The 57,671-nt window shown below is 70.7% G+C and carries 46 protein-coding genes, 2 tRNA genes and 1 pseudogene (1 of these 49 running past the window's edge); 23 read left to right on the forward strand and 26 right to left on the reverse strand.

Annotated features, from left to right (window positions below; all coding sequences use genetic code 11):
* Window positions 1-67 precede the first annotated feature (67 nt).
* The 4 genes from VFF97_RS11380 to VFF97_RS11395 all read right to left on the reverse strand — a co-directional run bounded on the left by VFF97_RS11380 (window position 68) and on the right by VFF97_RS11395 (window position 5,396).
* The gene (locus VFF97_RS11380) at window positions 68-922 is read right to left on the reverse strand and encodes a type II secretion system F family protein (protein WP_325033619.1); all 855 of its coding nucleotides are present in this window, start codon (window positions 920-922) and stop codon (window positions 68-70) included.
* The gene (locus VFF97_RS11385; RefSeq protein WP_325033620.1) at window positions 919-2,085 is read right to left on the reverse strand and encodes a CpaF family protein; all 1,167 of its coding nucleotides are present in this window, start codon (window positions 2,083-2,085) and stop codon (window positions 919-921) included. Before VFF97_RS11385 ends, VFF97_RS11380 begins: the two co-directional genes overlap by 4 nt.
* A 195-nt stretch (window positions 2,086-2,280) precedes the next feature.
* A complete protein-coding gene (locus VFF97_RS11390) occupies window positions 2,281-4,395 on the reverse strand; it encodes a hypothetical protein (RefSeq protein ID WP_325033621.1) in 2,115 nt (704 codons plus the stop codon).
* On the reverse strand, window positions 4,392-5,396 hold the full coding sequence (locus VFF97_RS11395; RefSeq protein WP_325033622.1) for a hypothetical protein: 1,005 nt from the start codon (window positions 5,394-5,396) through the stop codon (window positions 4,392-4,394). The genes VFF97_RS11390 and VFF97_RS11395 overlap by 4 nt, the downstream gene beginning before the upstream one ends.
* 196 nt (window positions 5,397-5,592) lie before the next feature.
* Here VFF97_RS11395 and VFF97_RS11400 point away from each other — a divergent pair.
* Both VFF97_RS11400 and VFF97_RS11405 read left to right on the forward strand, forming a co-directional pair.
* Window positions 5,593-5,674: transfer RNA gene (locus VFF97_RS11400), tRNA-Leu, on the forward strand.
* 57 nt (window positions 5,675-5,731) lie between these two features.
* Window positions 5,732-6,508, forward strand: coding sequence for a DedA family protein (locus tag VFF97_RS11405; protein WP_325033623.1), 777 nt, complete (start codon window positions 5,732-5,734; stop codon window positions 6,506-6,508).
* 64 nt (window positions 6,509-6,572) lie between these two features.
* Here VFF97_RS11405 and VFF97_RS11410 read toward each other — a convergent pair whose 3' ends face one another.
* The gene (locus VFF97_RS11410; RefSeq protein WP_325033624.1) at window positions 6,573-7,517 is read right to left on the reverse strand and encodes a Ku protein; all 945 of its coding nucleotides are present in this window, start codon (window positions 7,515-7,517) and stop codon (window positions 6,573-6,575) included.
* 113 nt (window positions 7,518-7,630) lie between these two features.
* On the opposite strand from VFF97_RS11410, the gene VFF97_RS11415 reads away from it, so the two are divergent.
* The gene (locus VFF97_RS11415; protein ID WP_325033625.1) at window positions 7,631-10,465 is read left to right on the forward strand and encodes a cation-translocating P-type ATPase; all 2,835 of its coding nucleotides are present in this window, start codon (window positions 7,631-7,633) and stop codon (window positions 10,463-10,465) included.
* Window positions 10,462-13,338, forward strand: a complete 2,877-nt coding sequence (gene ligD, locus VFF97_RS11420) for a non-homologous end-joining DNA ligase (protein WP_325033626.1) — start codon at window positions 10,462-10,464, stop codon at window positions 13,336-13,338. The genes VFF97_RS11415 and ligD overlap by 4 nt, the downstream gene beginning before the upstream one ends.
* 13 nt (window positions 13,339-13,351) lie before the next feature.
* On the opposite strand, the gene VFF97_RS11425 is transcribed toward ligD, so the two are convergent.
* From VFF97_RS11425 to murI, 4 genes are all read right to left on the reverse strand, one after another.
* Window positions 13,352-14,272, reverse strand: coding sequence for a cation diffusion facilitator family transporter (locus VFF97_RS11425; RefSeq protein ID WP_325033627.1), 921 nt, complete (start codon window positions 14,270-14,272; stop codon window positions 13,352-13,354).
* 90 nt (window positions 14,273-14,362) lie between these two features.
* Window positions 14,363-15,013, reverse strand: a complete 651-nt coding sequence (rdgB, locus tag VFF97_RS11430; protein WP_325033671.1) for an RdgB/HAM1 family non-canonical purine NTP pyrophosphatase — start codon at window positions 15,011-15,013, stop codon at window positions 14,363-14,365.
* A gap of 17 nt (window positions 15,014-15,030) precedes the next feature.
* Entirely contained in the window at window positions 15,031-15,822 is a 792-nt protein-coding gene (gene rph / locus VFF97_RS11435; RefSeq protein ID WP_414684251.1) for a ribonuclease PH, read from the reverse strand.
* A gap of 55 nt (window positions 15,823-15,877) precedes the next feature.
* Window positions 15,878-16,723 carry a glutamate racemase gene (gene murI / locus VFF97_RS11440; protein WP_325033628.1) on the reverse strand — a complete coding sequence of 282 codons (846 nt, stop codon included), beginning with the start codon at window positions 16,721-16,723 and terminating at the stop codon, window positions 15,878-15,880.
* A 43-nt stretch (window positions 16,724-16,766) separates the two neighbouring features.
* On the opposite strand from murI, the gene VFF97_RS11445 reads away from it, so the two are divergent.
* Window positions 16,767-18,104: a nicotinate phosphoribosyltransferase gene (locus VFF97_RS11445; protein ID WP_325033629.1), complete on the forward strand. Its 1,338-nt coding sequence runs from the start codon at window positions 16,767-16,769 to the stop codon at window positions 18,102-18,104.
* A 4-nt stretch (window positions 18,105-18,108) separates the two neighbouring features.
* Here the strand turns inward: VFF97_RS11445 and VFF97_RS11450 are convergent, their stop codons facing one another.
* The 3 genes from VFF97_RS11450 to VFF97_RS11460 form a co-directional block, all read right to left on the reverse strand.
* On the reverse strand, window positions 18,109-18,375 hold the full coding sequence (locus VFF97_RS11450) for a DUF3039 domain-containing protein (protein ID WP_325033630.1): 267 nt from the start codon (window positions 18,373-18,375) through the stop codon (window positions 18,109-18,111).
* A 76-nt stretch (window positions 18,376-18,451) separates the two neighbouring features.
* Window positions 18,452-19,984: a hypothetical protein gene (locus tag VFF97_RS11455; RefSeq protein ID WP_325033631.1), complete on the reverse strand. Its 1,533-nt coding sequence runs from the start codon at window positions 19,982-19,984 to the stop codon at window positions 18,452-18,454.
* Window positions 19,985-19,992: 8 nt separating this feature from the next.
* Window positions 19,993-21,690 carry an ABC transporter ATP-binding protein gene (locus tag VFF97_RS11460; protein ID WP_325033632.1) on the reverse strand — a complete coding sequence of 566 codons (1,698 nt, stop codon included), beginning with the start codon at window positions 21,688-21,690 and terminating at the stop codon, window positions 19,993-19,995.
* Between the two features lie 213 nt (window positions 21,691-21,903).
* Here VFF97_RS11460 and VFF97_RS11465 point away from each other — a divergent pair, with 213 nt between their 5' ends.
* The 5 genes from VFF97_RS11465 (at window position 21,904) to VFF97_RS11485 (ending at window position 27,154) form a co-directional block, all read left to right on the forward strand.
* Window positions 21,904-22,596: a phosphocholine cytidylyltransferase family protein gene (locus VFF97_RS11465; RefSeq protein WP_325033633.1), complete on the forward strand. Its 693-nt coding sequence runs from the start codon at window positions 21,904-21,906 to the stop codon at window positions 22,594-22,596.
* Between the two features lie 86 nt (window positions 22,597-22,682).
* Window positions 22,683-23,636, forward strand: a complete 954-nt coding sequence (locus tag VFF97_RS11470) for a hypothetical protein (protein WP_325033634.1) — start codon at window positions 22,683-22,685, stop codon at window positions 23,634-23,636.
* 93 nt (window positions 23,637-23,729) lie between these two features.
* Window positions 23,730-25,511: a S8 family peptidase gene (locus VFF97_RS11475; RefSeq protein ID WP_325033635.1), complete on the forward strand. Its 1,782-nt coding sequence runs from the start codon at window positions 23,730-23,732 to the stop codon at window positions 25,509-25,511.
* Between the two features lie 41 nt (window positions 25,512-25,552).
* A complete protein-coding gene (locus tag VFF97_RS11480; RefSeq protein ID WP_325033636.1) occupies window positions 25,553-26,827 on the forward strand; it encodes a hypothetical protein in 1,275 nt (424 codons plus the stop codon).
* 126 nt (window positions 26,828-26,953) lie between these two features.
* Window positions 26,954-27,154 carry a hypothetical protein gene (locus tag VFF97_RS11485; protein ID WP_325033637.1) on the forward strand — a complete coding sequence of 67 codons (201 nt, stop codon included), beginning with the start codon at window positions 26,954-26,956 and terminating at the stop codon, window positions 27,152-27,154.
* Between the two features lie 11 nt (window positions 27,155-27,165).
* On the opposite strand, the gene VFF97_RS11490 is transcribed toward VFF97_RS11485, so the two are convergent.
* Both VFF97_RS11490 and VFF97_RS11495 read right to left on the reverse strand, forming a co-directional pair.
* The gene (locus VFF97_RS11490) at window positions 27,166-28,536 is read right to left on the reverse strand and encodes an HNH endonuclease signature motif containing protein (protein ID WP_325033638.1); all 1,371 of its coding nucleotides are present in this window, start codon (window positions 28,534-28,536) and stop codon (window positions 27,166-27,168) included.
* Window positions 28,537-28,606: 70 nt separating this feature from the next.
* Window positions 28,607-29,368, reverse strand: coding sequence for a dienelactone hydrolase family protein (locus VFF97_RS11495; protein ID WP_325033639.1), 762 nt, complete (start codon window positions 29,366-29,368; stop codon window positions 28,607-28,609).
* A 113-nt stretch (window positions 29,369-29,481) separates the two neighbouring features.
* On the opposite strand from VFF97_RS11495, the gene VFF97_RS11500 reads away from it, so the two are divergent.
* Window positions 29,482-30,885, forward strand: coding sequence for a maltokinase N-terminal cap-like domain-containing protein (locus VFF97_RS11500; protein ID WP_325033640.1), 1,404 nt, complete (start codon window positions 29,482-29,484; stop codon window positions 30,883-30,885).
* Window positions 30,886-30,900: 15 nt separating this feature from the next.
* On the opposite strand, the gene VFF97_RS11505 is transcribed toward VFF97_RS11500, so the two are convergent.
* The gene (locus VFF97_RS11505; RefSeq protein ID WP_325033641.1) at window positions 30,901-32,184 is read right to left on the reverse strand and encodes a CDP-glycerol glycerophosphotransferase family protein; all 1,284 of its coding nucleotides are present in this window, start codon (window positions 32,182-32,184) and stop codon (window positions 30,901-30,903) included.
* Window positions 32,185-32,294: 110 nt separating this feature from the next.
* On the opposite strand from VFF97_RS11505, the gene VFF97_RS11510 reads away from it, so the two are divergent.
* On the forward strand, window positions 32,295-33,320 hold the full coding sequence (locus VFF97_RS11510) for a glycosyltransferase family 2 protein (protein WP_414684252.1): 1,026 nt from the start codon (window positions 32,295-32,297) through the stop codon (window positions 33,318-33,320).
* Between the two features lie 19 nt (window positions 33,321-33,339).
* On the opposite strand, the gene VFF97_RS11515 is transcribed toward VFF97_RS11510, so the two are convergent.
* From VFF97_RS11515 to VFF97_RS11525, 3 genes are read right to left on the reverse strand one after another with little or no spacing between them, the layout of a single operon-like run.
* Entirely contained in the window at window positions 33,340-34,791 is a 1,452-nt protein-coding gene (locus VFF97_RS11515) for a CDP-glycerol glycerophosphotransferase family protein (RefSeq protein WP_325033643.1), read from the reverse strand.
* Complete coding sequence (locus VFF97_RS11520) at window positions 34,788-36,116, reverse strand: CDP-glycerol glycerophosphotransferase family protein (RefSeq protein ID WP_325033644.1); 1,329 nt, start codon at window positions 36,114-36,116, stop codon at window positions 34,788-34,790. Before VFF97_RS11520 ends, VFF97_RS11515 begins: the two co-directional genes overlap by 4 nt.
* Window positions 36,117-36,159: 43 nt before the next feature.
* Window positions 36,160-37,920, reverse strand: coding sequence for a S1C family serine protease (locus VFF97_RS11525; RefSeq protein WP_325033645.1), 1,761 nt, complete (start codon window positions 37,918-37,920; stop codon window positions 36,160-36,162).
* Window positions 37,921-38,056: 136 nt separating this feature from the next.
* On the opposite strand from VFF97_RS11525, the gene VFF97_RS11530 reads away from it, so the two are divergent.
* Window positions 38,057-39,268 carry a pyridoxal phosphate-dependent aminotransferase gene (locus VFF97_RS11530; protein ID WP_325033646.1) on the forward strand — a complete coding sequence of 404 codons (1,212 nt, stop codon included), beginning with the start codon at window positions 38,057-38,059 and terminating at the stop codon, window positions 39,266-39,268.
* 10 nt (window positions 39,269-39,278) lie between these two features.
* Here the strand turns inward: VFF97_RS11530 and VFF97_RS11535 are convergent, their stop codons facing one another.
* Both VFF97_RS11535 and VFF97_RS11540 read right to left on the reverse strand, forming a co-directional pair.
* Window positions 39,279-40,085: a carbon-nitrogen hydrolase family protein gene (locus VFF97_RS11535; RefSeq protein WP_325033647.1), complete on the reverse strand. Its 807-nt coding sequence runs from the start codon at window positions 40,083-40,085 to the stop codon at window positions 39,279-39,281.
* On the reverse strand, window positions 40,082-40,594 hold the full coding sequence (locus tag VFF97_RS11540; protein WP_325033648.1) for a DUF6328 family protein: 513 nt from the start codon (window positions 40,592-40,594) through the stop codon (window positions 40,082-40,084). Before VFF97_RS11540 ends, VFF97_RS11535 begins: the two co-directional genes overlap by 4 nt.
* A gap of 83 nt (window positions 40,595-40,677) precedes the next feature.
* Between VFF97_RS11540 and VFF97_RS11545 the strand changes: the two genes are divergently transcribed.
* Window positions 40,678-40,751 (forward strand) — tRNA-Met (locus VFF97_RS11545).
* Window positions 40,752-40,802: 51 nt separating this feature from the next.
* On the opposite strand, the gene VFF97_RS11550 is transcribed toward VFF97_RS11545, so the two are convergent.
* Complete coding sequence (locus VFF97_RS11550) at window positions 40,803-41,276, reverse strand: MarR family winged helix-turn-helix transcriptional regulator (RefSeq protein ID WP_325033649.1); 474 nt, start codon at window positions 41,274-41,276, stop codon at window positions 40,803-40,805.
* A gap of 87 nt (window positions 41,277-41,363) precedes the next feature.
* Between VFF97_RS11550 and idi the strand changes: the two genes are divergently transcribed.
* Genes idi through VFF97_RS11585 form a run of 7 tightly spaced genes read left to right on the forward strand, consistent with a single transcriptional unit; the run spans window position 41,364 to window position 46,971 of the window.
* Entirely contained in the window at window positions 41,364-41,927 is a 564-nt protein-coding gene (gene idi, locus VFF97_RS11555; RefSeq protein WP_325033650.1) for an isopentenyl-diphosphate Delta-isomerase, read from the forward strand.
* Window positions 41,924-42,967 (forward strand): polyprenyl synthetase family protein, encoded by a 1,044-nt coding sequence (locus VFF97_RS11560; RefSeq protein WP_325033651.1) that lies wholly within the window; start codon window positions 41,924-41,926, stop codon window positions 42,965-42,967. Before idi ends, VFF97_RS11560 begins: the two co-directional genes overlap by 4 nt.
* A complete protein-coding gene (locus tag VFF97_RS11565) occupies window positions 42,964-43,833 on the forward strand; it encodes a phytoene/squalene synthase family protein (protein ID WP_325033652.1) in 870 nt (289 codons plus the stop codon). The genes VFF97_RS11560 and VFF97_RS11565 overlap by 4 nt, the downstream gene beginning before the upstream one ends.
* Entirely contained in the window at window positions 43,830-45,404 is a 1,575-nt protein-coding gene (crtI, locus tag VFF97_RS11570; RefSeq protein WP_325033653.1) for a phytoene desaturase family protein, read from the forward strand. The genes VFF97_RS11565 and crtI overlap by 4 nt, the downstream gene beginning before the upstream one ends.
* Before the next feature lie 3 nt (window positions 45,405-45,407).
* Window positions 45,408-45,773 carry a lycopene cyclase domain-containing protein gene (locus VFF97_RS11575; protein ID WP_325033654.1) on the forward strand — a complete coding sequence of 122 codons (366 nt, stop codon included), beginning with the start codon at window positions 45,408-45,410 and terminating at the stop codon, window positions 45,771-45,773.
* A complete protein-coding gene (locus tag VFF97_RS11580) occupies window positions 45,770-46,078 on the forward strand; it encodes a lycopene cyclase domain-containing protein (protein ID WP_325033655.1) in 309 nt (102 codons plus the stop codon). The genes VFF97_RS11575 and VFF97_RS11580 overlap by 4 nt, the downstream gene beginning before the upstream one ends.
* A complete protein-coding gene (locus VFF97_RS11585; RefSeq protein ID WP_325033656.1) occupies window positions 46,075-46,971 on the forward strand; it encodes a prenyltransferase in 897 nt (298 codons plus the stop codon). Before VFF97_RS11580 ends, VFF97_RS11585 begins: the two co-directional genes overlap by 4 nt.
* 42 nt (window positions 46,972-47,013) lie before the next feature.
* Here the strand turns inward: VFF97_RS11585 and VFF97_RS11590 are convergent, their stop codons facing one another.
* Together VFF97_RS11590 and VFF97_RS11595 are read right to left on the reverse strand one after the other, a co-directional pair.
* Entirely contained in the window at window positions 47,014-49,932 is a 2,919-nt protein-coding gene (locus VFF97_RS11590) for a UPF0182 family protein (RefSeq protein ID WP_325033657.1), read from the reverse strand.
* Window positions 49,933-50,024: 92 nt separating this feature from the next.
* Window positions 50,025-51,149 carry a YlbL family protein gene (locus tag VFF97_RS11595; RefSeq protein WP_325033658.1) on the reverse strand — a complete coding sequence of 375 codons (1,125 nt, stop codon included), beginning with the start codon at window positions 51,147-51,149 and terminating at the stop codon, window positions 50,025-50,027.
* 166 nt (window positions 51,150-51,315) lie between these two features.
* Here VFF97_RS11595 and VFF97_RS11600 point away from each other — a divergent pair, with 166 nt between their 5' ends.
* On the forward strand, window positions 51,316-52,686 hold the full coding sequence (locus VFF97_RS11600; protein WP_414684253.1) for a zinc-dependent metalloprotease: 1,371 nt from the start codon (window positions 51,316-51,318) through the stop codon (window positions 52,684-52,686).
* A gap of 803 nt (window positions 52,687-53,489) precedes the next feature.
* Here the strand turns inward: VFF97_RS11600 and VFF97_RS11605 are convergent.
* Window positions 53,490-55,247: an ATP-dependent helicase gene (locus tag VFF97_RS11605; protein WP_325033660.1), complete on the reverse strand. Its 1,758-nt coding sequence runs from the start codon at window positions 55,245-55,247 to the stop codon at window positions 53,490-53,492.
* A complete protein-coding gene (gene nudC / locus VFF97_RS11610) occupies window positions 55,244-56,170 on the reverse strand; it encodes an NAD(+) diphosphatase (protein WP_325033661.1) in 927 nt (308 codons plus the stop codon). Before nudC ends, VFF97_RS11605 begins: the two co-directional genes overlap by 4 nt.
* A 79-nt stretch (window positions 56,171-56,249) precedes the next feature.
* Here nudC and VFF97_RS11615 point away from each other — a divergent pair.
* A pseudogene (locus VFF97_RS11615) lies at window positions 56,250-56,987 on the forward strand (phosphotransferase); the annotation flags it as partial.
* Window positions 56,988-57,472: 485 nt separating this feature from the next.
* Here the strand turns inward: VFF97_RS11615 and VFF97_RS11620 are convergent.
* A protein-coding gene (locus VFF97_RS11620; protein ID WP_325033662.1) for a UvrD-helicase domain-containing protein crosses the window boundary here: on the reverse strand, window positions 57,473-57,671 show its 3' portion. It continues 3,311 nt past the right edge of the window; only the last 199 of its 3,510 coding nucleotides appear in the window; its start codon lies beyond the right edge, outside the window; the stop codon is at window positions 57,473-57,475.

Raw genomic sequence — 57,671 nt, forward strand, 5'->3', positions numbered from 1 at the left:
AGACACACGCCGACCCCGAACGCACTGCCGAGCACGACCGCGAGAGCGAGGTCGGTTGCAAGGACGGTCACGAGAACCACCGCCGTGGCTCCGGGAGGCGCCCCACCCGGATCATGAGGCGGTACGCGACGAGCGAGACGACCGCGCCGCCGAGGATGAGCGCGACGCCCTCCGGGCTGCCGTACGCGCGAGCCCCCTCGGGCCGCATCGCGAGGAGCGCGAGGATGATCCAGGGTGCCGCGACGCCGAGCACGGCCGCCCCGCGCACCCATGACTGCCGGGCTTCGACTTCTGCGCGCAGCAATGCGTCGGCGCGTACGGATGCAGCGAGCGCACGCAGCACGGTCGTGAGCTCGGTCCCGCCGACCTGACGTGCCATGCGGAGCGTCTCGACGATGCGGTCGGCCACAGGATCGCCGAGTGCGGCCTTCAGGCGCTGCGCGCTCGAGTCGAAGTGACCGGATGCCGCGAGATCCCGCGCGAACTGCTCGAACGGCGCCCGCAATGTGGTCGGCGCTGAGTCGGCGAGGCTCGCGACGGCATCGGGCAGCGACATGCCCGCACGCACGGACGCGATGAGCAGGTCGCACACGTCGGGCCACAATCCGCGGCGCGTCCGCAGGAGGCGCAATCGGCGAGCGCGCAACCATGCGAGCGGCACGGCACCGCCGCCCACGGCCGCCACGAGCGCGAACGCCCACACCTGCGTCGCGAGCCACGCGGTGGCCGCGCCGAGCGCCGCGCCCGCGGCGCATGCGACGAGCACGGTGCCCGGCGCGACGCGCGACAGCCCCGCGGACTCGAGAAGGCGGGCGAGGCGTCCGGGCGGGGCATCCGTCTGCGTCTCGCGGACCGGCCAGAGCCACGGTGACAGCGTCAGCAGCATCCCGATGCCGAGCACTGCTCCCCACACGAGCGTCATGCGGCCGATTCCTCGCGGCGCTCGCCCGCCGGGTCGAAGGCGTACACGGTGCGGCACTCGATCGCCCCGTCGACGACGGCGATCGGCTCCACGATCTCGATCACGCGGCGTCGCCCGGCTGCATCGCGCTCGCAATGCGCGACGAGGTCGACCGAGCCCGCGACGGCGGGAAGGACGAATCCCGAGTCGATGTTGCGCCCGGCGAGGAGCGGAAGGGCACTGAGTTTGGTGAGCGCTTCTCGCGCCGAGTTCGCATGGATCGTCGCGGCGCCGGGCACGCCGGTGTTGAGCGCGAGGAGCAGGTCGAGGGCCTCGGCGTCGCGGACCTCGCCGACGACGAGTCGGTCGGGGCGCATCCGCAGCGCTTCCTTCACGAGTCGGCGGAGGGTGACCTCCCCGGTTCCCTCGAGCGACGGCTGGCGCCCCTGCATCGCGACGAGGTCGGGCGCGTCGACGGAGAGCTCGAACGTCTCCTCGACCGTGACGATGCGGTGGTGCGGCGGACACGCGGCGATCAGCGCGCCGAGGAGTGTGGTCTTGCCCGCGTGCGTGGCGCCGGACACGAGGACGCTCCGTCCGTCCGCCATCGCGTCGCGAAGGACTCGCGCGGCCTCGAGCGCGAGCGACCCCGCTGCGACGAGGCTCGCCAGATCGCCGAAGGCGGGGAGGAACTTGCGGATGTTCACGGACCAGTGCCGGCGCGTGATGTCGGGGATCACGACGTGGAGACGCGAGCCGTCGGGCAGCGACGCGTCGACGAACGGCTGGCTGAGGTCGACCCGGCGGCCCGTCGCGTGGAGCATGCGCTCGACGAGATCGCGGATCGCAGCATCCGTCAGCGCCAACGGCACACGCTCCGACACACCGCCCCGCGCGATGAAGATCCGGTCGGGCGCGTTGATCCACACTTCCTCGACCGTCGGGTCGTCGAGGTACGCCTGCAGCGGGCCGTACCCCGTGACCCGCGCGAGCACGTCGCGCACGCACCCCGCCTCGTCGTCGATCGGCGCGATTCCGCGCGCAAGCGCGAAATCGTTGTGCCGACGCACCTCGTCGCGCGCGATGCTCAGCGCCGCCGATGCGTCTCGCGAGGTGTCGATCCGCTCCGCCCGCAGGCGGTCGCGAACGCGTTCGACGACGGCGGGCGGTGCAGCGGGAGTCACCGAAGCATCCTCACCCGACGTCTGTCGACCACCGCGAAGTTATCCACAGCTTCATCGCTAGTTCTAACCGTCGAGCGCGAGAAATCCGCGACATCACGCGAGAGTCGACTCGTTGACTCGCCCGCCAGCGCACGCCGAGAGCCCCCCGTGGCGTCGCTGCGCGGAGGCGGACGCTTAGCTTAGGTCGTCAGGGTACTATTCCCACAACCACTCAAACAGATCCGCAACTAGGGAGCGGTAACTTGCGTCGGAAAGATCATTCTTGATGACAACTGACCCGCTCACGTTGGGGAGTTGCAAGTGCCAGCTGCTACCACGCCTCACTAGGTATCCGCGCTCGACGCAAAAATTGTGGACATCGACCGAGGCTCTGCCCTTACTAAGGATGGTCTCCATTGCCGCTACGGGGTAATTCATCCCACCCCCGACGATCGAGTCACGCACAAACCACTTTACGTTACGCCGCAGATCCATCCCAGCCCAATAGAGATCGCTCTCTTCAATCTCCCCGCTGGTCGACGCCTCAACCTTGTACGCCTGCCATGGGAACATGGCAACTGGGACAACGATGCGAAGCGCTTCGGGTCCGGCACCAGACACGCGCCGTGCGGATCCGACCAGCCTATCGGTTCTGATTTCGTTTGCGCTAGTATCCGTTGCGCGTACTCGAACTTCCGCGGACTCGGCGTTCAGTTGAGCACACCGAATCGAGACAGCGGGTCCGATGACAAAATCCTGCGACCCCGAGCCGATCAGCACGGTTGCGTTCGGCGCTTCGATTGTTGTTCGGGCGACACCCCGAGCAAGGCTTAGTGCCTCGGCTTCTGCGACAGGCGCAATAACCCGTCGCTGCTCCTTGTCGCCTTCGAACAGCGCGATTTCAATGACAGAACCGCTGTCATCATCGCCTGCGTGAACGTCAATTTCCAACCGACTCGACTCGAGAAAACCACTCGCGTGCGAATCGACAACCATCGTAACAACGTCGGTCGCAACTTGATCCAAGCTGAGGCGCGAACTCATGCAGAATCTTGAGAAGATCGGCGATGGGGTAACGCGCGCGTCAAGCCAGAAATCCAGCATGCGAGCCGAGTCTCCATCCCGCCATTCGCATATTGAAGCAGCGACAGCGTAGTCGCGGAATGCAGGGCTGCCAAATCGCAGAAGCGGGTTAGGTTCATCATCCTGGCCACGGAGGAACGGGTGTTCTCGATACCACGCGCGCACTTGCGGCGTGAGCTCCTCAAAAACCCAGGCATCCTCGGCATCTGGGAAGTCTGGAGGCGATATCTCAATCACATCGGGATCATCGCTTAGCAACAGGGCCAGCTGGGCCGACCTACTGTACGCCGCCTGGCCAAACGCGACTTTGCGCGCGTCTGATCCGCCGAAGGCTCCTCCGAATTTCTCCGCCTCACGGTCCAGGATCGACCCAATCACATCGAGCAACAAATCCCATACGTGTTCGCTTGATGGACCCTGCTGAATTTCACTAAGACGCCGCAATGGGTTGTCTTGTTCACGATAGAAGGCTCCCAGGGCGTCGAGCACGGGCGCGTAGCCGAGGAACGACTCACTCGACTGCCAGTCCCCCGACCCGACAGCGGCGCTGACAACCTTAAAGAAATCGGTCAGAAAGCGATTGAGTTCCGCCTCAGCGACGCCACCGCCACCATCGCGGTGAGCTTTTGCACGTACGAAGGACCTCGCCTGGTCCTCGCTGAAAAAGGCCACTTGCGCGATCTGCGCCCGCACCCCCTTCTCGCGAAACGTCGCAAAAGTCTCCTCGATGGTGTCCGGTCGACCAAGAACGATAGCAGAGGGACCGTCTGCTCGGCTCTCACCGATGAGGGCGATCAGATTGGTTATCGCTGCCTCGAAGTTGGACGCTCCTGACCGGACCAAAGCTTCGTCAGCAGCATCGAGGATCAGAGTTAACCGCCCCGTGAGCAAGTGATCTCGTACGAGATCTAGACCACCTGACCCAAATGCATCGACAAGGGTGCCACTAAAGAAGCTGGACCCGAGACTGAAATGACTCAGGTCCCACACCATGCTCTCCGTCCGAAGACCGAGTTCGATTGCTATGGAGCTCTTGCCGACCGCAGCCGGTGCGGCGATCAAAAGAACGTCGGCATCGGCATCGAGAGAGTGTTCTTCGACGAGGATGTCCGGAGCGACGAAGTGTTTGACGCCCACGGTAGGCACCGCAATATGCTCTGCAGCTTCGGATCGCGGTTGCAGATTGAGATGCCCGTCGGCTCGACGCACCGCGCCCACGAGTTCTTCAAATGGCAAACGTCGAGTCATGTCTTCTTGTCCGATCGATACCAGGTGAATGCTTTCGGAATAAGGAACCAGCCGACGACGGCAAGTGCCAGCGCGATGCAGAGGGACACCAAGGCGACGGTATCCGACTGGAGGTCGAGCCCGAACACCACGGTCGGCAGGACATTGGCACCCAGGAACCCAATCCACAGACCTGGAAGGATGAGCGCAGCCGCCAGCCGAGCGATATCACGGTCCCTCTGCAACGCGATGCGATCCCGACGTTCCTGTTCAGCGGCCCGCAGGGAACTCTGTTCCTGCATCACGACCGCTGCCATTCCGGCAAGCGATGCTGTCAATGCATCGCACGCCGCGGTGGCGTTCTGCAACTCACTGACCACGCTTGCACTACCGTGTCCGTGCGCCTGAAAGTGCGCAATGACCTCGGCTAGCCGTGAGCGCGTATCCAGGATCTGCTCGAATGCACGGCGTCGGAATTGCTTCGGGTCCGTCCTCTCCGCGAACGCACCGCGAGCAGTTCGCGTTACGTCCTCGATCACCCGGGATATGAGGAGCGCATTGAGGCTCCCGACCTCCTCACTAACAGCACCGACAAACGCGCCCCAACCGGTGCTAGGAACCAACTCCCTCGCATGTCGAGTAATCACCGACCGGATTGTGTCCGTCGTTGCCTGCGCGACGGAGGGTGGCCACGGCGTTGCCAGCACGCCGACGCTTTGCACTGCCACGATCGCGACACGGCCGCGCGTTGCGATCCGCATTACTGCCACCCGATCACCAGTGGGCCCGGCGTGCGGTAGTAGAGGAACGATCTGATCTGAAACGGGCCCATCCTCGTCACCCACCTGGTTCAAGAAGGCGTTGAGCCTGCTCTCTCCTCCGTCAATATGCGGCGCATCCATCGCCAGATCGAATAGGAGTACGAGCGTCTCTCGCTTGTCCCTCAACCACCGGGCTGCTGTATCGTCATCTGTCCGCCGCGCCAGTGCGCGAGTGAGCACCAACGCGTCAGAGGGTTCCATGCTCAGAGGCTATCGAAACCACAAGTCTTGACGGAGGATTTCCTCGGAAGCCGCGGGGCGGCGGACGTCACCGAAGCACCGTCACCCCCGGGGCACTTCGAACATTGCGAAGTTGTCCAGGGCTGACCGGCCACGCCGATCCGGGGGCTGACCCCCCAGCCGGTTCCCCACCCGCCTCAGTAGACTGAACCCACCCGCGGGAGTGGTGAAACTGGCAGACACGCAGGATTTAGGTTCCTGTGCCTCCGGGCGTGTGGGTTCAAGTCCCACCTTCCGCACGAGGTGCGCTCAGCGCCGCATCCGCCGCCGACCGATCCGACCGACGGGAAATCCTCTTGCACTACGCAGCCCTCATCCCCTGGCTCGACCCCGCCGCGATCATCGGGTGGGCGGGCCCCTGGGCCCTCGCCGTCGTCTGCTTCATCGTGTTCGCCGAGACCGGCCTGCTCGTCGGGTTCCTGCTGCCGGGCGACACGCTGCTCGTCATCTCGGGTCTGCTGTCACACCCGCAGTCGTACGCCCCGCACGGCGTGTTCGGCATCAGCGTGTGGTGGGTTGCTCTGCTCATCGGGCTCGCCGCGTTCGTCGGCGGCGAAGTCGGGTACTACATCGGACACAAGGGCGGCCCGGCCGTGTTCGAGCGCAAGGAATCGGGCCTGTTCAGCGTCAAGAACGTCGAACGCACGAACGCGTTCTTCGAGCGCTTCGGCGGGCTGACCATCATCCTCGCCCGCTTCGTGCCGATCGTCCGCACGTTCGCGCCCGTCGCCGCCGGCGTCGGCCACATGAACAAGTGGAAGTACACGCTCTACAACTTCATCGGCGCCGTCATCTGGGGCTTCGGCCTCACGATGTTCGGCTACCTCATCGGCTTCATCCCGCCGATCGCCGACTTCGTCGAGCACTACATCGACCTCATCCTCCTGGCCGCGGTCGGCGGTACCGCCCTCGTCACGCTGTGGCACTACCTGCGCGAGCGCAGCAAGGCCAAGAAGGCTGCCGCCGCGGGCGAAGACGTCGTCACCGACCCCGAAGAGGCACGCGAGCTCGTGCTCGACCCCGAGGTCTTCGAGCGCGGCCCCGAGCACCACGAGGGCGACCACAAGGCGTAAGAACCGGGTGCCGCGACCGCGGCCACTCGGTCACGCACGCCCTGCGGCGCCCGCCTGCCCGAGGTCAGGACGCCTTCGCGGTCTTCTTCTTGGGCTCCGACTTCGACGCGGACTTCTTCGCGGGAGCCTTCTTCGCGGCCGGCTTGCTCGACGAGGTCGACTTCTTCGGCGAGCTCTTGGACGCGGCATCCGACTTCGATGACCCGCTCTTCGACTCGCCGCGCGCCTCGCGCGACTTCTCGATGCTCGCGCGCAGCGCCGCCATGAGGTCGATGACCTCGCCGCCGGTCTCCTCCTCCTGCTCGCCGAACGTCTCGGCCGTGTCGACCGCGTCGCCCTTCTCGAGCTTCGCCTGGATGAGCGTGCGCAGCTCGGCCTGGTACTCGTCCTCGAACTCGGACGGGTCGAAGTCGCTCGCGAAGCTCTCGACGAGCGCCGACGACAGTTCGAGCTCCTTCGCCGAGATGCGCACGGGCTCGTCGAGCACCGGGAACGACGCCTCGCGCACCTCGTCCGACCACAGGAGCGTCTGCAGCACGAGCACGTCGCCGCGCACGCGCAGCGCCGCGAGACGTGTCTTCTGGCGCAGCGAGAACCGCACGATCGCGGTGCGGTCGGTCTGCTCGAGCGTCTTGCGCAGCAGCACGTATGCCTTCGGCGATGCCGAGTCGGGCTCGAGGTAGTACGCGCGGTCGAGAGTCAGCAGATCGACTTGGTCGCTCGGCACGAATTCGACGACGTCGATCTCCCGGCTGCGCTCAGCGGGCAGTGACGCGAGGTCCTCCTTCGTGAGGATCACCGTGTGCTCGCCGTCGTCGTAGGCCTTGTCGATGTCCTGATACGGCACGACCTCGCCGTCGATCTCGCAGATGCGCTGATACCGGATGCGCCCGCCGTCCTTGGCGTGCACCTGGTGCAGCGGCACGTCATGGTCTTCGGTCGCCGAATAGACCTTCACCGGCACGTTCACCAGGCCGAAGGTCAGCGCGCCCTTCCAGATCGCCCTCATCCCACCAGTACACACCGGTCACAGCCTTCACGGCTAGGGCTTGCATTCCCGAAGTGCGCCCCCTCGGCCGCGTCGCCTTGCCCGCCCCGACGACCGCCCGCGAGGATGAGAGCGTGGCGATACCGGAGAGCTCGACCCCGCTGTCGACCGCGCATCCGTCGACGCGCGATGCCCGGGAGGTCGCCCGTGAGCTCGGCACCGACACCGAGACGGGGCTGACGGAGGCCGAGGCCTCCAGACGTCTCGCGGAGCACGGGCCCAACGAGCTGCGCGCCGCCGCGCGCACCCCGCTGTGGAAGCGCGCACTCGCGCAGTTCGCCGATCCGCTCATCATCCTGCTGCTCGTGGCGGCCGGCGTGTCGGTGGTCGCGTGGCTCCTCGAGGGCGAGGAGCCCGTGCCGATCGACGCGATCGTGATCGGCGCGATCATCGTGCTCAACGCGATCATCGGGCTCGCGCAGGAGGCGCGCGCCGACCGCGCCGTCGCGGCACTCGCCTCGCTCACCCACGCCCACTCGACCGTGGTGCGGGACGGGCGTATCCGATCGACGTCGAGCGCCGACCTCGTGCCCGGCGACATCCTGCTGCTCGCGGAGGGCGACCGCGTCGGCGCCGACGCGCGGCTCATCACGACGCACTCCCTCCACACGATGGAGTCGTCGCTCACCGGCGAGAGCGCGCCCGTCGAGAAGGACGCGTCGACCCTGCCGTCGCTCGTGCCGCTCGGAGATCGCGCGAACATGGTGTTCGCCGGCACCGCCGTCACGCGCGGGAACGGCCGCGCGATCGTCACGGCGACGGGGATGGAGACCGAGACCGGCGCGATCGCCGATCTCCTCGCCGAGACGAAGGCCGAGGCGACTCCACTCCAGCGAGAGGTCTCGCGGCTGGGGCGCACGCTCAGCATCATCGTCATCGCAATCGCGATCGTCGTGATGATCACGATCACGCTCGTGCAGGGCATCACCTCGCCCGCCGACCTCATCACGGTGCTGCTGCTCGGCGTGTCGCTCGCGGTCGCCGCCGTGCCGGAGGGGCTGCCCGCCCTCCTGTCGATCGTGCTCGCCCTCGGCGTGCAGCGCATGGCCAAGCGCAACGCGATCGTGAAGAACCTGTCGAGCGTCGAGTCGCTGGGCTCGGCATCCGTCATCTGCACCGACAAGACCGGCACCCTCACGACCAACCGCATGCGGATCGAGCGGGTCGTGACCGCGTCGGGTGAGACGGATGTCTCGGCGACCGCCGCTTTCCGCGACCTCGACGCGGCCGACGAGCAGTCCACGGCCGCCATGCGCGAGGCGGAGCTCACGCTGCGTGTGGGGGCGCTCGCGAATGACGCACGGCTCATCGACGACGACGGCGAGGTGCACGCCGAGGGAGACCCCACCGAGACGGCGTTCCTGCTCGCGGCGCACCGGCTCGACAGCGAGCGCCCGTCGCCGCGGCGCTTCGGCCGCATCGGCGAAGTGCCCTTCAGCTCGGAGCGCAAGATGATGTCGACGGCGCACCGCGAGGAGGGCGGACCGGTGTACGTCTTCAGCAAGGGCGCACCGGACGTGCTGCTCGCGCGATGCACCGAGCAGCGGGTCGGCGACGAGACGGTGCCCCTCGACGACGAGGGACGCCGCCGCGCGATGGAGGCGGTGGAGGCCCTCTCCGCGCAGGCGTACCGCACACTCGGCGTCGCGTACCGCATCGCGCCCGAAGAGGTCGAGGAGACCGAGGGCGCCGCGTTCGACGAATCGCACGAGCAGGACCTCGTGTACGTCGGCACGGTCGGCATCATCGACCCGCCCCGCCCCGAGGCCGCGGCGGCGATCGAGGAGGCGCACCGCGCCGGCATCCGCGTCATCATGATCACCGGCGACCACCCGGCCACCGCGGCACGTATCGCGCGCGACCTCGGCCTCGCGCGCGAGGGCGACCCGGTCGCCACCGGCGTCGACCTCGAGAACGCGGATGCCGTGCGACTGCGCGACATCGTCGCGACGACGTCCGTCTTCGCACGGGTCGCGCCCGAGCACAAGCTGCGCATCGTCGACGCGCTGCAGGAGCGCGGAGAGATCGTCGCGATGACCGGCGACGGGGTGAACGACGCACCGGCGCTGAAGTCCGCCGACATCGGCGTCGCGATGGGCATCGCGGGGACGGAGGTGACGAAGGAGGCGGCGCGCATGGTGCTCACCGACGACAACTTCGCCACGATCGTCGCCGCCGTGCGCGAAGGGCGCGTGATCTTCGACAACATCCGCAAGTTCCTCCGCTACCTCCTCAGCTCGAACATGGGCGAGGTGCTGACGGTGTTCTTCGGCGTCGTGTTCGCGGGCGTGCTCGGATTCACGCAGGCGAGCCCCGAGGCGGTCGTCCTGCCGCTGCTGGCGACGCAGATCCTGTGGACGAACCTCGTCACCGACTCCGCGCCGGCCCTCGCGATGGGCGTCGACCCCGAGGTCGACGACGTCATGGCCCGGCCGCCGCGCGGCCCGGACGACCGCGCGATCGACGGGGCGATGTGGGCGATCATCGCGACGACGGGCCTCACGATGTCGATCGCGACGCTGCTGACGATGGACATCTTCCTGCCGGGCGGCCTCGTTCCGGGGGGCGCCGACACGTTCGAGACAGCTCGCACGGCGGGCTTCACGACGTTGGTGCTCGCCGCGCTGCTGACCGCGTTCAACGCGCGTTCGGCCCGCGCGAGCGTCGTGAAGGGCCTCTTCCGCAACCGCGTGCTGTGGGGCTCGTTCGCCCTCGCGGTCGCGCTGCAGGTGGCCGTGGTGTACGTCCCGTTCCTGCAGGTCGCGTTCGGAACCACCGCACTCGACCCGGTGCACTGGGCGGTGTGCGTCGGACTCGCATCGCTCGTCATCTGGGTCGAGGAGGTGCGCAAGGCGATCGTCCGAGCGCAGGTCGCGCGCCTCGACCCGGACGGGATCGGCGTGCGATGAGCACCCCGCAGCTCGTGACGATCGGGGGCCGCCGCCTGCGGCTCACGAACCTCGACAAAGTGCTCTACCCCGAGACGGGCACGACGAAGGGCGAGGTCATCGACTACTACACACGCATCGGCGAGGTCATGATCCCCCACATCGTCGGGCGTCCGGTCACCCGCAAACGGTGGCCCGACGGCGTGGGCACAGCCGATGACCCCGGCATGGTCTTCTTCGCGAAGGATCTCGAGCGCGGCGCACCGTCATGGGTGAGACGGATGCCGATCGAGCACTCCGGCGGGCCCAAGGAGTACCCGCTCGTCGGCGACGTCCCCACGCTCGTGTACCTCGCGCAGGTCGCGAGCCTCGAGCTGCACGTGCCGCAGTGGCGCTTCACGCCCGACGGCGAGCGCGGATTCGCCGACCGCCTCGTGCTCGACCTGGACCCGGGCCCGGGGACGGGGCTCCCCGAGTGCGCCGTCGTCGCGGGCTGGGCGCGCACCATCCTCGAGGGCATGGGTCTAGAGCCCTACCCAGTCACGAGCGGTAGCAAGGGCATCCACCTCTACGCCGCTCTTCCGCTCGGGCAGACCACCGAGCAGGCATCCGCCCTCGCCAACGAGCTCGCGCGCGCGATCGAAGCCGACCACCCCGACCTCGTCGTGAGCAGCATGAAGAAGGCGGAGCGCAAGGGGAAGGTGCTCATCGACTGGAGCCAGAACAACGGCTCGAAGACGACGATCGCGCCGTACTCGCTGCGGGGGCGGCCGCATCCGACCGTTGCCGTCCCCCGCACGTGGGCGGAGCTCGACGACCCCGACCTGCGCCACCTCGAGTTCACCGAGGTGCTCGAGCGGATCGACGAGATCGGCGATCCCATGGCGCCCCTCGGCTTCCACGCGGGCGGGCGCGAGGCGGAGTCCGGGCCGCTGTCGGCCTACATCGCCAAGCGCAGCGCCGACCGCACCCCCGAGCCCGTGCCGGCGAACCCGCTCGGCGCCGCCCCCGCGGGCACCGGCATCGAGAAGCCGATCTTCGTCATCCAGGAGCACCACGCGACCGCCCTGCACTGGGACTTCCGCCTCGAGCACGACGGAGTGCTCAAGAGCTGGGCGGTGCCGCGCGGTGTGCCGCACACGTACAAGCGCAACAACCTCGCGATCCAGACCGAGGACCACCCGATGGAGTACGCGACCTTCGAGGGCACGATCCCCGCGGGCGAGTACGGGGGCGGCAGCGTCACGATCTGGGACGACGGGCGCTACGACCTCGAGAAGTGGCGCGACGACGAGATCATCGTGACGCTCGAAGGGCGGCCCGGCGGTCCGCTCGGACGCGTGCGGCTCGCGCTCATCCGGACCGAGGGCGAGGGCGAGAAGTCGAGCTGGCTCCTTCATCGCATGAAGACGGATGCCGACGGCCGCCCCCAGCCGGACGGCGAACCCGTCGTCGCGAGCGATCAGGCCGACGAGCCGCGGCGGCGCCGCGCGCGGTCGAGGGCGCCCGAGTCCGAGGCCGCGGTCCCTGAGCCCGCGGTCCCTGAGCCCGCGGTCCCTGAGCCCGTCGAAGGGTCCGCGCCCCGACGCCCCACGGCCCCTGAGCCTGTCGGAGGGTCCGCGCCCCGACGCCCCGCGGTCCCTGAGCCTGTCGAAGGGTCGACGCCACGGCCTGCGCGCGGCGCTTCGACGAGCTCAGCGCCCGGGTCCTCCGCACGCGACGCCTCGACAAGCTCAGCGACCGGGTCCTCCGCACGCGACGCTTCGACGAGCTCAGCGACCGGGTCCTCCGCGCGCGGCGCTTCGACGAGCTCAGCGACCGGGTCCTCCGCGCGCGACGCTTCGACGAGCTCAGCGACCGGGTCCTCGGGCCGCGACCTCACGGCGCTCCCCCGCGCCCCCGAGGGGAAGGACGCGGTGCGCGTCATGCGTGCGACAGCCGCGACGCCCGATGCCGCGCGCCGCGCGGCGGCGCGGTGGGGCGAGCTCGCGTGGGCGGAGGCGAAGTGGGACGGCATCCGCGCCGTCGGCGTGTGGGACGGCCACCGCCTGCGCCTCTTCGCCCGAAGCGGCAACGACATCACCCATCGCTACCCCGAGCTGACCGGGGTGGACGCAGGCTTCGGCGATGAGCCGTGCGTCGTCGACGGCGAGCTCGTCGCGCTCGAACCCGACGGGCGCCCGAGCTTCCCGCTGCTGCAGACGCGCATGAACCTCGAGCGCGCGGGCGACATCGCACGCGAGGCGCGTCGCACGCCCGTGCGGTACTACCTGTTCGACGTCCTCGCGATCGCAGGGCACGACCTCGCGGGACTGCCTCTGCGCGACCGGCGCGAGGTGCTCGAGCGCACCGCGGAAGGCGTGATCCCGGCGATCGCGGTGCCGCCCGTGTTCGACGACGTCGACGTCGCCCTCGACACGAGCACGTCCCTGCGACTCGAGGGGATCGTGGTGAAGGATCCGTCATCGCTCTACCTGCGCGGAGTGCGGTCGGAGTCGTGGCTCAAGGTCAAACTGACGCGGACGCAGGAAGTCGTGATCGCCGGCATGCGACCGGGCCAGGGCGGCCGCAGCTCGACGTTCGGTTCCCTTCTCCTCGGCATCCCCGGCCCGGACGGACTGCAGTACGCAGGACGCGTCGGCTCGGGGTTCAGCGACGCGACGCTCAAGATGCTCATGAAGAAGCTCACACCGCTGCGGACGGACGAGAACCCGCTCGTGGGCGTGCCGCGCCTCGACGCGCGCGACGCCCTGTGGGTCAGGCCCGAGCTCGTCGGCGAGGTCGAGTACGGCGAGTTCACGCCCGCAGGCATCCTTCGCCACCCGCGCTGGCGCGGGCTGCGGCCCGACAAGAGCCCGGACGAGGTCGTCCGCGAGGATATGCCGCCGTTCTGACGGCGTGCCCGCGTCAGGCGTGAGCGTCGTGCTCGATGTGCCCCGCGGGCTCGAGCTGGAACGTCGAGTGCTCGACGTCGAAGTGGTCCGACAGGCAGGACTGCAGACGCGTGAGGATCCCGGCGGCGCGCCCGTCTCGCAGCGCCTCGTCCTCGACCACGACGTGCGCCGTGAACACCGGGGCCCCGCGCGTGAGCTGCCACACGTGCACGTCGTGCGCATCCACGACGCCCGGCGTCGAGAGGATGTGGTCGCGGATCTCGGCGACGTGCGTGCCCTTCGGCGCCGACTCCGCGAGCACCGACATCACCTCGCGGAGCAGGCCGATCGCCCGCGGAACGATCATCGCCGCGATGAACAGCGATGCGATGGCGTCCGCCTGCACCCACCCGGTCGTCACGATCACGATCGCCGCCACGATCACGGCCGCAGACCCGATGAGGTCGCCCATCACCTCGAGATACGCGCCGCGCACGTTGATGCTCGTCCGCTGCGCCGCTCCGAGCAGCCACATCGCGACGCCGTTCGCGACAAGACCCACGATCGCGACGACGAGCATGAGTCCGCCCGCGACCTCGACCTCGCCCGGTTCGACGAGCCGTCGCACGCCCTCGATCGCGACCCACCCCGACAGGACGATGAGGATCACGGCGTTCACGAGCGCCCCGAACACCTCCGCACGTTGGTAGCCGAACGTGCGGCGGTCGTTCGCGGGGCGCCCCGCCACGGTGCTCGCGATGAGCGCGATGACGAGGGCGGCGGCATCCGTGAACATGTGCGCCGCGTCCGCCAGCAGGGCGAGCGATCCCGAAAGCGCCGCCCCCACGATCTGCACGACCATGACGACCGACGTGATCGCGAGCGACAGCGCGAGAAGACGCCTGTTGCTCGCACCACGGATGCCCCGTGCGGGGCCGTTCGCGTGGTCGTGCATGCCTCCAGGCTAGGCCGGTCAGACGCGTCGCGAGGCCCGCCGAGCCAGTCGGGAATGATCCCGATTATCAGTGGCTGGGCGTGCGCGAGGTCAGAGCTGCTCGAGCAGCGGCGTGAGCTCGGCGAACGCGCGGGCGCGGTGCGACTGCGCGTTCTTCTCGGCGGCTGACATCTCGGCGACGGTGCGCTCGCTCCCCGCCTCTTGGCCGTCGGGGATGAAGATCGGGTCGTAGCCGAAGCCGCCCTCCCCCGCCGGCGCGAACGCGAGGCGCCCCGGCCAGCGCCCCTCGACGACGCTCTCGCTCGACGCGTCGCCGGGCACGACGAGGGCGATCGTCGACACGAACTGCGCCGTGCGGTGCGGGTCGGCGATGTCGGAGAGCTGGTCGAGCAGGAGGCTCACGTTCGCGGCGGCGTCCTTCGCGTGGCCGGCCCAGTACGCAGAGAAGACGCCCGGCGCACCACCCAGCACGTCGACGCAGATGCCGGAGTCGTCGGCGAGCGCCGGCAGCCCGGTGTGCTCGGCCGCGGTGCGCGCCTTGATGAGCGCGTTCTCGGCGAAGGTCACGCCGTCTTCGACGGGCTCGGGTCCGTGGTAGGCGATCACGTGCAGGTCGGGGCGGGTCGCCGCGACGATCGCCTGGAACTCCTCGACCTTGTGCGGGTTGTGGGTCGCGAGCACGATCTGGCGCAGCTCGGCGGCATCCGGCTCCCCGGCGACGTCGGCGACGGCATCCGCCATCTCGTTCGGGTGCGCGGTCACGCGGGGCTCCCGGCGCTCTCGGTGGCGGCGTCGCCCTTGTCTGCCAGCGCGGCGAGCTGGTGCTCGCGCAGTGACGCGCATCCCGCGACGCCGAGCTCGAGCAGCGCGTCCAGCTCGCGCTTGTCGAACGGCGCGCCCTCTGCGGTGCCCTGCACCTCGACGAACAGTCCGCGACCGGTCACGACGACGTTCATGTCGGTCTCGGCGCGCACGTCCTCGACGTAGGCGAGGTCGAGCATGGGCGTGCCGTCGATGATGCCGACCGACACCGCCGCAACGGAATCGAGCAGAACCTCCGAACGCTGGGCGATGAACTTCTTCTGGCGCCCCCACTCGATCGCGTCGGCGAGCGCGACGTACGCGCCCGTGATCGCCGCGGTGCGCGTGCCGCCATCGGCCTGCAGCACGTCGCAGTCGATCACGATCGTGTTCTCGCCGAGCGCCTTCGTGTCGACGACCGCGCGCAGCGCGCGACCGATGAGGCGCGAGATCTCGTGCGTGCGACCGCCGATGCGGCCCTTGACGGCCTCGCGGTCGTTGCGCTCGTTCGTCGCGCGCGGGAGCATCGCGTACTCCGCGGTGACCCAGCCCTTGCCCTTGCCGGTGAGCCAGCGGGGCACGCCGTTCGTGAACGACGCCGTGCACAGCACCTTGGTGCCGCCGAAGGAGATGAGCGCGGAGCCCTCGGCGTGCGCGCTCCAGCCCCGCTCGATCGTGATGTGCCGCAGCTCGTCGGGCGCGCGGCCGTCGCTGCGGACGATCGGGGCATCGGCGGAGGGAAGCGTCACTGGGGGTCTCCTTGTCGTCGTCGAACCGGGGGAAGCAGCGGATTCGGCCGGTGTGTCAGCCGGTGGGCAGGTCGATCGCGCCAGTCTGCACGAGCCGCACCGCCGAGACCTCACGGCCCATGAGCCGATGCGCGAGGTCGAGGAACTCGTCGGCGGACGCGCCCGTCGCCTCGTAGGTATGGGTGGGCGTGGCATCCGGCCCCGCCAGCAGGTCGCGCGACACGAGCTGGCGGTACACGTCCTTGGCGGTCTCGGTGTCGCTCGAGACGAGCGACACGTCGGGACCCATCACGTAGCTGATCGCGCCCTCGAGGAAGGGGTAGTGCGTGCAGCCGAGGACGAGCGTGTCGACCCCTGCGTGTCGCAGCGGCGCGAGGTACTCCTCGGCGACGGCGAGCACCTCGGGCGTGCCGGTGACGCCCGCCTCGACGAACTCGACGAAGCGCGGGCACGCCTGCGCGAAGACGGTGAGGCGCTCGTTGACCTCGAGCATGTCCTGGTAGGCACCCGAGCCGATCGTGCCGGCCGTGCCGATCACACCGACGCGGCCGTTGCGAGTGGTCGACATCGCGGTGCGGACAGCGGGTCCGATGACCTCGACGACGGGGACGTCGTACCGCTCGCGCGCGTCGCGCAGGACGGCGGCGGATGCCGTGTTGCAGGCGATCACGAGCATCTTGACGCCCTGCTCCACGAGCGTGTCGAGCACCTCGAGCGAGTAGCGCCGCACGTCGGCGATCGGCTTCGGCCCGTAGGGCGAGCGAGCGGTGTCGCCGATGTAGAGGATGGACTCGCGCGGAAGCATCGCCGAGACCGCACGGGCGACCGTGAGTCCGCCCACTCCCGAGTCGAAGATTCCGATCGGCGCGTCGGCTCCGTCGCGAGTCTGTCGAAGGGTCACGATCAGCCAGCCTACGCCAGCGCCTGATCACTAGGCTGACCGCATGACGGCCTGGACGAGCTCCGCCCTCCACACCGACCGCTACGAGCTCACGATGCTCGACGCCGCCCTGCGCGACGGGACCGCCCAGCGACGCTGCGTGTTCGAGCTCTTCGGGCGAAGACTGCCCGGAGGGCGCCGCTTCGGCGTCGTCGCGGGCACCGGGCGTCTCCTCACCCTCCTGCGCGACTTCCGCTTCGGCCACGACGAGCTGCGGTACCTGCGCGACGAGCGCGTCGTCGACGCCGAGACGATCGACTTCCTCGAGCGCTACCGCTTCACGGGCAACATCACAGGGTATCGGGAGGGCGAGCTGTACTTCCCCGGCTCCCCCATCCTCACCGTCGAGGGCACGTTCGCCGAGGCCGTCGTCCTCGAGACACTCGCGCTCAGCGTGCTCAACCACGACTCGGCGGTCGCGACCGCCGCCGCGCGCATGAGCGTCGCCGCGGGCGACCGTCCGCTCGCCGAGATGGGCTCGCGCCGCGCCGGCGAGGCATCCGCGATCGCCGCGGCCCGCGCCGCCTACATCGCCGGGTTCAACGCGACATCGAACCTCGAGGCAGGGCGCCGCTGGGGCATCCCGACGATGGGCACGGCCGCCCACGCCTGGACGCTCCTGCACGACACCGAGGAGGCCGCCTTCCGCGCGCAGGTCGAGACCCTCGGCGTCGACACGACCCTGCTCGTCGACACGTACGACATCCGCGAGGGCGTCGAGACGGCCGTCCGGGTGGCGGGCACGCAGCTCGGCGGCGTCCGCATCGACTCGGGCGACCTGCCGATCGTCGCCGCCGAGGTGCGCGAACTGCTCGACGAGCTCGGCGCGATCGACACGAAGATCACCGTGACGAGCGACCTCGACGAGTACGCGATCGCGGCGCTCTCGGTGGCACCGGTCGATTCGTACGGCGTCGGCACGTCGGTCGTGACGGGGTCCGGCACACCGACCGCCGGCATGGTCTACAAGCTCGTCGCCCGGCAGGACAGCGCGGGCGCATGGATCGGCGTCGAGAAGGCGTCCGCCGACAAGACGTCGCGCGGTGGGCGCAAAGCGGCCTTCCGCACGCTCGACGCGGGCACCGCGACGAGCGAGCTCATCGTCGTGTCGGACGGCTTCGAAGAGATCGACACCCCCGACCGCCACCCCGGCGCGCGAGCGCTTCAGGTTCCGATGGTCGTGGGCGGCGAGACGGATGCCTCGTTCGAGGGCCCCGAGGGCGTCGAGGCCGCGCGCAACCACCACGCACGCGTGCGCGAAGAGCTGCCGGTGCGCGCCCTCGCGCTCAGCCGGTCCGATCCGGCCATCCCTACGGTCTACGTCGACGCCGACGAGGTGTGACGGCTCAGCCGCCCATGGACTCGTAGATCTCCTTGCACGTCGGGCACACGGGGAACTTCTCGGGGTCGCGCCCAGGCGTCCACTTCTTGCCGCACAGCGCCCGCACCGGCTTGCCGGTGAGCGCCGACTCGAGGATCTTCTCCTTCTTCACGTAATGCGAGAAGCGCTCGTGGTCACCCGGCTCGATGTTCTCTTCGCGGATGAGCTCTTCGAGCTCGCGATCGAGAGTGGCGAGTCCGCCCTGGTCAGGGCCTTCGAGGGGGGTGCTCATGGAGGGTAAGTCTACCCGCGGCTCGCCGCCGGAGGCGGTGACGGATGCCGCGGCATCCGTCACTTCGAGACTCGCGTCACGTCGTCTCGGCGAACTCCATGATGCGGCCGCCGCGACGCTCGAACAGCACCGATCCGACCACGAGGCCGACGAGCAGCACGCCGAATCCGATGCCGGCGCCGCCCCACAGCGCGGTCGTCGCCGCCTCGGCGTCGCCGTCGATCGCGAGCCAGCCCCACCACAGTGCCGGGATGCTCAGCACGATCGCACCGAAGAGCACGAGGCTCTGGGCGATCGCTCCGGTGGCGCCGACGCGCTGGGGCTGCTCGAACGGACTCTCACCCGGATGCGACACCGCGTAGGGCGCGAGGGCCGACGAGATGCTCGACAGCCCGAGGCCCGACAGGAAGAGCGATGCGCACACGCCGACGAGCGCGGGGAGGATCGACCAGCGCCCGTGGAACACGATCGCGACCGGGATCGCGATCGCGAGCAGCGGGATGCCGATGAACAGCACGGGAACGAGACGGCCGATGCGGTCGGAGAAGCCGCGCACGCCACTGCCGACGTGCATCCACACCGCGGTCGAGTCGTACGCGACGTCGTTGTGCGGCAGCCATCCGAGGAAGAGCGCGATGAACGGCACCGGCACGAGCGCCACGATCGCGGGTGGCACGCCGGCGATGAGCAGCGGGATCGTCGTGACGGCCGCGGCGACCGGGATGATCACGATGTTGACGAGGTACCGCGGGTCGCGCAGCCAATAGAAGAGGCTCCGCGCGGCGATCGCGCCGCCCGGGGTTCCCGGCGCGACCGCGAACCAGCCGAGGCCGCCGCGCTCGCGCACAGACGTGGGACGCTCGGTCGTCGTGAGAAGCCGGTGCACGAGCAGCGCCCACAGGCCCGCGAGCACCACGATCGTCGCGATCGCGACGAACAGGCTGAGACCCGCCTCCCCGCCCGTGGCGATGAGCCCCGGGAACGCCCACGCCGCGCCGAACGGCGTGCGCGCGAGGATGCCGACAGCCTCGACGAGCTGCGGCGGCACCCGCCCGTTCCATTCGAGAGACGCGAGGAACACGCCGACGGGCACGACCACCACGACCACGGCGAGCAGGAACACGCCCGACAGCTCGCGCGATCGCCGCTCGCGCAGGAACAGCGACGTGAGCGCCATACACGTGCGGGCGAGGAGCGCGCACGTGATGACACCGAGGAAGACGGATGCCGCGCCCGCTCCCCACGGGACGCCGACCTCGCTCCACATGATCGCGGCGCTGATCGCGACCGCGAGGAGCGCCATGATCGGCACGCTGATGAGCCCGGCGACCGCGAGGATCCCCGCGAGGGGTCCGTTCGGGAGTCCGATGAGGGCGAAGCGGCGGGGATCGAGCGGGTCGGCCACACCGCCGACGATCGGGGCGATCGCGAAGCCCGCGGTCACGGCGGAGCCGCCCAGGACGGTCACGGTGAGCGCGACGTCGGTGCCGGCATCCGCGAGGGTCAGCAGTCCCCAGCACACGAGCGCCGTCGACCCGACGACGAGGATCAGCCATGCGACCGTGCGCGTGACGGTCTCGATGTCTCCGCGGAGTGCTCCGAGGAGCATCGCGACCCTCAGTCGGAGAACGTGTGCAGCCACTCCAGGCCCTCCACGTCGCTGAGGCCGCCCGCGAGCTCGATGAACCTCTGCTCGAGGGTCAGCTCGCCGCGCACTTCGTCGATCGTGCCCTCGGCGAGCACCTGTCCCGCCACGAGCACCGCGACGCGCGAGCACACGCGCTCGACGAGCTCCATGCCGTGACTCGACAGGATGACGGTCCCTCCGTGCGCGACGTACGTGGAGAGGATGTCGAGGATGATCGCGCTCGAGACGGGATCCACCGCCTCGAACGGCTCATCGAGCACGAGCAGCCTGGGCGAGTGGATCATCGCACCCGCGAGCATGACCTTCTTCGCCATGCCGGCGGAGTAGTCCGCGACGACGCGGCCGAGCGCGTCGGTGAGGTCGAAGGCACGCGCGAGGTCGGCGGTGCGACTCTCGACCACCGCCGGCGGAAGACCGCGCAGCACGCCGTAGTAATAGAGCAGCTGGCGTCCGGTGAGCCGGTCGAACGTACGGAGCCGGTCGGGCAGCACGCCCATGCGGCGCTTCGCTCCGCGCGGATTGGCGCGCACGTCGATGCCGGTCACCTGGACAGAACCGCGGTCGGGGCGCAGCAGGCCCGCGATCATGGACAGAGTCGTTGTCTTGCCGGCTCCGTTGGGGCCGACGAGTCCATAGAACGTGCCGGCGGGGACGGTGAGGTCGACGCCGTCGACCGCGAGTGCTCCGCCGAACGACTTCGACACGCCCCGCAGCACGAGCGCGGCCTCGGAGGGATCGACGTCCGACACGGTCAGGACGGCGGGCACGTGCTCGAGCGGCTTGGGCTCGATCACGGATGCCGCAGGCGCGCCCTCCTCGAGCGAAGTCGTCTCGGGGGCGGGCGGGGCTTCGGTGGCGGGAGCGTCGTGCGCCTCGGACTCTGCGGGCTCGGCCTGGACCGCATCCGCGGCCTCCGGCTCGGCGGCCTCAGGCTCCGACTCCGCGGCATCGGGCTCCTCCGGCGCGGACTCCGCGACGTCGGGCCCAGCAACCTCGGGCTCGGCTTCCACCGCCTCCGGCTCCGCGACCTCGGGCTCCGCCTGCGCGGTTTCAGGTTCCAGGTCCTCGACCTCCACCTCGACGGCCGGCGGCGCCTCTTCCTCCGCCGTCGTCTCGTCTGCCACGACGGCGTCCTCGGTCACCGGCGTTGCCGCATCCGCATCCGCGTGCTCTTCGGAGACGACTGCTGCCGCCACCTCCGCGGCGGGAACGGGAGGCGGCGGGGGCGGCGGCACGTCGATCTCGATGTCGGTCGAGGCGAGTGCCGCGGCCGGGAGCGGCGGCTTGGGCGGAACGGCGATCTCGCCGTCGATCACGATCTCTTCTGCACCGGCATCCGCGGCAGGCTCGGCCGGGCCGGGCGCGACGACGTCGGGCGGAAGCGGAGGCGGCGGACCGGGATCGGCCTTCACCGCGGGGCGGCGCTTGCCGCGCCCCTTGCCCTTGCTCTTCGGCTTGCGCGGGCGTTCGGCGGGCTCGGCCGGCGGCGACGCGGGCTCCGGATTCGCAGGCTCGGCGTCGGTGGCGGCATCCGTCTCAGTACCGGCCTCGGCCCCTTCCGGACCGTCGGTCGGCAGGGGCGGCCGGGGCGGGAGGATCAGAAGGTCCCGCAGCTGGGCGCTCTCGTCGGGCCGTTCCGGGTCGTCCGGAGCGGATTCGTGTGGCACCGGCAGAGAGGGAGTCACCTGTCCAACGTATCAACCGCGCTGTGAAACTCCCCAGTGGGGCACGGTTTGTCGACAACAGCGCGTTATGTCACGAAACGACAACGGACGGCGAACATTGTGCGCCCTTTCAGGCGCCCTCGCTACCATGTACCAGGCACGAAGGAGTGTCGCGTCGGTGAACTGACGCCAAACGAGCACTCCAGGAGACCAACCGTGACACTTCAGACCGTCATCCTCGCGGCCGGCATGGGTTCGCGGCTCGGACGAGCCCTTCCGAAGCCCCTCACCGAGCTCAGCGACGGCCGCAGCATCATGCAGCAGCAGCACGACAACATCCGTGCGGCCTTCGGCGACGACGCCCGCATCACGACCGTGGTCGGCTACCGCGCCGAGACGATCGTCGAGGCGTTCCCGCACGTCGACTACGTCTACAACGACCGCTACGACCAGACGAACACGTCGAAGAGCCTCCTGCGCGCCCTCAACGCGACGGGCCGCGCGGGCGTGCTGTGGATGAACGGCGACGTCGTCTTCGACCCGCGTATCCTCGGCCGTGCCGTCTCGTTCATCGAACGCGAGCAGTCGTTCGTCACCGTCAACACGGCGAAGGTGAGCGACGAAGAGGTCAAGTACACGATCGACGACCGCGGCTTCATCGCCGAGCTGTCGAAGACGGTCAAGGACGGCATCGGCGAGGCGGTCGGCATCAACTACATCTCGGCCGCCGACAAGAAGGCGTTCATCCGCCAGCTGCAGCGCGTCGACGACCAGGACTACTTCGAGCGCGGCCTCGAGCTCGCGATCGCCGAAGATGGCCTGCGCCTCGCGCCGATGGACATCTCCGACCTCTACGCCGTCGAGGTCGACTTCGCCGAAGACCTCGAGCGCGCGAACCTCTTCGTCTGACCGGCTGAGCGACCCCTACCCGCAGATTCCGGTTCGTCGGGCGTTCCACAGGTTCCGACCAGATCGGCGTGCTTAGGATCGGCCTGATGGCCGAGAAGGTGCACCGCATCCACTCCCTGCCCGACGGCACGCCGTGGGACGGGGGGCTTCCGCCTGCCGGCTCGCCGGAGCATCCGCGCACTGTCCGCGCCCTCGACAAGGTGCTCGCCATCCAGCGGCCGGTCGTGCTCGCTCACCTGCGCAGCATCCGGCTTCGCAATCCCGACGCGACGGCGACGGACGTGATCCGGATGCTGGAGCGCCGCTACCTCGCGGCCGTGACGACCGGCGGTGCGGCGGTCGGGGCGACCGCGGTGGTCCCCGGAATCGGGACCGGCGTGACGCTGACGCTCAGCGGCGTCGAGACGGTCGCGTTCCTCGAGGCGACCGCGCTGTTCGCGCAGTCGGTCGCGGAGGTGCACGGAATTCCCGTGTCGGACCCCGACCGTGCGCGCGCCCTCGTGCTGACGCTCATGCTCGGCAAGGAAGGCGTGGACCTCGTCGCGCAACTCGCTCGACAGGTGGCGGGGAAGGGCGTCACGCGCGACCGCTATTGGGGCGAGCTCATCACCAAGACGCTCCCCCGCGCCGCGGTGGGCCCGCTCGTCGACCGCCTGAAGACCGCGTTCACGCGCCAGTTCGCCGCGAAGGGCGGGGCGTCGTTCATCGGCAAGGCGCTGCCGTTCGGCGTGGGCGCCGTGATCGGCGGCGCGGGCAACCACATCCTCGGGCGCCGTGTGCTCGTGAACTCCCGCCGCGCGTTCGGTGTCGCACCCGTCTCGATGCCGGCCGAGCTCGAACCGCGCCCGGGAGCGACGCGCATCGAATCCGCCGCGGCGCAGACGTTCCGTCGCGCGGGCGGTGTCATCGCCGACGGCGTCACGAAGAGCGCGACGGCGGTCGGCGGTGCCGCACGCAAGGTCGGCGGGGCGTTCCGTCGGCGCAGCGCACTCCCCGCGGCGGGCGACGGGCCCGACGAAGACGAGTTCGAGCTCGACTGAGGCGCGCCGACGCCGCGCACGAGGCCCCGTAGCAGCCGGGGCCGTCCGGCGGTACGCTCACCGCGGGGGACGGATCGACGCTCGGGGGGCGCCGTGGCACGAGCATCCGACGACGACAGTCGCAACGCGCTGCCGCGCGAGTTCCCCGCGATCGAGGCGGATGCCGATCTCGAGCCGGAGCCGCCGCGTCCGAAGCCTCGCGGCGAGGGACCGGAGGGCGGTAAGCGGCCGGTGCCGTCGCGGGGTGCGGCACCCGGTGGGCCTCCCGAAGAAGGGCCGCCCGAGGGCGAGGAAGGCGCCGAGCCCGAGGAGCCGAGCTCCGAAGAGGAGCCGACCGCTCCCCCGCGCATCCCGCCGACGTCGCCCGCGTTCCCGTTGCCGGACGTGCCCCGTACCGTCTCGCTCGTGACGGACTCGGTGATCACGCGCCCGCTCGCCGAGCGCATGGCGTCGGCGAGCGAGGCCGAGCTGATCGGCATCGTGATCGAGCTGCGAACTGACAGCGGGATCCCCCTCGAGAACGCCGCGCAGGAACTGCTCGCGATGATCCGCATCGCGGCCGGCGGGCGCGCGCTCGAGGCGTACCCGACGGCGACCAACCACTACGTCATGGCGGCGCTCACGGCGGACGAGATCCTCGAGCTCGTCCGAATCGACTCCGACAAGGGCCGCACCCCCGCGCGCGACCGGCAGGAGCAGAAGACCGCGCCGCGCAGTTTCATCAACCGCGTGTGGCCGAACTTCGAGGTGCGCGCGACGATCCATCGCTCGGTCACGACGATGAAGGCGGATGCCGCGGTGCGGTCGTTCGCCGCGACGGGCGAGGGTGTCGTGTGGGCGGTGCTCGACACCGGCGTCGATCGGAGGCACGCCCACTTCCAGACCTATGAGACGCTCGAGCTGCCCGAGACGCTGAGACCGCGGAGCTTCGTGTCGGGCACGACGGATGCCGACGCGCTGCGCGACCCGAACGGCCACGGCACCCACGTCGCCGGCATCATCGCGGGCGGGCAGATCGCGAAGCCCCGCGGCAAGCGGATCTGCGCCGCGACCTGGTATCGCACCGCGGAGGGCGCGACCGGCGTCGAGAGGGTCGAGCTCGACCGCATCATGGGCATGGCGCCGAAGGCGAAGATTCTGTCGATCAAGGTGCTGCGCGACGACCGCACGGGCGATGTCGCGTCGCTCCTCGAGGCACTCGAGTACATCGAGGAGCTCAACCTGTCGGGGCGCGAGCTCAACGTCCACGGCGTCAATCTGTCGCTGGGCTATCCGTTCGACCCCTCGTGGTTCGCGACCGGCCTCTCCCCCGTATGTCGCGAAGTCGACCGGCTCGTCGCGAACGGGGTGTGCGTCGTCGTGTCGGCCGGGAACACCGGGTACGGAGCCGCGCGCGACAGCGCGGGGCGCGAGATGCGGCTCGGCTTCGGCATGACGATCAACGACCCGGGCAATGCCGCGCGGGCCATCACCGTCGGGTCGACGTCGATCAAGCCCTATTCGACGGGGGTGTCGTACTTCTCGTCCAAGGGGCCTACGGGGGACGGGCGACTCAAGCCGGACGTCGTCGCGCCCGGCGAGCGGGTCGTGAGCGCGGGAGCGGGAGAACTGCTCGATCGAGCGCGGGCGAACGTCCAGCTGAAGCCCGGCGAGAAGGCATCCGACATCACCTACGTCGAAGACTCCGGCACGTCGATGTCGGCCCCGCATGTATCAGGAGTGGCGGCTGCCTTCCTCTCGGTGCACAGGGAGTTCATCGGCAAGCCCGACGACGTGAAGCGGATCCTCATGGACTCCGCGAACGATCTCGGACGCGATGCGACTTTCCAGGGTCGCGGGCTCGTCGACGCGATGCGTGCGATCCAGAGCGTGTGACGCGGCGACGGCGCCGCGGACGAGGTGAGAGGAGACCGGCCATGGCCATGTCGCTGCCGTATGCCGAGGTCGAGTTCGACAAGAAGGGCGGGTTGGTCGACCCTGCGCAGCTCGAGGAGCTCGACGCGCTGCTCGCGCAGAAGCATCCGACGGACGTGATCGTCATCTCGCACGGATGGAACAACACGCACGGGCAGGCGCGCGCTCTGTACGACCAGCTCGTCGACTCGATCGTCGCGGTGCGCGGGAAGGTCGCCGGTGCACGTCAACGGCAGTTCGTCGTCGTGGGGGTGCTCTGGCCGTCGATCCAGTGGGCGCCGGACGAGAACTCGGGCGCCGGCGCGGGAGTCGGCGACTCGGCCGCCGAGCTCGAGGCGGAGATCCGCGAGCGCGTCGAGGACCGCGAGATCGCTGACCGGCTCGTCGCGCTCGTGCCGAAGCTCGAGGGATCATCCGCCGCTCAGGAGGAGTACCTCGAACTGCTGCGCGAGACGTTGCCGACGTCGACGAAGGGCGAAGACGTGGCTGCCTTCAGAGCCCTCAAGGAGGCCGACCCGCAGGAGGTGATCGCCGCCGCGAAGACCCTCGCCACCGAAGACGCGTCTCCCGCCGCAGCCGGTGGCGCCGCAGCGATAGACCCTGCCGGCCTGCCGCCGCTTCCCGAGGACGGCGGCGGCGCCGGGTTCTTCGACAACGTGATCCAGATGGGCCGGAACCTCCTCAACATCACGACGTACTACACGATGAAGGAGCGCTCGGGAGTCGTCGGGAAGAAGGGCGTCGGCGCGTTGCTCGATCACATCCACGACGAGGCGCGTGACGCCAGGATCCACCTCGTCGGGCACTCGTTCGGTGGTCGGGCCGTCACCGCCGCGGCCCTCGCGACGAAGGCGCCGATCGCGTCGATGTCGCTGCTGCAGGCGGCGTACAGCCACTTCGGCATGGCGACCGACTGGGACGGCTCAGGGGCGAACGGCATGTTCGCGAAAGTGCCGTCCAAAGTGAGCGGGCCGATCATCGTGACGCACACGCACCGCGACAAGGCGGTCGGCCTCGCGTATCCGATCGCATCCCGCCTCGCGCGGCAGATCGGGCAGGGGCTCGGAGACGAGAACGACCCGTACGGAGGCATCGGTCGCAACGGCGCCCTCAAGACGAAGGGTGGCAAGACCGGCACGATGCTCGACGTCGGTGGGCGGTACGACTTCTCGGGTCCGGGCGTGTGGTCGCTCAAGTCCGACGACTTCATCTCGGGCCACTCCGCCATCACCGGGCGACAGGTCGGATACGCGGTGCTGTCGGCTGTGATGGCGTAGCCGCCAGCCCGGGGCGGGCCGCAGTCGCTCGCGCAGAGCGCGGTCGCCGGGGCGGAGCGCGGTCGCCGGGGCGGAGCGCGGTCGCCGGGCGGAGCGCGGTCGCCGGGGCCGACGTATCGTTGACGCATGGGCCTGTTCACACAGCGACCGGAGCACAACGAGCAGTGGGCGGGGCTCCCGTCCGAGCCCGTTGAGCCGACGCCCGCAGAGCAGCTGGGCGACGCCGCGCTCGCGGTCGATGCGCTGGTGATCCCGGATGCGACAGCGGGCGTGACATCGATCGAGATCCCGGTTCCGACCGTGGACTCGGACGGGGACGCCGAGTAGGTCTCGCGCGCCTAGAACGGCGGCGGATCGGCATCCGCCTCGTGTCCGCTCGGACTCACCCACCTCATCGTCCCGGCGTCCGAGTCGCGTTCGAGCGTCCACAGCGATCCGTGTTTCAGTCGGTGGTGCGACTTGCATTCCGGCGCCAGGTTCTCGGCGCTCGTCGGCCCTCCGTGCTGCCAGTCGACGCGATGGTCGATGTCGCACTCACGGGCAGCGCGCGAGCATCCTGGAAAGACACACGTCGGGTGGGTCACCCCGAGCCAGCGGCGGAGGTCAGCCGGTACGCGGTATGTCTTGCGGTCGACATCGAGCACCGTGCCGGTGACGCGGTGCGTGAGCACACGCACCCAGGAGGACGCCTCACCCGCAAGGCGGCGAGCCGTCTCGAGGTCGATGGGCCCGTAGCCGTCGAGGCTCGCAGGCTCGTCGGACTCGCCCAGCAGCGTGAGAGCCGGAATCGTCACCGCCACGCTCGCGGCGCGGGATGCGGACGGCGTCGACTCCGTCTCGCCGTCCGCGACGAGGTCGAGCACCGCATCGGCGCGGAGCTGCGTCAGCGTGCGATCCTCACCCTCTTGCGCGGCGAGGTGTCGCGCGATGACATCGGCGCGCCGCATCGCCTCCTTCGCCTTCACCGCCGGCGCGAACACGCTCAGGGTCGCCATGCCGTCGAGGTCGGGGGTGAGCCACACGCGGCGATCGTCAGCCGCGCGGCGATGGCGTTCCTCGATCGACTCCGGATGCACACGCTCACGCGCGACGCGCGCCAGAACGCGGAACTTCGGCGGCGTCAGCGAGCCCGCTGCCTCCCACACCCGCTGGTCGAACGCGTCCCACGACTCGCCGTCATCGGGCAGCGACGCGGCGAGTTGCGCCGCGGTGACGGCGTTCTGCTCGCACACGGCGCCGCCGAGGAACGAAGCCCACAGACGCGGCATCCGGTCTCTCAGGATCGCGGCGCGCTCGGCGCGCGAGCGGACGACCGATTCGGACATGCGCAGCCGCACCGCGATGTCGGCCGCAGCCGCTCGCACCGCGAACTCGCGCCGCTCACGGCGCACGGCGGCCGCGGAACGCTCTCGCGGATCGGTCCAGTCCGGATCGATCGTCGGATCGGGTCCGACCCAGGACTCGGGATCGGCCTCCGCGTCACGAAGGATGCTGTCGATCGCCCGGTACTGCTCGGCGATCAGCATCCGCTGCCTCACGGTGACGATCTCGAGGTCGTTCATCGCCGCCGTGATCGCATGGTCGCCGGAAGCTGGCGCCACGCTGTCGGGGTCGGCGAAGAAGGCATCGACCTCGGGGTCGTACAGATCGCGCTCGTCGATGAACCACGGGTCTTCGAGGTCGTCGTCGACGAAGTGCGATTCGTTCATATGTTCGAATGTAGTGGCAGCGTCGGACATTCGCGTGCGCGATGAGGGGTTCGCGCGCGGACCCGACGCGCTACCCGGTCGCGCCCGCCCCGAGCTTCTCGTCGAGGAACGCGATCACGCGGTCCACTCCCGCCTGCTGGCGATCCTTCGTCAGCACCGAGTGGCCCTTGCCGTCGAAGTCGATCGCGAGGAAGCGATCCCCGAGTTCGCGCTCGAGCGTCTCCCATCGCGTTCCGACGGCCGGGTCGCACCGGTACCGCAGCCCGAGCACCTGGGTCGACGACGCCTTGACCGCCTCGAGGTCGCCGGGGCTGAGCCCGAGATCGGCGCCGCGCCGGCGTGCACCCCGCGGCAAGCCGATGGCCGCGGGCAGCGAGGGTTCGGCGAGCACCGGGGCGATCACCGGGGCATCCGCCATCATCGCCAACGCGAAGCCGCCCGTGAAGCACATGCCGACCACGCCGACGCCGTCGCCCCCGACCTCGGCGTGCAGGTCCCGCGCGAGCGCGCGCAGCCAGCCGGCCACGGGACTCGTCTTGCCGCGAGCGAAGATGGAGAACTCGCGCCGCACGCAGAACTGCCACAGATCGCCTGCGACGTTCGCGAAGGAGAAGCCCGCGCCCGGCGTTCCGAACAGCCGCGGCAGCAGCACGATGTGGCCGTGGTCCACGAGCTCGTTCGCGAAGTCGACGAGCACCGGCTCGATCCCGGGCACCTCGTGCAACACGACGACCCCCGTGCGTCCGCCGCCCGGTGGCTCCTTGCGGTACACCTCTCGGGTCTCGTCGCCCGCAGAGAAGGTCGTGCGCGTCCAGTCGTCGAGCTCCTTCATGGGCCGATCGTGGCAGACCGACGCCGACGGCGGAAGGAGTCGGTTCCGGCGGGCGGTGCAAGCGCTTGCATCCGGCTCTCGACAACATCCGCCGCCATCTCTAGCCTCGCCTTATGGACAGCACCCTCGCCTGCCTCGCTGCCTGGATGACGCGGCAGCGCTGGTATGCGGGCAAGGGACGCGTCCCGAGCCTGCGCCTCGTCGCGTGGTTCGACCTCGCTCCGACCGAAGCAGACGCCGTGTCCGAGGACCCGGCTCGGCCGCGCGTGCGCACCTTCCTCGTCCTCGACGAAGGCGCGCTGCCCGTTGTGCTCTACCAGGTGCCGATCGTCGCGCGGTCGACGGCCAGCGTCGAGGACTCCGGGGGCCACGTCATCGGCGACCCCGAACCGGGCGTCACCTTCATCGACGGGCCCCATGACCCCGCCTACACGCGCGCGCTCGTCTCGCTGGTGACCCGCGGCGGCACCGGGTCCGGCCCGCGCACGACGGTCACCGGCGTCCCGGCGGCCGACGTCGAGGCACCCGCGGTGTCCGACGAATCGGCGGTGCTCTCCGGCGAGCAGTCGAACACGTCGATCATCTACCGCAGCGGCGACGGCGGGCCCTCGATCATCTGCAAGGTCTTCCGGCAGCTGCATCCGGGACTGAATCCCGACATCGAGCTGCAGAGCGCCCTGTCGGCGTCCGGTTCGATGCATGTGCCTGCCGCCGTCGGCGTGCTAGAGGGCACGTGGCCGGATCTCGCGACCGCGGGCGGCTCGGTGAGGGGATCGCTCGCGTTCGCCCAGGAGTTCCTCCCCGACGTCGACGACGCGTGGCGCGTCGCGCTGCGTGCCGCCGCCCGGCGCGAGGACTTCACCGTCGCGGCGCGCGAGATCGGCGAGGCCACGGCCGATGTGCATGTCGCGCTGGCGCGGCTGTTCCCCACGAGCGAGACGCGCCCGGCCGACCGCGAGGCGACCGCCGACACGTGGACGCGCCGCCTGACGATGGCCATCGCGGAGGTCCCCGGCATCGCGGAACGGCGGGATGCGATCGAGGCGGTCTACGCGCGGGCGCTCGAGGCCGCGTGGCCGCCGTTGCAGCGCATCCACGGCGACCTCCACCTCGGCCAGGTGCTGCACTCCCCCGGACGCGGCTGGGTGCTGCTCGATTTCGAGGGCGAGCCCCTGCGACCGATGGCGGAGCGCGTCCGCGCAGACCTCGCGTTGCGGGACGTCGCGGGAATGCTGCGTTCGTTCGACTACGTCGCCGGCTCGATCCGCCTCGACACCCCGGAGCAGTCGCCGGATGCGGCACTCGCGTGGGCGAGGGACGCGCGACGCGCCTTCCTCGACGGGTACGCCACCGTATCGGGCATCCGGCTCGACGCGCAGCGCGACCTGCTCGCCGCCCTCGAGATCGACAAGGCGGTGTACGAGGCGATCTACGAGGCGCGCAACCGCCCGACGTGGGTCCCGATCCCGCTGCGCGCGATCGCACGGCTGGTCGAGCAGCCGACCGTCAACGCCTGATCGGGGGCCGGGGCGTCATTCGTCGAGCTCGGCCGCCTGCTGCTCCTCTTCGTCCTCGTCGACGTCGCCGCGCGCCACCGAGCGGTCGTGCCACACGTCCCACTCCCGCATGAGGTGCTCGATCGCCGCATGGAACCTCGCCGTCGCGGCACCCGGGCTCGTGTCGCCGAAGTAGTGCCGCACCCAGTGCTCGAGGCGGGCCGTGGCATCCGGATCCTCGAGGACGCGCGTGATCTGCGCGACGATGTCGGGCGCGGATGCCGCGTCGAGCCACTCGCAGGCCGACAGGTAGCCGTGCGCGTCGACGATCGCCTCGGGGTCGGTCGGCCGCGTCACCATGAGGGGCTTGCCTGCTGCGAGCCGGTCGTACACCATCGCCGAGATGTCGACGACGGCGACGTCCGCGACCGAGAGCTGCCAGCCGAGGTCCGGGCCATCGTCGTAGACGTGGTGCACCGACGGGTCGGATGCGTTCGCCGCCTCGATCGCCGCGATGATGCGCCGGTTCGCCGCCCCGTACTCGGGATCGACGACGCCCGATCGGGGGTGCGGGCGGTAGATGACCCGATGGCGTCCGGTGGCCAGCAGCGCTGACACGAGCGCCTCGCCGTGCGTGCGCACCGAGCCGTAGTGCGCCGAGGGACGGTCGCCCTCCCACGTCGGCGCGTAGAGCACGACGGTGCGCTCGTCGGGCGTGAACGGCAGGCTGCCGGAGTAATGATCGGCCTGCGGTCTTCCGATCTGGATCGTCCGCCGGTCGAGGTCGTAGTCCCACAGCACGCGCGAAAGGCGCTCGCGCGCCGCGTCGCCCGCGATCAGGGCGTAGTCGTACGCCTTGAACTGGTTCGTGGTCATGTACATCTTGTCGGACTCGCCGTGGTTGATGAACACGTGCCACCGGCGTCCGTAGCGGAACATCTGGAAGTTCCGCGTGTTCTGGTTCACGTACAGGACGACGCGGATGTCCTGCGTGGCGATGAAGCGCTCGAGATCGCGCACCGTCGGAACGAATGCCACGGGCGGAGCGTCCTCGACGAGAAGCGCGCGGGCACCGGTCGCCGCTCGGCTGAGCACCACGACGGGCCAGCGCTTCGCGAGCTCTGCGAGCGGCTTGTACCACTGCCGCATCTGGTACATGTTGACCGCGCCGTCGGCGAAGTACACGGCGATCCGGTAGTGATTCTCCGGATGCGGCGGACGCTGGGCCAGCTCGCGTCGGACCGCTGTGGCGGCGCGCCGGTTGGTGACGGCCTTCCGCAGCAGGGCAACCGCCTTCTTCGCATCCGCCACCGCACCCACCCGTTCAGCCTACCGACGGGCGCGCATGACATGATCGACGCGTGCATGTCGAGGAGCCCGGTCGCAGAGACGCGCCCACGGCGCCCGACGACGCGGGCGTCACGTTCGTGATGCCCGTGCTCAACGAGCGCGATTACCTGCGCCGCGCGGTGGAGTCGACGCTGGCCCAGGACGTCCCCGGTCCGTCGGAGCTCATCATCGCGCTCGCTCCGTCGACCGACGGCACGGACGAGCTCGCGCGCGAGCTCGCGGCGGAGGACGAGCGCATCGTGCTCGTCGACAACCCCGCCGCCGACATCCCGGTCGGGCTGAACCTCGCGATTCGAGCGGGTCGCTATCCCACGGTCGTGCGGGTCGACGCCCACTCCGAGCTCGAGGCCGGCTACACGCGGCGCGCGCTCGACACGCTCACGCGCGTGCGCGCCGCGAACGTGGGCGGCGTCATGCGGGCCGACGGACGAACGCCGTTCCAGCGGGCTGTCGCGCGGGCGTACAACTCGCGGATCGGGCTCGGCGGCGGTGCGTACCACGGCGGCACGCGAGAGGGAGAAGCCGAGTCGGCGTACCTCGGCGTCATGCGGCGCGCCGTCTTCGACGAGGTCGGCGGCTTCGACGAGACGATCCGCCGCGGCGAGGACTGGGAACTCAACCTCCGCATCCGCCGCGCGGGCTACCGCGTGTGGTTCGATCCCAAGCTCTCCGTCACGTACTGGCCGCGCGAGAGTTGGAGCAGGCTCGCACGCCAGTTCGTCGCGACCGGCCGCTGGCGCGGCGAGCTCGTGCGCCGCTACGGCACCCGGAACTCGCTGCGGTTCTTCGCTCCCCCGCTGCTCGTCCTCGCGGCCGCGCTGTCGGTCATCGTGGGGGCGCTCCAGCTCGCGCGAGTGATCACCGGATGGTGGTCGGTCGCGGCATCCGTCGTCTACATCCCGGTGCTCGTCTACGTGCTGCTCGTGCTCGTCGTGGCGATCGGCCCGGGCGGGGGCTCGGGCTGGCGCGACAAGCTGTGGACGATCGCCGTCCTGCCCACGATGCACGTCTCGTGGGGACTCGGGTTCATCGCGGGCGTGCTGGGCGGCGCGCACGACACGGTCGACACGTCACGGCTCGGCGACCGCAACACGCCGCTGCCCTGACCGCACCGGGGTCACGCGCTCACTCCACGTCGACGAAGCCCTGGTCGAGGATGCGGTTCACGACGCGCTCGGCCGCGTGGCCGTCGTCTCGCGCGTTGAACGTCGCGCGCCAGCGCGCGTACGCATCCGCGAACAGCGACGGGTCGACGTCCTCGATCGCCGCGACGAGCTCGTCCTGCGTCCGGACGACCGGGCCGGGAGCCCGCTCGACGAGGTCGAAGTAGAACCCGCGCAGCTCCCCGCGGTACCGCTCGAGATCGGGCACGAGGAAGAACATGGGCTTGCCCGTGACCGAGAAGTCGAACATGACCGACGAGTAGTCCGTGATGAGCGCGTCGGTCACGAGCAGCAGCTGCGACGTGTCGGGGAACCTCGTCACGTCGATGACGCGGGGACCCTCGGCATCGTGCCCCGGCTGCAGCGTGCGCGAGTGCCCGCGCACGAGCACGACGCTGTCGGTCGCCGCCGCGAGCTCTGCCGGATCGACGAAGTCCACGATCTCGGCACGATCGTCGCGCCACGTCGGCGCGTACAGCAGCACGCGCTCATCGGCGCCGATGCCGAGTGCCCGGCGCGTCGCGTCGCCCGTGCCGGTCACGAGGACGTCGTTGCGGGGATATCCCTCGACCCACACCGGCCGCCGCAGGAACGCGTAGGCCTTGCGGAGGATGCGCTCCGCATACGGGTTCTGCGCGAGGAGCACGTCCCACCGGCGCGACTCCTTGATGACCGCTGCCGCGCGGCGCGGGTCGAACCCGGGCCGGTGCAGCGCGAGGCGCTTGAGCGGCGTGCCGTGCCACGTCTGGAGCACGACCTGTCCCTTGCGCCGCGAGAAGCGTCGGCGCAGCCAGTCGTTGACGACGAGCAGGCGCGCTGCCCCACGGGCTCGCCACCATTCGGGGCTGCCCTCGACCACGGGGATCGCACCGTCGGGCACCTGCACCGAAAGGTCGACGACGCTCCAGTAGCGCGTCACCCCGGGCGCGCGCTTCGCGAGCTCGCGGTCGATCGCCAGCGGGTTGCAGCTCGCGTTGCGACCGTAGAAGCTCTCGAAGAACACCGCGTTCTCGAGCCCTCCCGGCCGCGTCGCGTACCGCCGTTCGAGCGCCGCCTGCCCTTCGCCAGAGTCGTATGCGGGGTCGATCGGCGGTCCGATGTGCACGACGCCGCCGTCGAGGCCGGCACGGAGCGTGCCGAGCTGGGTGAGCGGGACGGATGCCTCGACTGCCGCCTCGGCGCCGTCGGCGTCGATGAGCCGGATTCGGTAGTCGGCGACCGGCAGCGGCAGCTCGGGTCCGCCCCAGCGGGCCGCCCGCAGCGGGATCACCGCCCGCCAGGTCTTGCCGCGCCCGGTGAGTGTGCCCGCGGTCCGGGCGCGCGGCCCGATCAGCTCGACGGACTGCGGCCGGGCGCCGGTGCCCGACAGGATCAGGCTCGCTCCGCCGTCGGTCGAGAAGCGGGCGTCGGTCATCGGGTTCCCTTCGTCGGGTGTGAAGTCGGATGCCGCGAGGGCGGCGCGCTCGTCGATCCGCCCCAGCCGGGCGCGCCGCGTCGCGCGAGCCCCGTCTCGATCGCACGGTACACCCTCTCGGTGTTGCCGCCGTCGCGGAACGCGTGGACGCGCTCGCTCAGCCGCCGCGCCCGGGCGACGCGCTCGCGGCGCACGGCGTCGTCGCCCAGCACCGCGTCGAGCTGCGCGACGAGTCCCTCCCAGTCGGCGCCCCAATCGTCGCCGGCAACGTCGGCGAAGCGGCCGTAGAAGCCACGGCGCCGCCCGTACGCCTCGACGTCGGGCGCGAGGAACAGCGTCGGCAGGGGCACGAGCGAGGCGTCGAACGCGAGCGATGAATAGTCCGTCACGAGCACGTCGAGCCCGGGCAGGAGCGGCGTGACGTCGGGCACGACGTCGCTGCCGAGGCGGCGGACGCGCTCCGTGGGGAACGGCGGTTCGTACTCCCCCGCCCCGAGCGGGTGCGATCGCACGAGCAGCACGGCGTCGTGACGCTCGAGCGCGTCGACGATCGTTCGCCACTGCCCGGGGTGCGGGATCGCGGGATCCGGCTCACCGTCGCGCCACGTCGGCGCGTACAGCACGAGACGCGACCCGTCGTCGAGCGGCCCCACAGCCTCGTCGATGCGTTCCCGCGCGGTTCGCCTCCGCTCGGCGGCGTCGCCGCGCGAGAGCACGTCGACGCGGGGCTCGCCCGTGACGGGTACGCGCTCGTCCGGCAGGCCGAACGCCGACTCGAGCCGCCCGCGCACGAGGTGCGAAGCGGCCGGCAGCACATCGATGCGCCGCGCTGCCGCGCGGTACATCGCCGCGAGACCGCGTCGCACGAGGGCGCCCACGGGCCGGGGCAGCCCGGCCGGCGGTCGCACCGTCTCGGGCGAGTCGAGCCCGATCCGCTTGAGCGGGATCCCGTGCCACAGCTGCACCACGAACGCGCCCGACACGGCGTAGCGGTTGACGTCGCCGAACCCGTGGGTCACCACGACGACGCGGGCGCGAGCGCTGCGCCAGAAGCCCCGCACGGAGGACTTGCGGACGGTCCGGATGCCGCGGGCCGCAGCATCCGCCTCTTCTCGCTCGTTCGCGACCAGCCACACCGCCGATGCGCCGCGCTCGGCGGCGACGTTCCACAGTTCCAGAGCCCCGTCGGCGATGCCGACGGCGCAGCCGAAGACCCACTCGTCGCGCGAGCGCGGGATCACGAACGTGGCGAGGCGTCCGGCGGCGTACAGCGGGATGCTCGCGAGCTTGCGCGCGTTCCCCGCGCCGAACGAGAAGGACGCCACCCCGCGAGCCTATCGCGGGGTGGCGTCCGGAGCCCTGGGATGATCAGGGCTCGAGCGTGCCGAGTGTCACGTCGATGGTGTGCGACTCGCCGTCGCGCACGTACGTGAGCGTCGCATCGCTCCCGCCTGCCGCCGCGCGAACCTGCGCGGTCAGGTCGACCGAGTCGGTGATCGGGACGCCGTTGAACTCGGTGACGATGTCCCCCACGCGCAGCCCGGCCTCGTCGGCCGCGCCGCCGGGAACGATCTCGGCGATGTAGGCGCCCGTGATCGTCGAGTCCTCGACGAAGGCCGCGGACTGGACGCTCGCGCCGAGCAGGCCGTGCGTCGCCTCGCCGTTCTCGATGATCTCGTCGGCGACGCGCTGGGCGATGTCGGACGGGATCGCGAAGCCGACGCCGATCGAGCCGGAGCCCTCGGTCTGCGCGCCGCCGGCGGTCGCGATCGCGACGTTGATGCCGATGAGCTTGCCCTCGGAGTCGACGAGTGCGCCGCCCGAGTTGCCGGGGTTGATCGCCGCGTCGGTCTGGATGACCGCGATCGAGATGGTCGCCGACGGGGCGTTCTGGCGCGGACCCTCACCGAAGTCGAACTGGAACGGCCCCTCGCCGTCGCGCGGCGTCGGGCGGCCCGAGTCGTCGTCGCCTTCGAGCTCGGGCACCGCGGCCGAGGCGATCTGGATCGAGCGGTTGAGCGCGCTCACGATGCCCGTCGTGACCGTGTTCGACAGGCCGAGGGGCGCACCCACGGCGACCGTCTCGTCACCGACGTTGAGCTTCGACGAGTCGGCGAACTCGATCGGGGTCAGGCCCGACGCGTCCTGCAGCTTGATGACCGCGAGGTCGTAGGTCGGGTCGGTGCCGACCACTTCGGCGTCGTACACGCGGCCGTCCGAAGTCGTGACGCGGATGTCGGCGTCGTTCGTCGCGCCGTCGAGTGTCACGACGTGCGTGTTCGTGATGACGTAGCCGTCCTCCGAGATGATGACGCCGGAACCGGTGCCTCCGCCCGCATTGCTCGAGGCGGAGATCGTCACGACGCTCGGCACGACCTTCGCCGCGATCGCGGTGGTCTGGTTGACCGAGTCGGGGTCGTTGACGGTCACCGTCGACGGACCGGATGCCGCGACCGTCGGCGACGGCGCGAACCAGTTCGCGCCTGCCCACGCGCCGCCGATGCCCGCCGCGCCGCCGACGAGGGCGGCTGCGACGACCGCCGCGGCGACCGTGCGCCCCGCTCCCTTCTTCTCGGTGCGCGTCGTCTTGGTCGCGCCTGTGTGCGTCGACGGGCCGGATGCGCCGCTCGAGGGCCCGAGTGGAATCGTCGGGTTCGAGGACGTGCCGGGGTTCGACGCGTGGCCGACCGGGTATGTCGGGTATGCCTGCTGGCCGGGGTGCGCGCCCTGGCCCGGATACGGCTGCCCGGCGTACGCCTGCGGGTGCGGCGGTCGCGCGAACGCACCCGTCGCGGGCTGTCCGGGCTGCGCGGGACGACCGTACTGGCCCTGCTGCGCGCCGTACGGGGCGCCCGGGTGCTGCGCGCCGCCGGCCGGCGGTTGCCACGCGGGCCGCTGGGGCTGCGCGGGCGGTGCCGGGGGGACCGGGGGCGTTGCGGACCGGGGGGCGTCCGTCGTGGTCTCGGGGGCCTGAGCCGCGGGCTCGGCCGGGGTCTTCGGGGACGCTGCCGCGGGCGCGGTCTCGGTCGCCGGCTGCGCGGGGTCGGTCACAGGCTGCGCGGACTCGGCCGCAGGCGTACCCGCGGTGGGGTTCTGGTCGCTCTGGCGTCCCTCGTCGATGTCGCTCATTCGATGCTCCTTCGTGAAAGCCTGATACAGCGTGACGCGCGATGCTGTGCGTTTCTTATGTCGGCGCCCGGACACGCCTATGTGATCCTCTGTGCGCGCCGGGAAAGACGGCCTCGAGAAGGGTAGCGTCTGAGGAATGCGACAGATTCCCGGCGCCTGGCTCCGCACTGCCCGGGGCGCGGGGCTCGTCGACGCCGACGGCACCGCGCGCCCCACGATCTTCGCCGAGATGAGCGCCCTCGCGGCGCACACGGGCGCGATCAACCTCGGTCAGGGCTTCCCCGACGAGGACGGGCCCGCCGAAGTGCTCGAGGCGGCACGCGAGGCGATCGCGAACGGCGTCAACCAGTACCCCCCGGGTCGCGGCATCCGGTCTCTCCTCCAGGCTGTCGCACAGCACCAGAAGCGCTTCTACGGACTCGAGCTCGACCCCGACCGCGACGTGCTCGTCACGGCGGGAGCGACCGAGGCGATCGCGGCGGCCCTCCTTGCGCTCACCGACGGACCCGACGACGAGGTCGTCGTGTTCGAGCCGTACTACGACTCGTACGCCGCGTGCGTCGCGCTCGCGGGTGCACGGCTCGTGACGGTGCCGTTGCGGGGCGAGGAGTTCCAGCCCGACCTCGACGAGCTCGCACGAGCGGTGACCGACCGGACGCGCGTCATCCTCGTGAACGACCCGCACAACCCGACGGGCGCGGTCTTGTCGGCCGACGTGCGTGCCGAGATCGTGCGCCTCGCCGAGCGTCATGACGCGATCATCGTCACCGACGAGGTCTACGAGCACCTCGTCTTCGACGCCCCGCACGTGCCCATCGCGACGCTGCCGGGCGCGTGGGAGCGCACGCTCACGATCTCGTCGGGCGGCAAGACGTTCTCCACGACCGGTTGGAAGATCGGGTGGGCGACCGGCCCCTCCGATCTGGTCGACGCCGTGCTCGCCGTCAAGCAATTCCTCACGTACGTCAACGGAGCGCCCTTCCAGCCCGCGATCGCGCTGGGGCTCGGCCTGCCCGACGAGTTCTTCACGGGCATCGCCGACACCCTCCGCGCGAAGCGCGACCTGCTGGGCGAGGGATTGCGCGCAGCCGGATTCGCGGTGCGGACGCCTGCCGGGTCGTATTTCACGGTGGCGGATGCCGCGCCCCTCGGCGCGACCGACGCGGACGAGTTCTGCCGGCGCCTGCCCGAGCGCGCGGGCGTGGTCGCGATCCCGCTGACCGCGTTCGCGACCTCGGAGCACCGCGGCCACTATGCGACCCTCGTGCGGTTCGCGGCGTGCAAGCGCTTCGACGTGCTCGAGGAGGCGGCGTCGCGCCTGGCCTCCCTCGCGTCGCTCCGCGCCTGACGCCGAGCGCTCAGTCCCGCGGCACGACGCGCAGGCGTCGCAGTCGCAGCGACGGGTTCACACGGCGCACGCGTTCCACGGCGTCGACATCGAGGTGCGCGAGCGCCACATCGGTGCCCGTGCCGACGGCGGCGATCTCGACGCCCTGCGGGTCGACGATCATCGAGTTGCCGACACCCAGCGGCGGCGGGTGGTCGGCCGCGGCGACGTACAGCGTGTTCTCGATCGCCCGCGCGTGCAGGAGGGTGCGCCAGTGGTGCTCCTTGAGCGGCCCGCGCACCCACTCGGCCGGCACGAGGATCGCGTGCACGCCGGCATCCGCCAGCATCCGCCCGACTTCGGGGAAGCGCAGGTCGTAGCACGTCATGAGTCCGAACCGCATGCCGTCGACCTCGAACGTCTCAGGCGCACCGAGCTCGCCCGGCTCGACCCAGTCCGACTCGCGCTGCCCGAACGCGTCGTAGAGGTGCAGCTTGCGGTAGCGCGCCACCACGCCCGACTCGTCGACCGCGACGACCGCGTTGCGCACGCGCCGCTCGTCGGCCGCCCGCTCGAGCAGTCCCGCGACGATCGTGACGGCGTAGGTCGACGCGAACGCCGTGAGCGCTCGCGTGAACGGGCCGTCGATCTCCTGCGCGTTCGCGGCGAGCGACTCGTCGAACGGGTCGATGAAGTAACTCGAGTACTCCGGGAACACGACGACCCGCGCGCCGCGCGAGGACGCCGTCGCAACGAGGTCGTCGATGAGGTCGAGGTTGGCCGCGGCATCCGCCGTCGGCGCGAACTGGGCGACGGCCACGGGCACGGCGACGGTCATCGGCTCACCCTCTCCGAATGGCGCTTGCGGATGACGACCGGCGCGATCACCCACAGGACGACGATGACGATTCCGAGGGCGACGGATGCGACGACCGCGGCGGCGTCCGACACGACGAAGTCGAACACGAACGCGACCACGCCGACCAGCACGAGCGACACCGTGACGAGCGAGGTCACGAGCGCGGCATGCCCGTACGCGACGACGCGGGGCTTGGCCATGCGGCGGAAGAGCACGCGGTGGAGCGCGACCGGGGCGAGGGCGACGATCGCGGTGAGTGCGGCGAGCACCACGAGCGTGAGGTACAGCAGCCGCTGACCGTCGTTGAGTTCCGCGAACCCGGGCTGGAACGCGAGCGCGAGGAGGAAACCCGTGAGGATCTGCGTGCCGGTCTGGAGGACGCGGAGCTCCTGCAGCACTTCGTTCCAGTTGCGGTCGGCGCGCTCGGTGGGCGTCTCGTTGCGGCCGTCGTCGACGTCGTCATAGCCGACTCCGCGGGCGGAAACCATGGGTCCATCCTCCCGCCCGGGGAGCGAAAGGGGCAACCGCGGTCTGAGCACGTCGAAACCCGTGCTAGGCTTGATTCTCGTGCCGCGGGGTGGAGCAGCTCGGTAGCTCGCTGGGCTCATAACCCAGAGGTCGCAGGTTCAAATCCTGTCCCCGCAACGAAAAGAAGAAGGCGTCCCCATCAGGGGGGCGCCTTCTTCGTGTACCCCTCTACTGCTCCGGGTCGAGCACCGTGCTGATGTCGCCGAGGAACCGCGTCACGAGCTGGAGCTCCTCGTCGGTGTAGCGATCCGCGATGCCGCGCATGCCGCGGAGGCGCTCGCCGAAGTGGCGATAGAACTCCTGCCGCGACGTGTCCGTCAGCACGACGACGCGCGCACGGCGGTCTCGCGGATGCGGCTGACGCTCGATGTGCCCGGCGGCTTCGAGCCGGTCCAGGAGCTTCGTGGTCGAGGCCGTGGTGATCCGCAGGTGACGGGCGACGTCGTGCGGGCTGACCGTCTCGCCGCGCTGCTCCCGCATGATCATCATGCGCATGGCGGCGAGGTCGGTGGCGTTCATGTCCATGTCGCCCTTCATGCCGCCATGCATCCGGTCCATCGCATCGCTGAAAGCCCGGAGCGCCTGGAGCATCTCCATGACGTAGCGCTCGCGGCCGCTTTCGGCAAGCCCGGGATAGGACATGTGGACACTCCTTACACTCGCCTGTATCATCGGCGAAACCATTCACTAGATAAACTAGCAATTTAACGAGCCGATCGGGGGACCGGCATGACCGAACACGACCTCGTCGTGCTGTTGGACGACGCGGGAGAGGCGATCGGGACGGCGCCCAAGTCGAGCGTTCACGGCACCGATACAGCCTTGCACCTGGCGTTCTCCTGCCACGTCAGAAACTCCGCGGGCCAGGTGCTCGTGACCCGCCGCGCTCTCGGGAAGACCACGTGGCCGGGCGTGTGGAGCAACTCGTTCTGCGGCCATCCGCGGCCGGCTGAGCCGGTCGTCACCGCGGTGCACCGGCGTGCCGAGCACGAGCTCGGAATCACGATCACCGACCTGGAGCTCGCGCTCCCCCTCTTCCGCTACCGTGCGACCGACGCGAACGGCATCGTCGAGCACGAGGTGTGCCCCGTGTACCTGGCATACACCGACGACGAGCCCGAGCCCAACCCGCGCGAGGTGAGCGAGACACGCTGGGTCGACCCCGCCGACCTCGCCGCGTCGCTCGCCGCGACGCCGTGGGCGTTCAGCCCGTGGCTCGTGCTCCAGGCTCAGCAGCTTCACCTCTTCGGCCCGGTCCCCGAGCAGGTGCCCGCGGTCGCCCGCGCGTCATGATCGCCACCGACACCCGCACCGACGAGGCGATCGCCGCCGCGCTCGCGCGCATCCGCACTCGTGCACAGCCGTTGGGCGGCGGGTTCGCACGCCTCGCAGACGCGATCGGCCGCGCGGCATCCGGCGGCAAGCGGCTGCGCCCCGCGCTCGTCACCGCATCGTTCGCCGCCTTCGGCGGCCGCGCCGACGAAACGCCCGCGGTCTTCCCCGTCGCCGCCGCCTTCGAACTGCTGCACACCGCATTCGTCGTGCACGACGACGTCATCGACCACGACACGCTGCGCAGGGGCGTCCCGAACGTGTCAGGTGAGTTCCGCCTCGTCGCCGGTGCGCGGGGGGCGGATGCCGAAGGCCAGGAAGCCCTCGGCGACGCCGCCGCGATCCTCGCGGGCGACCTGCTGCTGCACGAGGCGTCCCGACTCATCGCGACCGCCGACGTCGACGCCGTCGCACGCGAGCGCCTCTTCGCGCTCTACGACGACGCCGTGTACGTGTCCGCGGCGGGCGAGCTCGCCGATGTCGAGCACGCGGTGTCGGCCGACTGCCCCGACACGAACTCGATCCTCGATGCGACGTTCAACAAGACGGCGGTGTACTCGTTCCGCGCACCCCTGCAGGCGGGTGCGGTGCTCGCGGGAGCCCCATCGAGCGCACTCGACGCCGTCGGCGTGGCGGGCGGATGCCTCGGACTCGCGTTCCAGCTCGTCGACGACCTCATCGGCACGTTCGGCACGCCGGCGCAGACCGGTCGCGACTCGGGCGTCGACCTGCGCGAAGCCAAGCGCACGCCGGTGGTCGCCCTCGCGCGCGGCACGCGCGAGTGGGAGCGCGTGAGCGACGCGATCGCCGTCGCGCACACAGGTCCCGTGGCGGTCCGGGAGGCGCAGCGCGCCCTCGAGGCTAGCGGCGCCCGCACGAGGGTGGCCGCGCTCGTCGACGAGACGGTCGCCGATGCGGCCCGGGCCGCCGGAGTGCTTCCGCACGAGGCATCCGCGCTCATCGAGTCCCTCTCCGTGGCGATCCGGGAGCGTATCCCGTGACCCGCGACCGCGCCGTGCCCACGGGCCTCGACCTGTACGACCAGACGGCGACGGATGCCTCCGCCGCCGTCATCTCCGCCTACTCCACGTCGTTCGCGCTCGCGTGCCGCCTGCTCGGGGCGCGCCCGCGACCGCACGTGCGCAACGTGTACGCGCTCGTGCGCGTCGCCGACGAGGTCGTCGACGGCCCGGCGGCCGCAGCGGGCCTCGACGTCGAGATGCAGCGCCGCGTGCTGGACGACCTCGAGACCGAGACGCTCGCGGCGATCGAGCGTGGCTTCAGCGCCAACCTCGTCGTGCACGCCTTCGCCGCGACCGCGCGCGAGACTGGCATCGACGGCGCGCTCGTGCGCCCCTTCTTCGCCTCGATGCGCACCGACCTCGAGACGGCGCAGCACGACGCGGCGTCGCACGACGCGTACGTCTACGGCTCGGCGGAGGTCGTCGGGCTCATGTGCCTGCACGTGTTCGTGAACGCGGGTCGGGCGCATCCGGTCGATCCCGATCCCGAGCTGTGCGACGGCGCTCGGCGCCTCGGTGCGGCGTTCCAGGAGCTGAACTTCCTGCGGGATCTCGACCACGACGCCGGTGCGCTCGGGCGGGACTACCTCGGTGCGCGCGGCTCGCGCAGCGATGTGCTCGACCGCATCGACGCCGACCTCACTGCGGCTGCCGCCGTCATCCCCAGTCTTCCCGCCGACTGCCGCCGGGCGGTCACCGCCGCGCACGATCTCTTCGCCGCGCTGTCGGCGCGACTTCGGCGCCATCCCGACGGCGAAGGACGCGTGCGTGTACCCGATCCCGTGAAGGCGACACTCGCGGCACGCGCGTGGCTGGGGTTCGCTCCTCGGACGGTCCGCGCGTGACCCCGCCCGCCGAAGGCGCGCACCGCCCGGCGATCGTGATCGGTGCCGGGGTCGCAGGTCTCGCGACGGCGGCACTCCTCGGCGCCGAGGGCTGGGACGTCACGGTGCTCGAAGCGCGGGACGAGATCGGCGGCCGCGCCGGCACATGGGAGCGCGACGGCTTCGTGTTCGACACCGGCCCGAGCTGGTACCTCATGCCGGAGGTCTTCGAGCACTTCTTCCGCCTGCTCGGCACGTCAGCCGCCGAGCGGCTCGACCTCGTGCGGCTCGACCCCGCGTACCGCGTGTACGGTCCGCCCGGCACAGGCGATCCGATCGACGTCGTCTCGGGCAGAGACGCATCCACGGCGCTCTTCGAGAGCCTCGAGCCGGGCGCGGGCGCCGCCCTCGACGCCTACCTCGACTCGGCCGCCGACGCGTACGAGCTCGCCGTCTCGCGCTTCCTGTACGACACGTACTCCACGACCACCGGCCTGCGCGACCCGGCACTGCTCAAACGCCTGCCGCGGCTGGCGCCCCTGCTCACCCGCAGCCTCGCGGATCACGTGGAACGACGGTTCGAGCATCCGCGTCTTCGGCAGATCCTCGGCTACCCTGCGGTCTTCCTCGGCACGTCGCCGTACTCGGCGCCGAGCCTGTACCACCTCATGAGCCACCTCGACCTCGCCGACGGCGTGCTCTACCCGCGCGGCGGGTTCGGAGAGGTCGTCCGGGCGCTCGAGCGCCTCGCGACCGAGCGCGGTGCCGTCATCGAGACGGGCGCGCGCGTGGCGCACATCACGACGACGGATGCCGCGGCCACCGGCGTGCGCCTCGCCGACGGTCGCCGGCTCGACGCCGACCTCGTCGTCTCGACCGCCGACCTGCACCGCACCGAGACCGAGCTGCTTCCGCCGAGCCTGCAGAGCTACCCCGAGCAGTGGTGGACCAAGCGCACGCCCAGCCCGGGCGCGCTCCTGCTGCTGCTCGGCGTCGAGGGAGAGCTGCCGCAGCTCGCGCACCACACGCTCGTGTTCACGGACGATTGGCGCGCGAACTTCGCCGACGTGTTCGGCGGAACGGCACGCATCCCGGATCCTGCGTCGCTGTACGTGTGCCGGCCGAGTGCCACCGACCCGTCGGTCGCTCCCCCGGGCCACGAGAACCTCTTCGTGCTCGTGCCCGTCCCCGCCGAGCCCGCGCTCGGACGCGGGGGCGTCGACGGCGCCGGCGACCGGGCGATCGAGGTCGCCGCCGATCGGGTGATCGCGCAGATCGCGTCGTGGTGCGGCATCGGCGACCTCGCCGACCGCATCGTCGTGCGCCGCACGATCGCACCCGGCGACTTCGCCATGGAGTACGGTGCGTGGCGCGGCAACGCGCTCGGCCTCGCGCACATCCTGCGTCAGAGTGCCGTCTTCCGCCCACGGACGACCTCGCGCAAGGTGTCGGGCCTCGCGTACGCGGGCGCGTCGGTGCTGCCGGGCATCGGCGTGCCGATGTGTCTCATCTCGGCCGAGCTCGTCGTCAAGGGCCTGCGAGGCGACCGCTCGCCGGGACCCCTCGCCGAGCCCGCTCCCGTGGAGGCGTGACGGATGCCGGGTGCCTACCTGCTCGCGATCCTCGTGTCGGCAGCCGCGATCGTCGCGCTCGACGCACGATTCCGGCTGGCGGCGTGGCGCGCGCGTGCCCGCACCCTCATCGCGGTCGCCGTCGGCACGGTGTTCTTCATCGCGTGGGACCTCGTGGGGATCGCGACCGGCGTGTTCGTGAAGGGCGACAGTCCCCTCTACCTCGGCATCGACCTCGCACCGCACCTCCCCGTGGAGGAGCCGGTCTTCCTCGCGTTCCTGTGCTATCTGTCGATCGTGACGTGGGCGGGTGGGCGACGGCTTCTCGAGCGGCGGTCGAGGGACCACGAGGGCTGGGACGGTGCGACAGGAGAGGCGGGCGGGCGATGACCTACTTGCTGATCTCGCTCCCCTTCCTCCTCGTCGCGGCGGCAGCCACCCTCGCGACGGCACGCCGATCGGGCTTCGGGCGACGCATGGCCGCATCCGGAATCGCCGCGATCGTGCTCCTCGCGCTGACCGCCGTCTTCGACAACGTGATGATCGGCGTGGGGCTCTACTCGTATCCGGACGAGCACCTGAGCGGACTGCGCGTCGGGCTCGCCCCGATCGAGGACTTCGCCTACCCGCTCGCCGCGGCCTTCCTCGTGCCGGCGGTCTACACGCTCACGCGGCGACACGAGGGGCGCGCATGAGCCTCGACGGACGCGTGGGCGCGGCATCCGCCCTCCGCCAGCTGGTGATCGCATCACGACCCGTGAGCTGGGTCAACACCGCGTACCCGTTCGCGGCGGCGTACCTGCTCACGACCCGCGAGATCGACGTGGCGCTCATCGTGGGCACCGTGTTCTTCCTCATCCCGTACAACCTCGCGATGTACGGGATCAACGACGTGTTCGACTACGAGTCCGACCTGCGCAATCCGCGCAAAGGCGGCGCGCACGGCGCCGTGCTCAACGTGCGGCTCCACCGGGCGACGCTCTGGACGGCGGGCCTGGTGTGCGTGCCCTTCGTCGTGTTCCTCGTCGTCGTGGGAGCGCCGTGGTCGTGGCTCGTGCTGGCCGCGAGCCTGTTCTTCGTCGTCGCGTACAGCGCTCCCCCGCTCCGGCTCAAGGAGGTGCCCTTCGCGGACTCCGTGTGCAGCAGCATCCACTTCTTCTCGCCCGCCGTGTACGGCCTCGTGCTCGCGGGCGCCTCGTGGACGTGGGAGCTCGGGGCCGTCATCCTCGCGTTCGCGCTGTGGGGCGTCGCGTCGCACGCGTTCGGGGCGGTGCAGGACGTCGCGGCCGACCGCGCGGCCGGCATCCGCTCCATCGCGACACAGCAGGGCGCCCGGTGGACCGTGCGCTTCGCGCTCGCGTGCTACGCGGCATCCGGTCTCGCGATGCTCGCGACCGCCTGGCCCGGTCCGCTCGCGGCCGTGCTCGCCCTGCCGTACATCCTGACCGTGTGGCCGTTCCGGGCGGTGACGGATGCGACGGCCCACGACGCCGTGCGCGGGTGGCGCCGCTTCCTGTGGCTCAATCAGCTCACGGGCTTCGCCGTGACGCTCCTGCTGATCTGGTGGTGGCTGCTCACCTCGGCGTGAAGCGCCGGGCGGCCGCCCGGGGTCACGCCGAGGTGGACGAGGTCAGCCGCCCAGCTCGATGAGCTTCTCGACCGCTTCGGTCAGCCGGTCGTCGGCCTCGCCGAACGCGGCCCAGTCGCCCCGCTGCAGAGCCGCCTCGCGGTCGAGAAGCGCCTGGCGCGCCTCCTGCAGCGCGGCCTCGTACTCGTCGGCCGGCGGAGTCGGCTCGGCCGTCTCGCCCGGGTCGGGCGTCGGCGTGGGCTCGGGGGTCGGCGTCGGACCGGGCGTCGGCGTCACGTCCGCGTCACCGGTCGAGGCTCCCGATTCGCCGCCGAACAAGGCGTCGAGCGCCTCCTGCAGCGTGTCTTCGAACGCGACGTCGGTGCCGAACGAGACGAGCACCTTCTGCAACAGCGGGAGCTGCGTGCCACCGGTCGACTGCACGAACACGGGCTGGACGTACAGCAGCCCGCCGCCGACGGGCAGGGTCAGCAGGTTGCCGTTGCGCACCTCGGACGAACCGAGCTGGAGCACGTTGACCTGATCGGCGATCGTCGGATCGGAGTCGAACGTGTTCTGCACCTGGCCGGGTCCGGGAACCGGCGTGTCGGCCGCGATCTCGAGCATGCGCAGCTTGCCGTAGTCCTCGGACTTCACACCGGCCTCGTTGCCCGCATCCGAGTCGACGGCGAGATAGCCCATCAGGACGTTGCGTGCGGCGCCTTCGGACGACGGGATGAAGGTCGTGAACATCGAGAACGACGGCGCCCCCTGGCCCGGCATCTGCATCGTCAGGTAGTACGGCGGCTGCAGACGCTGATCGTTCTGCGGGTCGTTCGGCGTCTGCCAGCGGTTGTCCTGGTTGTAGAACGAGCGGGCGTCGTCGACGTGGTACACGCCGATCATGGCGCGCTGCACCTTGAACAGGTCGGTCGGGTACCGCACGTGGCTCATGAGCTCGGCCGACATCTCGTCGATGGACTTCACCGTCGACGGGTAGATCTTCTGCCACGCCTGGAGGATCGGGTCCTCCTCGTCCCACGCGTAGAGCGTGACCGAGCCGTCGTACGCGTCGACGGTGGCCTTCACCGAGTTGCGGATGTAGTTGATGTCGTCGAGAGAGAAGCGCGGCGCCGTGTTGTTCGAGTCGGCGATCGCCTGCTGCAGGCTGACCTGCGTGGAGTACGGGTACTTGTCGCTCAGCGTGTAGCCGTCGACGATCCACACGATCCGGCCGTCCACGACGCTCGGGTACGGGTCGCTGTCGAGCTCGAGGTACGGCGCCGCCTTGCGCACACGCGTGAGCGGGTCGCGGTCGTAGAGGATCTGCGACTCCTCGTTGACGCCGTCGGAGAAGAGGATCTGCTCGGACTGGAACTTGAGCGCGTAGATCAGGCGGTTGAAGACGTTGCCGATGCTCGGACCGCCGTCGCCCTCGAACGTCGTGCGGGTCTCATTGGACCCCTCGTCGGTTCCGCGCGGGTAGTCGAGCTCGACGGGCTCGGTACCCTCGGGCGCACCCACGATCGAATACGTCGGCGAGAACTCGCCGAAGTAGACGCGTGGCTGGAAGCCCTCCTGCTCGGTGAGGAAACCCGACGACGGGATCCCTCGCTCCAGGAACACGGGCTCGCCGTCGGTCGTGCGCTCGTTGCCGGCTGCCGCGACGATGCCGTAGCCGTGCGTGTAGATGAGCGACGTCGACTCCCAGGACGACGCGGCCGCGCCGAGCTGGTTCATGTTGAGCTCGCGCACCGAGACGATCGTGTCCTGCGACTTGCCGTCGATCATGTAGCGGTCGACGTCGAGCGGGTCCTGGAACTGGTAGTACGACCGGTACTGCTCGAGCTGCCGCACCGCCGGGCTCACGATGCCGGGGTCCATGATGCGGATCTGCGCCGTCGTCTCGGCGTCTTCGCGGAGCTGGCCGGCCTCGGCATCCGTCTCGGCTTGGAACGGCATCTTCTCGAGGGTGTCGATGCCGTACGCGGCTTTCGTGCCCTCGAGGTTGCGCTCGTAGTACGGACCATCGAGGCTGAGCTGGTTCGGGCGCACCTGGAACGTGTTGACCACCCACGGGTAGCCGACGCCGACGACGATGGCCGACACGATGAGCAGGCCCGTCGCGATGAGCGGGTAGCGCCAGCGGCCGATGACGGCGGTCACGAAGAAGAGCACCGCGACGAGCGCGGCCACGATCGCGAGGATCGTCTGCCCCGGGATCACCGCCTGCGTCTCGGTGTAGCCGGCACCCGTGATGCGCCCGAGCGCGCCGGGCTCGACGAGGGTCTTGTAGCGGTCGAGCCACAGGCTCGCGCCCTGCACGAGGATGTACAGGCCCGCGAGCACCGCGAGCTGGATGCGCGCGGCCTTCGAAATGCGCAGCTCGCGCTGGCCGATGCGCACCGAGCCGTACAGGTACGACACGAGGGCGGTCACGAGCAGGCACACGAGCAGCACGGCGGACACGAAGCCGAGCACTGCGCTGTAGAACGGCATCGCGAACAGGTAGAAGCCCGTGTCGAGGCCGAACTCGGGGTCGACGGTGGCGGTCGCGAGGCCGTTGAACCACAGCCACGTGGTCTCCCACTGCGCCGAGGCCGCGAATCCGGCGAAGAAGCCGAAGAAGATCGGGATCCCCCACATGGCGAGGCGACGCAGCGGCTCGACGACCTCCTGGTAGCGGTCGAGCTGCGAGCTCAGCCGCGCGTACACGGGACGCAGGCGGTAGGCGAGCTGGATCGCGCCCCACACGGGGATCGCCATGCCGAGGAATCCGATCGCGAACATGACGACGCGAGCGATCCACTGGGTCAGCAGCACGCCCTCGTAGCCGAGCTGGTCGTACCAGAGCCAGTCGGCGTAGAGGTTCGCGAACACGAAGAAGCCCACCACGAGCGCGGCGATGATGGCGAGCGTGATGGCGATGACCCGTCGGGAGCGGGAAGGTGTGGCCCTGTTCGGCGCAGAGGTCGTGGTCACCTTTTCATCCTAGGCGGGCGCGCGGTGCGGGCGCCGACGCGACGGCGGAACCCGCAGGCAACGTTCAGCGCCCGCTTAAGAGGCTTGCCCCGTCAGCCGACCGTGCAGGTGGGCAGCGCGTGGACGTCGCCGCCCTCGCGCACGGCGTCGAGTGCCGCCATAGCGTCGTCGAGATCCTCGACCGCGAAGACGTGCAGCCCGTCCGGCACATGGCCGACGACCTCGTCGCAATTCGCCTCGGGAGCGAGGAACCAGTCGGCGCCGGCGTCGACCGCTCCCCACATCTTCTGACGGATGCCGCCGATCGGCCCGACCTCGCCGGCCGCGTCGATCGTGCCGGTGCCCGCGACGTTCTCGCCGCCGTTGAGCTCACCGGGTGTGAGGGAGTCGATGATGCCGAGGGCGAACATCATGCCCGCGCTCGGGCCGCCCACGTTGTTGAGCTGGATCGTGACGTCGATCGGGAAGTCGTAGTCGTTCGTGAGGGTGACGCCGATGAGCCACGTCGTCTCGCCCTCGACCTCGGTCTCGCGCGGGGTGATCGTGACCGTCCGCTCCTCGCCGTCGCGCACGATCGCGAGCTCGACGGGCGCGCCGTCGCCTTCGTTGATGATCTCGCGGAGGGCCGTGGCATCCGACGCCTCCTGCCCGTTCGCCTCGAGGATCACGTCACCCGCCTCGAGCACGCCCTCGGCGGCCGAGTCCTCGATGATCGAGTGCACGGTGAGCTTGTGCCCGACGTCGAGCCCGAGCTCGTTCAGGGCGGCGGCCGTGGCCTCTTTCTGCGAGTCGACCATGAGGGCGGCGCTCTGCTCGTTGCGCTCCTCGGACGTCTGCCCCTCGGGGAAGATCGCATCGATCGGGAGCACCGCGCGGCTCGGCTGGAACCATGCGATCGCGAGCTCGAACCACGACGGCGTGCGCTCGCGGTTGCCCACGACCTGGACCGTCAGCAGGTCGAGCGCCCCCGCCGTCGGGTACGTCTCTGCGCCCTCGATCGAGATGAGCGGCACCTCGGTGCCGTCGGACGACTGCGCCGTGCCGAGCGTGTTGTACACGGGCCCCGGCTGCTGGATGACGTATGAGGTCGGCAGGAAGGTGATCACCAGCAGCGCCGCCAACGCGATGGCGAGTGCCCACGATCCCGCGACCACGGCGGGGGTCAGGCGGCGGCGGGGCGCGGGAGAGATCTTCACGTTCTCGTCGAACAGGGCCACGGGGGTCTTTCTCACTCGGTCGTTCGCGACCGGCGTAAGGCGAGGGATCGCTGCCGGGCTATGCGACGAAGGGGTGCGACTAGCGTAGAGCGCAACGCGATGACCCTGCTGAAAGGCGGCTGAAGTGGCAGACGACGAACGCAGCCCCGAAGACGAGTTCCGCGAGATGATCCGACAGCTGTTCGGCGGCGCGGGCGAGATCGATCCCGATCAGCTGTCGCGCCTGTCCGGCATGCAGATCGACCCCGCGATGATGCAGACCGTCATGCGCCACCTGCAGGACGCCTTCGCCGGCGACGGGTCGATCTCGTGGGATCTCACGCGTCGTCAGGCGCTGCACATCGCGAACCAGGACGGCCTCGCGATCACGCAGGGCCAGCGCGCCGACCTCGACCAGGCGTTCGCGCTCGCGAACCTGTGGCTGGGCGAGGCGACGACGATCTCGGAACTCGCGAAGCCGCCGCAGCCGATCACGCGCGGTGGCTGGGTCGAAGCGACGCTCCCCGTGTGGCAGGAGCTCGCCGAGCCGGTCGCGACGAGCATCGCCGATGCGCTGACCGCCGCGCTGCGCGACCAGGCGCCCGAAGACATGCAGGGCCTCGTGCAGGGCGCGGGGCGCATCATGCGCACGGTCGGCGGGTCGTTGTTCGCGACGCAGTTGGGGCACGTCGTCGGCAGCCTCTCGAAGGAGGTCGTGTCGGGCGGCGACGTCGGCATCCCGCTCATGCCCGACGGGGAAGCGGCGATCCTCCCCCAGAACTTCGCGGACTTCGGACGCGACCTCGAGATCCCCGACGATCAACTCGCGCTCTACCTCGCGGCGCGCGAGCTCGCGCACGCGCGGCTCTTCCGGCACGCGCGCTGGCTGCGACTGCACGTCATCTCGCAGGTGACCGAGTACGCCCGCGGCATCCACGTCGACACGAGCGCGCTCGAAGAGCTCGCGTCGCGGTTCGACCCGTCCGAGCCCGAAGAGCTGCGCAACGCGATCGAGAGCGGTGCGCTGCTGCCGACGCGCTCCGAGACGCAGGTCGAGGCGCTGCGGCGACTCGAGAACCTCCTCGCGACGATCGAGGGCTGGGTCGATGTCGTGACCGCCGCGGCGACGTCGCGCCTTCCGTCCGCGCCGCGCATCGCCGAGGCGGTGCGCCGTCGCCGCGCGGTGGGCGGTCCGGCCGAGCAGGCGCTCGGGTCGCTCGTCGGCCTCGAGCTGCGCCCCCGCCGCATGCGCGAGGCCGCGGCGATGTGGCAGGCCGTCACGGATGCCGTCGGAGTGGCCGCGCGCGACTCGCTGTGGGACTATCCCGACCTCATGCCCACCGCGGAGGACATCGACGACCCGGCGGCGCTCATCGCGCGGCTCGAGGCGCGTGCTCGCGGCGAGGCGCCCGCGCCGGACGCGTTCGACGACGCGCTCGCCGAGCTGCTCGAGGCCGAGAGCGGTGCGGGATCGACGGAGGCCCCGGGCGAGGCGGATGCTGCGGGCCACGCCGACGAGCAGGACGACGACGAGCACCCCGGCGGGCGCCCGATCTGAGCCTGCGGCAGCGGGCGGGAGACGCATCCGTTCCTCCCCAGCGCGAGTCGGTCGCTGGGACCGACAGTCGGCTGTGGAGAACCGATCGACGGATGCCGTGCCCGGCCATCATCGGGGAATGATCCGCTTGCACCCCGCGAATCCTCCCCTGTGGCGCGACGCGACGACCGTGCAGTTCGGCGTCGACGCCGTCGTGACCCTCGAGCATCCGCTGCCGTGGCAGGAGCGGCTGATCGCGGAGCTCGAGCGCGGCGTGCCGCGAGCGGGGCTGGAAGGCCTCGCGACGACGCTCGGCGCCTCGCGGGACGAGACGACGGAGTTCCTCGACCTCTTGCGCCCCGCGCTCGCCGACGAGCCTCCGCCGCCGCGGCGGCTCGTCGTGGTCGCCGCGGTCGGCATCGCCCCCGAGACGATCGACGCCACCGTGCAGGCGATGTCGTCGAGCCGACGCTTCGCGGTCGAGCGGGCGTGGAGGCCGGCGGATGCCGCACCCGGCGACGATGCGGTGTTCGCGCTGCTCGCGCATCACGTCGTGCATCCGCGCGACGCCGCCGCGCTCATGCGATCCGACGCCGTGCACGTGCCGATCGTGTTCTCGGGCTCGCGCACCGAGATCGGACCCGTCGTCGTACCCGGCGTCACGCCGTGCCTGGCGTGCGACGCGGCGCACCGGCGCGACGCCGATCCGGCGTGGCCGCAGCTCGCCGCACAGCTCGTGGGGCGGCGGAGCGTCCCGGTCGATCCCGCCGAGGCGTGGGAGGCGGGGCTCACCGCGGCCCGCCTGCTCGATCAGCTGCTCGGGGTCAGCGCGGAGCCGAGCGCCTCGCCGGAGTCCTCGTCGGTGATCCTGCACGCCGGGTCGCCCCTGCGGTCGCTGCGGTCGCACGTGCCTCACGCAGAGTGCGGGTGCCGATCTCCTGCAGGAACCGCGACGGACGCCGATCCCGTCCGCCGCGAGACCACGACAGCTCGAGCGTTCGCGCGGCCCGCGTGATGCCGACGTATGCGAGCCGGCGCTCCTCGTCGACCTGCTCGAAGGTCGTCGCGTACCCGATCGGCAGCAGACCCTCCGCGAACCCGATGAGATGCACGTGATCCCACTCGAGGCCTTTGGCCGCGTGCAGCGTCGACAGGGTGACGGTACGCAGCGCGGGTTCGTGGTGAGACTTCGCGCGTGCGAGGAGATCGTCGGTGAACGCGCGCAGGCTCGTTCCGGCCGGCGCCTCTTCGGCGAGGCGCAGGAGCGCCGCACGCGCCTCCCACGCATCGCGCAGGGCGCCGCCCGCCTCGGGAGGCTCGTCCGTGAGCCCGAGCGAGCGCAGCACGTCGCGCACCGTGTCGACGAGGCCGGACTCGGTGGGGGCGACGGATGCTCCGCGCAGCGCCATGATCGCTTGGCGCACCTCGGGGAGGTCGAAGTATCGCTTGCCGCCGAGCACCGTGGCGGCGATGCCGGCGTCTGCGAGCGCGCGCGAGATCTCGACCGACTGCGCGTGGGAGCGGTACAGCACAGCGATGCGGCGCGGATCCACACCCGCGGCGATCCGCGCCGAGATCGCGGCCGCCGTGCCCCGCGCCTCGTCCTCATCGTCCTCGTACGCGGTGACGGTCGGCGTGGGGCCGGGCTCGTCGTCGCCTGAGGCTTCGAGGTGGAGGGCGCCGGGGCGACCGCGCATCAACTGGTTCGCGACGGCAAGGATCGAGGCATCCGACCGGTAATTCGTCTCGAGCCGCACGACCTTCGTCCCCTCGTGCCGACGCTCGAAATCGAGGAGGAAGCGCGCGTCGGCGCCCGCAAACGAGTAGATCGTCTGACTCGCGTCACCGACGACGCACACATCGCGGCGGTCACCCAGCCACAGCTCGAGCAGATGGTGCTGCACGGGCGAAACGTCCTGGAACTCGTCGACGGTGAAGTGCCGGTACTGCTCGCGGACGGCCTTGACGACGGACGGCTCGGCCTCGAGCATTCCCGCGCACGCGAGGAGGACGTCCTCGAAGTCGAGTTGCCGACGCTCGTCCTTGAGCTTCTCGTATGCGCGCTGAAGATCGGCGACACGCGAGACGTCGAGATGCCCGACGCCGCCCGGTCGCGCCGCGGCGTACTCGTCGATCGTGCGCATCGTGACCTTGCGCCACTCGATGGCCGACGCGACGTCGCGCAGCGTCGTGACGTCGAGATCGAGTCCGATCGAGTCGGCGGCGTGCGCGAGCAGTCGGACCTTGTTGTCGACGATCGTCGGAGGCCGATCGCCGGCGAGCGTCGGCCAGAAGTAGTTGAGCTGCGCGAGCGCGGCCGCGTGGAAGGTGCGAGCCGACACGCCCTCGACCCCGAGCGCGCGCAGTCGGCCGCGCATCTCGCCCGCCGCCTTCGCGGTGAACGTCACCGCCATGACGCGTCCCGGCGAGTACGCGCCCGTGTCGACGCCGTGCGCGATGCGGTGCGTGATGACCCGGGTCTTGCCGGTGCCGGCACCCGCGAGCACCACGACGGGTCCTCGCAGGGTCGTGACTGCCTCGAGTTGGCGGTCGTCGAGACCGGCGAGTGCTCCGCCGCTCATGCGAGTCCCGCGTACCAGTCCGAGATGAGCCGGTGCGCGATCGACGCGGGCCCCGGCAGCAGGATGTCGCTCTCGCCGCGCAGTCCCTCGCCGATCTCGTCGCGGTGGAACCACCGCACCTCGACGATCTCCTCGCCGTCGGGGCGTGCCGCGTCGTCGTCGGCCGCCGTCGCGAGGAACCCGAGCATGAGGCTGCGGGGATACGGCCACGCCTGCGAGCCGCGATACCGCAGGTCGACGACATCGACGCCCGCCTCCTCGCGCAGCTCGCGCTGCACGGTGGCCTCGAGCGACTCGCCCGCCTCGACGAACCCCGCGAAGCACGAGAAGCGGTTCGCTCCCCACAGGGCGTTCGAGCCGAGAAGCAGCCTGTCGGGGTCGGCCGCGCTCGTGACGGCGACGATCACGGCGGGATCCGTGCGGGGAAAATGCTCGCGCCCGCAGGACGGGCACGACCGCGCCCACCCCGCCGTCGTCACGAGCGTGAGGGCGCCGCACGCCGGGCAATGCGGCGCTTCGAGCAGCCATCGGCCGAGACTCAGGGCCTCGACGAACGCGCCCGCGTCGAACGCCGACAGCCCGCCGCCCACGACGCGCAGCGGCCCCCAGCCCGCGGGCGGGTCGAGCGGCGCATCCGCCTCACGCGGGAAGACGGCGGCGAGCACCGCCGCTCCCCCGTCGGGTTCGTCGGCGCGACCGAGGAACGCCCACTGCGCGCCCTCCGGAACCTCGTCGGGCGTCACCCAATGAAGGGCCGCACCGCCGTGGTCGAGAGGCGCGGAGTCGCCGTGCAGCACGAGGACGCGGGTCGCGGCATCCGCCCTGCTCTCGTCGAGCAAGCCGGGATTCATGCGCTCCTCGCCCGCGCGATCGAGGGCGGCGCGGGCCAGCGGCGGCTGCTGCGGGCGAGGGGACGCCGTCATCGAGGACCTCTCTGCGCTGGTCGGCGGCCAAGGGCGTGGCGCGAGGGCGGACCGGCACCGGGCGACCTACCCTGGGCACATGGCACGCTCACCCCTCACTCTAGCCGCGTCGGTGACCTCGGCTCTTCCGCGGGTAGGCGTCGTCGGGGCAGGTCTGCTCACCGAAGGCGCCGCCGGTCGCTACGACACCGCGGTCGCCGATCTCGAAGACGGCCGGCGGGTCGTCGTGCGGGCCCCCGCCGAGCCGGATGCCGCGAGCGAGCTCGCCGCCGAGGCCCGCGCGCTGCGCGCGCTCACGCCGGGCGTGCGCGAGCTCCTGCCGTTCCGCGCACCCGAGCTGCTCGGCGAGACCGGTGTCGGCGAGGCGCGCGCGATCGTCGTCTCGTTCCTGCCCGGCTACCGCGTCGACGCCGCGCATCTGCCGGCGGGTCGCGGGGCGGCGACGTCGGTCGGAGAGGCGCTCGCCGCGCTCCACGCGCTTCCCGTGTCGATCGTGCGCGCTGAAGGCCTGCCGATCCGTACGCCCGCGCAGGCACGTCAGGAGACCACGCGGGTGATCGACCGCGTCGAGGGCACGCGGCGGGTTCCGGAAGACCTCATCCGCCGCTGGCGCCGTGCGACGGGTGCCGACGACCTGTGGCGATTCGAGTCGGCGGTCGTCCTGGGCGGCATCGGCGCGGCTTCCTTCCTCTTCGAGGACATCGACGGCGTCCCCGTGGTGACCGGACTGCTCGACTGGCACGGCCTGTCCGTGGGCGACCCCGCAACAGACCTGCAGTGGCTCGCGTCGGCGCCGAAGGCGGCGGACGACGTCTTCGAGGCCTACGCGTCGCACAGCCAGCGCGCGCCCGACGCCCTCGTGCGGGCTCGATCGCGCCTCTACGCCGAGCTCGAGTTCGCGAAATGGCTGCTGCACGGTGACGACACGGGACGCGCCGACATCGTCACCGATGCCGTGCGGCTGCTCGAGTCGCTCGCCGAGGGTGTGCGCGGCGATGAGCTGGTGCCGGATGCCGCCCTCGACGTCGACGACGCGATCGCGCTGCTCGGGCGCACGCCCGAACAGCCTCCCGCCGAGGTCGACACGTCGATGCAGACAGACACGTACGACCCCGAGGAGCTCGCGTCGTGGGTGCAGGAGGAGGAGCGCGCTGCGGCGGGACCGGACGAGTCCGACGGCGCCTCGGAAGGACCCGACGCGTCCCCGCGGTCCGAGCCCGAGACGCTGTTCGACGAGGTCGAGCCGTCGCCGGACGACACGTCCACGGCGCCGATCGACGTGTCGGCGCTCCGTGAGCACGGTCAGGCGTCGGCGCCCGGCGCCCCGAGCCCGGACGACGACGTCGCGGCGGCGGAGGCCGTCGAAGCGGAGCGTGCGTCGCGCGCGGCGTTCCAGCGCTGGACGAGCTCCGCTTCGGAGTAGACGCGGTCCGAGCGGATGACGAGGTCGTCCGACACGTAGTACAGCGCGACGTCGATCTCGTCGAGCGGCACGCCGTGC

Source organism: Microbacterium sp. (genome assembly GCF_035687345.1).
Classification (GTDB): domain Bacteria; phylum Actinomycetota; class Actinomycetes; order Actinomycetales; family Microbacteriaceae; genus Microbacterium.

Coding starts and splice junctions, on each gene's coding strand:
- VFF97_RS11380 (WP_325033619.1), bottom strand. CDS start 922: ATGACGCTCGTGTGGGGAGCAGTGCTCGGCATCGGGATGCTGCTGACG.
- VFF97_RS11390 (WP_325033621.1), bottom strand. CDS start 4,395: ATGACTCGACGTTTGCCATTTGAAGAACTCGTGGGCGCGGTGCGTCGA.
- VFF97_RS11395 (WP_325033622.1), bottom strand. CDS start 5,396: ATGGAACCCTCTGACGCGTTGGTGCTCACTCGCGCACTGGCGCGGCGG.
- VFF97_RS11410 (WP_325033624.1), bottom strand. CDS start 7,517: ATGAGGGCGATCTGGAAGGGCGCGCTGACCTTCGGCCTGGTGAACGTG.
- ligD (WP_325033626.1), top strand. CDS start 10,462: ATGAGCACCCCGCAGCTCGTGACGATCGGGGGCCGCCGCCTGCGGCTC.
- VFF97_RS11425 (WP_325033627.1), bottom strand. CDS start 14,272: ATGCACGACCACGCGAACGGCCCCGCACGGGGCATCCGTGGTGCGAGC.
- rdgB (WP_325033671.1), bottom strand. CDS start 15,013: ATGGCGGATGCCGTCGCCGACGTCGCCGGGGAGCCGGATGCCGCCGAG.
- VFF97_RS11445 (WP_325033629.1), top strand. CDS start 16,767: ATGACGGCCTGGACGAGCTCCGCCCTCCACACCGACCGCTACGAGCTC.
- VFF97_RS11450 (WP_325033630.1), bottom strand. CDS start 18,375: ATGAGCACCCCCCTCGAAGGCCCTGACCAGGGCGGACTCGCCACTCTC.
- VFF97_RS11455 (WP_325033631.1), bottom strand. CDS start 19,984: ATGCTCCTCGGAGCACTCCGCGGAGACATCGAGACCGTCACGCGCACG.
- VFF97_RS11470 (WP_325033634.1), top strand. CDS start 22,683: ATGGCCGAGAAGGTGCACCGCATCCACTCCCTGCCCGACGGCACGCCG.
- VFF97_RS11480 (WP_325033636.1), top strand. CDS start 25,553: ATGGCCATGTCGCTGCCGTATGCCGAGGTCGAGTTCGACAAGAAGGGC.
- VFF97_RS11485 (WP_325033637.1), top strand. CDS start 26,954: ATGGGCCTGTTCACACAGCGACCGGAGCACAACGAGCAGTGGGCGGGG.
- VFF97_RS11490 (WP_325033638.1), bottom strand. CDS start 28,536: ATGAACGAATCGCACTTCGTCGACGACGACCTCGAAGACCCGTGGTTC.
- VFF97_RS11495 (WP_325033639.1), bottom strand. CDS start 29,368: ATGAAGGAGCTCGACGACTGGACGCGCACGACCTTCTCTGCGGGCGAC.
- VFF97_RS11500 (WP_325033640.1), top strand. CDS start 29,482: ATGGACAGCACCCTCGCCTGCCTCGCTGCCTGGATGACGCGGCAGCGC.
- VFF97_RS11510 (WP_414684252.1), top strand. CDS start 32,295: ATGCCCGTGCTCAACGAGCGCGATTACCTGCGCCGCGCGGTGGAGTCG.
- VFF97_RS11515 (WP_325033643.1), bottom strand. CDS start 34,791: ATGACCGACGCCCGCTTCTCGACCGACGGCGGAGCGAGCCTGATCCTG.
- VFF97_RS11525 (WP_325033645.1), bottom strand. CDS start 37,920: ATGAGCGACATCGACGAGGGACGCCAGAGCGACCAGAACCCCACCGCG.
- VFF97_RS11530 (WP_325033646.1), top strand. CDS start 38,057: ATGCGACAGATTCCCGGCGCCTGGCTCCGCACTGCCCGGGGCGCGGGG.
- VFF97_RS11535 (WP_325033647.1), bottom strand. CDS start 40,085: ATGACCGTCGCCGTGCCCGTGGCCGTCGCCCAGTTCGCGCCGACGGCG.
- VFF97_RS11540 (WP_325033648.1), bottom strand. CDS start 40,594: ATGGTTTCCGCCCGCGGAGTCGGCTATGACGACGTCGACGACGGCCGC.
- VFF97_RS11550 (WP_325033649.1), bottom strand. CDS start 41,276: ATGTCCTATCCCGGGCTTGCCGAAAGCGGCCGCGAGCGCTACGTCATG.
- idi (WP_325033650.1), top strand. CDS start 41,364: ATGACCGAACACGACCTCGTCGTGCTGTTGGACGACGCGGGAGAGGCG.
- VFF97_RS11560 (WP_325033651.1), top strand. CDS start 41,924: ATGATCGCCACCGACACCCGCACCGACGAGGCGATCGCCGCCGCGCTC.
- VFF97_RS11575 (WP_325033654.1), top strand. CDS start 45,408: ATGCCGGGTGCCTACCTGCTCGCGATCCTCGTGTCGGCAGCCGCGATC.
- VFF97_RS11580 (WP_325033655.1), top strand. CDS start 45,770: ATGACCTACTTGCTGATCTCGCTCCCCTTCCTCCTCGTCGCGGCGGCA.
- VFF97_RS11585 (WP_325033656.1), top strand. CDS start 46,075: ATGAGCCTCGACGGACGCGTGGGCGCGGCATCCGCCCTCCGCCAGCTG.
- VFF97_RS11600 (WP_414684253.1), top strand. CDS start 51,316: ATGATCCGACAGCTGTTCGGCGGCGCGGGCGAGATCGATCCCGATCAG.
- VFF97_RS11605 (WP_325033660.1), bottom strand. CDS start 55,247: ATGAGCGGCGGAGCACTCGCCGGTCTCGACGACCGCCAACTCGAGGCA.
- nudC (WP_325033661.1), bottom strand. CDS start 56,170: ATGACGGCGTCCCCTCGCCCGCAGCAGCCGCCGCTGGCCCGCGCCGCC.